This window comes from Ochrobactrum teleogrylli, from assembly GCF_037482325.1.
GTDB classification, from domain to species: domain Bacteria; phylum Pseudomonadota; class Alphaproteobacteria; order Rhizobiales; family Rhizobiaceae; genus Brucella; species Brucella teleogrylli.
The window spans coordinates 3,445,489-3,495,000 of record NZ_JBBHKQ010000001.1; the positions used below are offsets into that span (position 1 = coordinate 3,445,489).

Below are 49,512 nucleotides of genomic sequence, written 5' to 3' on the forward strand. Positions count from 1 at the left end.
CCGCGCGGTCGTGCGCTGGGCATGGTCATGCAGCTTCCGGAAGGCGACCGTTATTCGGCCACCTATACCTGGATGGTGTCGCGTCTTGCCATCATGATGGGCGGTCGCGTGGCAGAAGAGCTGAAATTCGGCAAGGAAAATATCACGTCTGGTGCATCGTCGGACATCCAGCAGGCAACCAAGCTCGCCCGGTCCATGGTCACCCAGTGGGGTTACTCCGACAAGCTCGGTCGTGTGGCTTACGGTGACAATCAGGAAGAAGTCTTCCTCGGTCACTCGGTCTCGCGCACGCAGAATATTTCGGAAGAAACCGCGCAGATCATTGATGCCGAAGTGCGTCGCCTGATCGACGAGGCCTATGCCGAAGCGACCCGCATCCTGACCAAGAAGAAGAAGGACTGGATCGCGCTCGCCGAGGGTCTTCTGGAATATGAAACGCTGTCGGGCGACGAGATCAAGGAACTGATCGCGGGCAACAAGCCGTCGCGCGATCAGGGCAATGATACGCCGTCGCGCGGTTCCGGTGTTCCGAAGGCGGGTAGCCCGCGCAAGCGCAAGAGCAGCGGCGAACCGGGGAATGAACCCGGCATGGAGCCGCAGCCGCAATAAGTTGCTTATGGCAAACAGACGAAGAAAGCCGGGTTTCGCCCGGCTTTCTTTTTGATTATATCTCCAAGACAGCTGCCAAGCCCTGCAAAGGCTCGGTTAACGATTTCGGTGCATCATCTTTTGAGGGATACAACTTTAGCGACCGGCATCGCTTTGGACGCTGCCAAAGACGAAATTGCATAGAACAGGCATTTTAGGATATTAACCCAGAAATTCGCCGTCAGAGTTGCGGGCCTGCGCGACTATTGCGCTCCGGTTGAAAGGAGCGGCATATATCGACGGCGCCGGGATGGCGAAGTGGCTCAACGCAAGGCTAAACATATGACACGGAAATACTTCGGAACTGACGGCATTCGCGGACAGGCGAACAGTTTCCCCATGACGCCTGATGTGGCCATGAAGGTCGGCATGGCGGTGGGCCATATTTTCCGCCGTTCGGGTCAGGTTTCGCGGGTGGTAATTGGCAAGGATACGCGCCGTTCGGGCTATATGCTGGAAAACGCACTGGTTGCCGGTTTCACGGCGGCGGGCATGGATGTGTTCCTGCTGGGGCCGATCCCGACACCGGCTGTCGCCATGCTCTGCCGTTCGCTGCGCGCAGATATCGGCGTGATGATTTCGGCTTCGCACAATCCCTATTACGACAACGGCATCAAGCTGTTCGGTCCCGATGGCTTCAAGCTGTCAGACGAGATCGAGCTTCAGATCGAAACGCTGATCGAGGGCGATCTGTCCTCACTGCTGGCAAGCCATGGGGCCATCGGCAAGGCCAAGCGCGTCGACGGCGACATCTATCGCTATATCGAATTTGCCAAGCGCACCATGCCGCGCAACATCGCGCTCAACGGTCTGCGTGTGGTGATCGATTGCGCCAACGGTGCTGGCTATAAGGTGGCTCCGGCAGCGCTCTGGGAGCTTGGCGCGGAAGTCATCACTATCAATGACGAGCCGAACGGCATCAATATTAACGAGGATTGCGGTTCGACCCATCCGATCGGCCTGATGAAGAAGGTGCAGGAACTGCGCGCCGATGTCGGCATTGCGCTGGATGGCGACGCGGATCGCGTGCTGCTCGTCGATGAAACCGGATCGGTAATCGACGGTGACCAGCTGATGGCGGTGATTGCCGAATCATGGGCCAATAGCGACCGGCTGACCGGCGGCGGCATTGTCGCGACCATCATGTCCAATCTCGGACTGGAGCGTTTCCTGACCGATCACAATCTGACGCTCGCCCGCACCAAGGTGGGCGACCGCTATGTGGTCGAGCATATGCGCGAACATGGCTTCAATGTGGGTGGCGAACAGTCCGGCCACATCGTCCTGTCAGATTTCGCGACGACCGGGGACGGACTGATCTCCGCCTTGCAGATATTGGCTGTCATGCAGGAAGCGGAAAAGCCGCTCAGCGACATCTGCCGCAAGTTTGAACCCGTGCCGCAATTGCTCAAGAATGTGCGCACTGCCGGTGGCAAGCCGCTGGAAAATAAGAATGTAAAACACGCCATCGATGAAGCGCGCGAGCGTCTTGGCGTGCAGGGCCGCCTCGTGATCCGCCCATCGGGGACCGAACCACTGATCCGCGTGATGGCCGAGGGCGATGATCGCGTTCTGGTTGAGAAAGTGGTCAACGATATTGTCGATGTCATCTCGTCGGTGGGCAACGCGGCTTAACTTAATAATAAAAATTCGAATGATTGAAACGGCGCGTCTCTACGCGCCGTTTTTATTTTAGCTACGTCTAAGATTTATTAAAAAGGATCGTTAAAAAACAAGGTTAAGTTGTAATTAACCTTTCAAAATTATGTTCCCTACAGAAAGCGAGGATGACGCTCTGGCGTAATGATATTTCAATGGGGCAGATGATGAACGGTCTTGTGAAAACTCTTTTCGGCGGCTTGGCTGCATCTGTCGCCATGATGGCTACGGGCGCTTTGGCGGCCGATATGATCGAACCGCCGGTGGTTCCGGAAGTTGTTGTAGCGCCGCCTGCTGTCGGCGGCTGGTATCTGCGCGGCGATCTCGGTTATTCCAAGCCGAAATTCAAGGATGCGGATTACTCAACGATCGACAATTGCGCGACATGCGGCGGTAATCGGACATTCGGCAGCAACACACTCTACGGCGACCTGAAAGGTTCGTTCCTGATCGGTGGCGGCGTCGGCTATCAGCTGACGGATTACTTCCGCACCGATCTGACGGTCGATTACATGACCCGTGCTAAGTTCGAGGGCAACACATTTGGTGAAGCCTGCAACGGCGATCTGAATTGCGCTTCCGATGAACGCGCCCATTTCTCGGCGCTGTCGATCCTGGCTAATGCCTATGTCGATCTCGGCAACTTCAGCGGCTTCACGCCTTATGTCGGCGCCGGTATCGGTGGAACGCGCGTCAGATGGAGCGATCTGGACGATGTGCGCTATGGCGGCTCCATGGAAGGCACGGCCAACTGGCGCTTCACCTACGCCCTCATGGCCGGTGCTTCGGTTGATCTGACGCAGAACCTCAAGCTCGATGCCGGTTATCGCTATCGCCATATCAATGGCGGTAAGATGTTTGAAGGCAACCAGTATATTGGCGACGGTTACGACAAGGGCATGGACATTCATGACTTCCGTGTCGGCCTGCGCTACATGTTCGGCGGAACGAATGCGCCTTATGCTCCACAGCAGGTTTCGACCATTGTGGACGGCCCCGTCTACAAGTAAGCGAATACAGAGATATCTGATTGTTGAGGGCCCGGGAAACCGGGCCTTTTTCTTTGCGGCTTCGCTTGAACGATCCCCCAATTTTTATCGGGCGTTAACCATAGGTGTTCATAATTGAGATAATTCTTATGAGCGGGGTTCTCATCATGTTTGCGAAGTGGCGTGCTCTCGATCTGTCGGCCATTGTTCTGGCGGGTTTCAGCGTTGTATCCGTTGCCTCGGCGGCCGATCTCGATGCCGTCGGCTATGAGCCAGTTGTCGAAGCGCAGCCGGTCGAAGTCGGCTCCGGCTGGTATTTGCGCGGCGATCTCGGTTACAATATCTCTTCCAAAACCGGCCTTTCGGCCCGCGATCAGTTCGGGAACAGCATTTCCGAAAGCTTCGATCTGGATAAGAATTTCGTGCCTTCGGTCGGTATCGGTTATCAGTTCACTGATTATCTGCGCGCCGATGTGACGGGCAGCTATTCCAAGCAGGATATGGAAGATTTTCCCGCCGAAGCCCGTATCTGGGACATGATGGCCAACGCCTATGTGGACCTCGGCAATTTCGCAGGCTTCACGCCCTATCTCGGCGGGGGACTTGGCTTCGCCAATGTGCGCTATACATTCGATACCGGTGTTGGCGATCTGAAGTCCGACGATGACTATCGGTTCGCCTGGGCGCTGATGGCTGGTGTCGGCATCGATGTTGCCTCGAACATCAAGCTCGATCTCGGCTATCGTTACGGCGTCATCAGCAGCGGCGATGTCGTCAGTGGCAATGGCATCACAATCAGCGATCAGGATATCAAGTCGCATCAGCTGCGCGCCGGTATCCGTTTCACGACCTGGTAGTCAGTGCGATTGAAAGCAGGCTGGAAACAGGGCCCTTGCGGGCCCTTTTTTGTTGCGACCACACCGTTCTACGAATTTTGATATCGTGCGGCAGTTAAGAGCAAAATATTCCTGAAAAGCCCTGTTGTGGAAAAATGCGCTTTCCGCTATTCCCATCAGTGGGCCACGTCTCCCCACCGAGACGCGTGCTATCTGAGAGGATAGAAACAACATGACGACGATTGCGAAGCCGGTAGTTCGCCCGGCTAACCCTAATTTTTCATCCGGTCCCTGTGCAAAACGTCCCGGCTGGTCGCTTGATGCGCTGGTCGATGCCGCTCTTGGCCGTTCGCATCGCGCGAAAATCGGCAAGACCAAGCTGAAGGACGCCATCGACCTTACCCGCGAAATCCTGCAGGTGCCTGCCGATTACCGCATCGGCATCGTTCCGGCATCCGATACCGGCGCTGTGGAAATGGCGCTGTGGTCCATGCTCGGCGCGCGTGGCGTCGATATGGTCGCGTGGGAAAGCTTCGGCGCGGGCTGGGTTACGGATGTGACCAAGCAGCTCAAGCTCGAAGATGTGCGCACTTTTGTGGCGCCTTACGGCGAGATTGTCGATTTTTCGCAGGTCGATTTCGACCGCGATGTCGTCTTCACCTGGAACGGCACAACGTCGGGCGCGCGCGTACCGAACGCCGATTTCATCCCGGCTGATCGCAAGGGTCTGACCTTCTGTGATGCCACCTCTGCGGCTTTCGCGCAGCGTCTGGATTTCGCGAAGCTCGATGTCGTGACCTTCTCCTGGCAGAAGGTTCTGGGCGGCGAGGGCGCACATGGCATGCTGATCCTCAGCCCCCGCGCCGTGGAACGTCTGGAAAGCTACAAGCCTGCATGGCCGCTGCCCAAGATTTTCCGCATGACTTCCGGCGGCAAGCTGATCGAAGGCATCTTCGTCGGCGAAACCATCAACACGCCGTCCATGCTCTGCGTGGAAGACTATCTCGACGCGCTTAACTGGGCGAAGTCGATTGGCGGCCTTGATGGTCTGGTCGGACGAGCCGACAGCAATTTTGCCGTTCTGGATGCTTTCGTGGCCAAGACGCCATGGATCGCCAATCTGGCCGCGAAGCCGGAAAACCGTTCCAACACCTCCGTTTGCCTGACCATCGTCGATCCGGAAGTGACCGCACTTTCTGCCGAAGCTCAGGCTGCTTTCGCCAAGGGCATGGTTACGGCGCTGGAAAAGGAAGGCGTTGCCTTTGACATCGGCGCTTATCGCGATGCGCCTTCGGGCCTGCGTATCTGGGCCGGTGCGACGGTTGAGACGTCAGATCTGGAAGCGCTGATCCATTGGCTCGACTGGGCTTTTGAAACGCAGAAAGCTGCACTCAAGGCTGCTGCCTGAGGCGCGTTCCTGTTAAGCCGTGGCCAGTCGTTCGGCCACGGCTCGCATTCCCAAAATATTTGCAGCATTTCGCATGAGCCCAATGCGGTGCCTATCTGCAAGCTCACGGTTTGAAATGCTTGGTCAGGAATTGTTTGAAGGAGGCCCCAATGGCACCTCGCGTTCTCGTATCCGATAAGCTTTCGCCCACTGCCGTCCAGATTTTCAAGGATCGCGGTGTTGAAGTCGATTACTTGCCCGATCTCGGCAAGGATAAGGAAAAGCTCCTCGAAGTTATCGGCCAGTATGATGGTCTGGCAATTCGTTCGGCCACTAAGGTCACGGAAAAGCTGATCGCCGCTGCTAAAAATCTCAAGGTTGTCGGTCGCGCCGGTATCGGCGTGGACAATGTTGATATCCCGGCTGCTTCGCGTCGCGGTATCATCGTGATGAATACGCCTTTCGGCAATTCGATCACCACAGCGGAACATGCCATTGCGCTGATGTTCGCCGTGGCGCGTCAGTTGCCGGAAGCCGACACTTCCACCCGCGCCGGCAAGTGGGAAAAGAACCGCTTCATGGGCGTGGAAATCACCGGCAAGACGCTCGGTGTCGTCGGTTGCGGCAATATCGGTTCGATTGTCGCCACGCGCGGCATTGGCCTCAAGATGCATGTGGTGGCTTTCGATCCGTTCCTGTCCGAAGCCCGTGCGCAGGAACTGGGCGTCGAAAAGGTCGAGCTGGACGAATTGCTCGCCCGCGCCGATTTCATCACGCTGCACACGCCACTCACCGACAAGACCCGCAATCTCATCAATGCGGAAAGCCTTGCCAAAACCAAGCCGGGCGTCCGTATCATCAATTGCGCGCGCGGTGGTCTGATCGTTGAAAAGGACCTCATTGCCGCATTGAAGTCCGGTCACGTGGCCGGTGCCGGTATCGATGTTTACGAAACCGAGCCCGCGACGGAGAATGAGCTTTTCACCCTGCCGAATGTGGTCTGCACGCCGCATCTGGGGGCTTCGACCTCGGAAGCGCAGGAAAATGTCGCGCTTCAGGTGGCCGAACAAATGTCGGACTATCTCACCAAGGGTGCGGTTTCCAACGCCATCAACATGCCGTCGATCACGGCGGAAGAAGCGCCGCGCCTACGGCCTTTCGTCAAGCTGGCGGAAGTTCTCGGTGCTTTTGTCGGTCAGGTGACGGATGAACCGATCGAGGAAGTGGAAGTGCTGTTCGACGGTTCCACCTCCGCCATGAACACCCGCGCTTTGCTGAGTGCGGCTCTGGCCGGTCTCATTCGCCCGCAGGTCGCCGATGTCAACATGGTTTCGGCGCCGATCATGGTGAAGGAGCGCGGCATCATCGTTTCGGAAGTGAAGCGCGACAAGTCCGGCATTTTCGACGGCTATATCAAGCTGACCGTCCGCACGACGCTGCGCGAGCGCTCCATCGCCGGAACCTGCTTCTCGGATGGCAAGCCGCGCTTCATCCAGATCAAGGGAATCAACCTCGATGCCGAGGTCGGTCCGCACATGCTCTACGTCACCAACAAGGACGTTCCGGGCATGATCGGCCTGCTCGGCACGATCTGCGGCAAGCACAATATCAATATCGCAAATTTCTCGCTTGGACGCGATCATCCCGGTGGCGACGCCATTGCCATGCTCTATGTGGATGAACAGATTCCGCAGGCAGCACTTGACGAACTGATAGCTCAGGAGGCAATCAGAGCGGCAACACCGCTTGAGTTCAACGTCGGAGAAGTTTGAAAACATGACTGAAGAGATGGCACAGCCGGAATGGCGGCGCATGCACGAGCAGGATATCGAGCGCGTGACTGTGGTAGCCAATGTGGTCCATCTCGACTTTTTCGAGGATGAAGCGGTCTTCCGGGACCGCTTCAAGCTCTACCCGGCGGGTTGTTTCGTCTATGCCCGTGACAATGACATTCTGGGTTATGGCATCAGCCATCCATGGAAACTCGATACGGTGCCCGCGCTGAATTCGGTTCTCGGCGAACTGCCGGAAGACACCAGCACCTACTATATCCACGATATTGCGCTTTTGCCCGCCGCCCGCTCCGCCGGTGCCGCCACGCGCGTGCTGGAACTGATGGCCGCCCAGGCCGAAACAGACGGCTTCTTCACCATGTCATTGGTGGCCGTGAATAACTCCGAAGGTTTCTGGGAAAAGAAGGGCTTCGTCTCCCGCGACCTGCCAGCACTGGAAGAAAAGCTGAAAAGCTACTCTGATGATGCCGTCTATATGGTTCGCGCAGGCTAGCTCGCAGATATTCCGCTTCTGACGGTCTGCAAATGGCGTGATTTTTCGCTTCCGGTGCTCATGTACCCAAAAGTACATTCCGCTCCGGTTCTCCAATCCCACCATTTTCGCCTCGTCATAAACGGAATCTCAAGCGACCTAAGCGCCTCTTCTGTCCACCGTGCTCGCAAAAATCGTGATTTTTTTGCACGAAAGAGTCGCGCAAGCGGGATTCAGTCTGTATAGAGACGAGGGATCAGCACCCCGTGAACCTTTCGGGGAAGCTTGCGATCCTTGGGTTGTTAAAGGCCAATAGTTAGTTTTACGCATTTCCGAACGCAAAACCGCTTCACACTTTTGCTGGAAATGCTTCATGCCGACCGAGGAGTTTTCTTAAATGGCAAATGTGGTTGTCGTCGGGTCGCAATGGGGCGACGAGGGCAAGGGTAAGATCGTGGACTGGCTGTCCGAACGCGCCGATGTCATCGTGCGCTATCAGGGCGGTCACAATGCCGGTCATACGCTTGTTATCGATGGCGTCAGCTACAAGCTTTCGCTGCTGCCATCGGGTCTGGTGCGCGGCAAGCTCAGCGTCATCGGCAACGGCGTCGTCGTCGATCCGCACCATTTCGTCTCTGAAGTCGCGAAGCTGCGCGCACAGGGCATCGAGATTTCTCCCGACGTTCTGCGCATTGCCGAAAACGCGCCGCTCATTCTGTCGATCCACCGCGACCTCGACGCCATGCGCGAAGGCTCCAATTCGGGTCTCAAGATCGGCACCACCAAGCGCGGTATCGGCCCTGCCTACGAAGACAAGGTCGGCCGTCGCGCCATCCGTGTCATCGATCTGGCCGAGCCGGAAACGCTGGAGCCCAAGGTCGAGCGCCTGCTGTCGCACCACAATCTGCTGCGTCGCGGCATGGGCCTTGAGGAAATCGCCGTCGAGACGATCCTCAAGGAACTGACCTCGGTTGCCGATGAAATCCTGCCTTATATCGATCAGGTCTGGCGCGTGCTCGACGAGCGCCGCAAGGCGGGTGACCGTATCCTGTTCGAAGGTGCGCAGGGCGCTCTGCTCGACAACGACCACGGCACCTATCCGTTCGTGACCTCGTCGAACACCGTTGCCGGTCAGGCTGCTGCCGGTTCGGGCCTTGGCCCGACGGCTATCGGCTATGTGCTGGGCATCACCAAGGCTTACACGACCCGCGTTGGCGAAGGTCCGTTCCCGACGGAACTCCACGACGAAATCGGCGAATTCCTTGGCACCAAGGGCCATGAATTCGGCGTGGTGACGGGCCGCAAGCGCCGCTGCGGTTGGTTCGATGCCGTGATCGTGCGTCAGACGGTTCGCACTTCCGGCATTACCGGCATCGCGCTGACCAAGCTCGACGTTCTTGATGGTCTGGACGAAATCAAGATCTGCGTTGCCTACGAACTCGACGGCAAGCGCATCGACTATCTGCCGTCCTCCATGGGCGCGCAGGCTCGCGTCAAGCCGATCTATGAAACGCTGCCGGGCTGGTCGGAAACGACCGCAGGCGCCCGTTCGTGGAACGATCTTCCGGCGCAGGCCGTGAAATATGTTCGCCATATCGAAGAACTGATCGGCGCTCCGGTGGCCATGCTGTCCACCAGCCCGGAACGCGAGGACACCATCCTCGTCACCGATCCTTTCCAGGATTGATCATTTCAAGGTGGCGTATTGATCAACCCGAAGCAGTTTTGCATAAACTGCTTCGGGTTTTCAGTTTTTGAGCATTGCAGTGGTGTCCGGTGGTTCAGATTGGCCAGAAAATGCCCGAAGCTTCGTCAAATCTGCCGCTATTTCGCCTCATCGTTTTGAAAAGCTTCGCTTAATTACTGCCAGACACTTTGCTTTCCCTTGATTATTGTGATTATTGGGACATTTAATTGCATCCAGTGCTTGTGGTATCTGAACGGGCGATAAACCGGGTAAGACGGAATGGCGGATTTTGTAGCTGTACTGAAAAAGACGATCGATGCGCAGGCGGACAAATCGCCTGAATTACGCCAGCGCGTTTACGCGAAGGCGCGCGCGACGATCGAGCAGAAGCTTGTGACGGCAAATGCCTCGCAGGCTGTGGCGGTACGCCAGCGCAATATTCTTGAAGATGCGATTGCCGAAGTCGAAGCCTTTTATGCGCCGCCGGCCGCTGCGGCGGCACCCGACCCGGTCAATGATGCGCTCGAAGATTTTCTGCAGGAAGCGAATCACGGCGTAAGCGCCACACGCGCTCATCATGACGACGATGACGATGCCGCTTTTTCTGCCGCACCGGCTGCGGAGCGTCACGACCATGTGTCGGAACCGGACGAAGATGCGTCGTTCAGCGCGGATCGCAGCGGGGACTGGAAGATCGACCGCGCCAAGGAAAAGGCTCAGGCGCGCCGCAGCGAATATATCGAGCGCAACGCCGTCAAGGAAAAGCGCTCCTATAAGGGGCTGATTGCCGGTCTCGTCGCTCTGCTCGTTCTGGGCGGCGCGGGTTACGGCGTCTGGACCAACAAAGACAAGATTCAGGAACTCGCATCGAGCCTCGGTCGCAACGATGCGCCGTCCACGCTTGCCAGCGGCGACGCGGGCACGACGACGCCGCCTCCCGCCGAGAACCACACGGCAGATCAACAAACCACGCTACCGCCGGAACATCAGGCTCAGCCACCGGCTGGCGAGCAGAAGCTCACCCAGCGTTTGATGCCGGATGGCAGCGAAACCGATGAAGGTCCCGCTGGCGGCGCGCCGGGTCTCGGCGAAGGCAAATCCACGGCAGCATCAACGCCGTCTGGCTCGCAGGCGACACCGGGCGAGCAGCCACCGGCCTCGCAGCAGGCTGTGGCCGTCGGTCAGCAGGCGCTGCTTTATGAAGAGCGTGGCGGCACCGAATCCGGTTCTGTGGAAAAGGGCAATGTCGTCTGGTCGGTCATTCAGGAAAGTCCGGGTGACGGTCAGCCGGAAGAACCGGCGGTCCGTGGCACGGTGACGATGCCGACGAGCAATCTTCAGCTGAAAATGACGATCCGCAAGAATACGGATCAGTCCATCCCCGCCAGCCATTTGATCGAGATGGTGTTCACCGTTCCCGATGGCTTCACCGGCGGCGTGATCGACAATGTTCAGCGCATCACCTTCAAGGATACAGAGCAGGCAGCGGGTAACCCGCTGATCGCGGTTCCGTCCAAGATTGCGGATAATTTCTTTATCATCTGGCTCAATGATGCCCGCACGGCACAGGATACCAACCTGTCGCTGATGCGCCGTCTGCAATGGATCGATATTCCGGTTTCCTATCGCAACGGTCGCCGTGCGCTGATCAGCCTTGAAAAGGGCGTTCCGGGCGAGAAAGCCTTCACCGACGTTCTGGGCGCTAACTAAAGCACCGTTATTGCAATGAAAAAAGGCCGCGCGAGCGGCCTTTTTGTTTGCAGAAATCTCTGCGTTATTTCTTGTTCTTTTCCGTGAAAGCCTTGATGGCTGCGGCAACTTCATTCTGTGCTGTTTCAGCGGTATCAAAGCCACCCAGTTCCACGACCTTGCGGCCTTCTGGCAACTGCTTGTAGACGCGGAAGAAGGCTTCCAGACGCTGCTGCTCAATCTTCGGCAGGTCGGCGACTTCCTTGATGTTGTCGTAGGTCGGATCGATATCGGAAGCCGGAACGGCGACGATCTTGTCGTCCTTTTCGCCGCCATCGATCATCTTCAGGACGCCGATCGGGCGAACCTTGATGATGGCACCTGGGACGATCGGCTCGCGCGTGTAGACCAGCGCATCGAGCGGATCGCCGTCGCCGGCCAGTGTGCTGGTGATCGAGCCATAATTGGCCGGATAGATGACCGGCATCGACTGGTAGCGATCAACAACGATATGACCGGTCTTGTCGTCGATTTCGTATTTGGTGAAGCTGCCCTGCGGAATTTCGATGGCCGTGAAGAATTCCTTCCCATCCTGTTCCTTCTGCGGATAGTCGAGATAGGAAACATAGTCGGAAGCAGATGCGGCAGTGGCAGCGGTCAGCGCAAGAGCTGCGGCGAGCAGGAGCTTTTTCATGGGATGTCCTTTAGGCATCGGTGAAACACACTTTGTGCCTAAAGGCCTACCATTGCAGTTATTTGAAGCTTTTATTGCGGTTGGATGACGGTTCCGCGAGAAAGCGTCTGCGATATTCCGCCGGGCTGATGCCGATCTTCTGTCGGAAATGGTGGCGCAGCGTGTAGGCGCTGCCAAAGCCCACGGAAGCGGCGATATCGTCCACACTGGCCGGGGTCTGGCAGAGCAGTTGCTTGGCGGTCGTCACCCGTTCGGCAACCAGCCATTCGCCGGGCGTGGTCGCGGTCGCTTCCGCAAAACGCCGCAGAAAAGTGCGGGCGCTCATGCGGCTCTCGCTGGCCATTCGTTCGATGGTCCATTCCGAGCCGAGATTGCTTCTGATCCGATCGAGGAGGGGGCTGATTTCGGCGCCTTCGCGTTTGGCGACCGGCCTTTCGAGAAACTGCGCCTGTCCGCCGGTGCGGTGCGCTGGCATGACCAGACGGCGGGCGACGGAATTGGCCGCCACCGGACCAAAGTCCTGCCGCACGATTTCGATCAGCAAGTCCATTCCCGCAGCACTACCCGCAGAGGTCAAAATACGATCATGCTCGCGATAGAGCGATGCGTCATCGACCGCAATGTCAGGGTGTCTGGCGCGCAGGGCCTCCGCATAGCGCCAATGGGTCGTGGCCTCACCTCCATCAAGCAGACCTGTCGCTGCCAGAACAAATGCGCCGGAACAGATCGAAGCCAGCCGTGCGCCGCGCCGGTGCGCGCGCCGCAGTCTTTCGCAGATCGCTTCGGGCACGGGAATATCGGCGCCTTTCCAGCCCGGCACGATGATGATGTCAGCCTCATCGATCAGTTCCGGCCCATGGTCCGGGGTGATGACGAAACCGCCATGCGCGCGCAATGGGCCATCCTCAATCGGGCAGCTGGCAAAGCGATACCAGTCCGGCCCCATTTCCGGGCGGGGCAGACCGAAGATTTCTGCCACGATGCCGAATTCGAACGTGCAGAGTCCATCGTAGAGAAGGGCGACGACCAGCGGGCCGGCGGTTTGTGGCGTCTGTTTTGTCATGATCTTTACGTATATTGTCAATCGCGCCAATTGCAAGCGCGATGATGTTCAGGCGAAAAGAATGGCGAACATTACAACAGGAGATCGCCATGACCATTGCGTTGAAGACCCCGGCCAAATCCGCCGTGACAGCCATTGAAGCCGCGCCAAGCGCTTTGGCGCGCGACCATTTTGCAGCGCAATTCGCTTTCGAGACGGATTGCTGGGATGTGCATGATGCGCTTTCGAAGGGGGCCGATTTTGTGCTTCTCGATGTGCGCAGCCCAAGCCAGTTTGCAAAAGGGCATGTGCCGGGCGCGATCAATCTGCCGCACGGCAAGATCATCGGCTCGAAAATGGCAAAATGGCCGGAAGAGACAGTGTTTGTCACATATTGCGCGGGGCCGCATTGCAATGGTGCGGCGCGTGGCGCCTTGCGGCTCGCCGATCTGGGCAGGCCGGTCAAGCTCATGGCTGGCGGGATAACCGGCTGGATCGATGAGGGTTTTGAGCTGGAAACCGGGGAGGCGGCAGAATAGCCGTGCCCATAAACGAATCTGCCGCAGGGCGCTTCACGCATCCTGCGGCAGAAAAAAGTGCTTAAGGTTTAAGCCTTTATGCGTGCGCTTCCTCGACGTGGTTCAGCGCCTTTTGCTGCTTGAATGCGGCAGCCTTGACGGCAGCCTGCACCTTTTCAAAGGCACGCACTTCGATCTGGCGCACGCGCTCGCGGCTGATACCGAACTCGCTGGACAGGTCTTCCAGCGTCATCGGATCGTCGGAAAGACGGCGGGCTTCGAAGATACGACGCTCGCGATCATTCAGCGTGTCCATGGCCTGTTCAAGCATCGAGCGGCGGTTTTCCAGCTCGTCCTGTTCGATCAGAACCTGTTCCTGGCTGTTGCTGTCATCGACCAGCCAGTCCTGCCATTCGCCGGATTCACCTTCGCTTGCACGGAGCGGCGCATTGAGCGAGGCGTCACCCGACAGACGGCGGTTCATGGAAACCACTTCGTCTTCACTGACATTCAGCTTGGTCGCGATTTGCTTGACCTGATCCGGGCGGAGATCGCCATCGTCGAGCGCCTGAATCTTGCTCTTCATCTTGCGCAGATTGAAGAACAGACGCTTCTGGTTGGCGGTCGTGCCCATCTTCACAAGGCTCCACGAACGCAGGATATATTCCTGGATCGAAGCCTTGATCCACCACATGGCATAGGTGGCAAGACGGAACCCGCGTTCCGGCTCGAAACGCTTGACGGCCTGCATCAGGCCGACATTGCCTTCGGAAATGACTTCGCCGATCGGCAGGCCATAACCGCGATAGCCCATGGCAATCTTCGCCACGAGACGCAGATGGCTCGTCACCAGCTTGTGAGCGGCTTTCGGATCCGTATGTTCATGATAACGCTTGGCCAGCATATATTCTTCCTGCGGCTCAAGCATCGGAAAACGGCGGATTTCTTCCAGATAACGGGTAAGGCCACCGTCACCGGACGTAATGCTCGGAAGATTCATTTGGGCCATAGAGCACCCTCCTTTATAATTTCAGGTTCCCATTTGGCGAACCTGTCGCGGGGGCTGCCTCCTGCACTTCCCTCACGCGAGCCTCCATATATAGGCATGATTTTGGCGAAAACACGATCCTTTAACTCATGAAACAATCTGTCACTGCAATGTGAACGCTGATCTGCGTGAAAAGTTGCAGACAGCGTTTGTAACGCGCAGCGAACCGGACTGTTCCTGATGATCCAGGCGCAGCTTTCCAAGTAACTGCACCCGGAACGACAATGGTTCGGTTCTACCCATGCGCTTCAGAAGCCATGTTTACATGCGACGCGAGGCAAGGGAGAACCGGAAGACCTGACGGTATTATATGGAGTGCGCGCGGAAATTTTCCAGTAGGTGCTCCATATCTTCGGGCACGGGCGCTTCAAAACGCATCAACTCATCGGTTGAGGGATGCGTGAAGGCCAGAAGCCAGGCGTGGAGCGCCTGCCTGTGAAAGCCGTTTACTGCTTCCTTCAGCGGTTCCGGCAGCTTGTTCGCTTTGGTTTTATAGGCGCTGCCATAATCCATGTCGCCGACCAGCGGATGACCGATATGGGCCATATGCACGCGAATCTGGTGTGTGCGACCGGTTTCAAGACGGCATTCCACCAGAGACGCCAAAGCTGTGGCATCCTCGCGGGGGCCGAATTTTTCCACCGTCGCATAATGGGTGACAGCGTGGCGCGCATCTTCGCGCTCCTCGTTCACCACGGCCTGCTTCGTGCGGTCGCGATGCGAGCGCCCGAGATGCGCATCGATGACGCCTTGCGGGCGCTCGGTCATGCCCCAGACGAGGGCGAGATAAGCGCGCTCCAGATCGCCGGTGCGGCCATGGTCGGCAAATTGTTCGCTCAAATGCCGGTGCGAACGGTCGTTCTTGGCCACCACCATGACGCCGCTCGTATCCTTGTCGAGACGATGAACAATGCCCGGACGGCGGATTCCGCCTATGCCGGACAAGCTATCGCCACAATGATATATAAGGGCATTGACAAGCGTTCCCGTCCAGTTGCCGTTGCCAGGGTGAACGACAAGGCCAGCAGGCTTGTTGATCACGATGAGATCATCGTCCTCGTAAAGAATATCGAGGGGAATGTTCTCGCCTTGCGGTTCGGCAGGTTCAGGCTCGGGCAGCACGATGGCAATCTTCATGCCTTCGCGTAGCTTCTGCTTGGTTTCACGAGCAGGTTCGCCGTCGATGGTCACATGACCGTCGGCAATCAGGGACTGAACGCGACTGCGGGAGAGTTCCGGCCCTAATGCTGCGGCCAGCCACTGGTCCAATCTTTTGCCCGCAGCATCAGTGTCGGCAATTAGTTCTTTCAATTGTCTCTTCCCTTCGTTATCACGCGCCACGGGTGCATGAACCGGAGTCATTTAATGCAGGATCCACACTATCCGCGATACCAGAATCAGCAGGATTCAGGATATCAGGACTATCAGCAGGGCTATTATCAGGACGAACAACCGTCCGAGCCTGTGCTTGATCCGGCAATGGAACGTGTGCGCCGCAAGATGATCCGGCTTCTGGCCGTTTCCATCGGCGTTATGCTGATCGGTCTTATGGCCGTGCTCGCCGCTGTTGTCTACAAGATCAATCGCGCGCCCGAAACCCCTGCCACGCAGGAAGCCCGTTCGGATATTCCGGGCCAGACCGCAGCGCAGCCTGTAAAACCGGAACCGCCGAAGCTGATCGAGTCGCAGATCAACCTCGTGCCCGGCACCCGCCTTCTGTCGCAAAGCCTGTCCGGCAATCAGCTTTCGCTGGAAACGCTGCTGCCCGATGGCGGCACAGAACTCATCATCTATGATTATCGCGAATCCCGCGTGGTTGGGCGCATCAAACTCGGCAGCGTCGAGTAAGATCGGGCTGTCTATCAATGCAAAAAGGGCGGCTGGAGCCGCCTTTTTATATTCCCGGATTGCGCTTTTCTGTAAGGGCGATTATATCAGCCAGCAGCAGACCCTATGCGCCCATCGTCTAGCGGTCAGGACGGCGCCCTCTCACGGCGCAAACAGGGGTTCGATTCCCCTTGGGCGTACCATTGGTTTCCAGCATATTATTTCGATGACTCATAAACTCCGGTTATCCCTTTCCGCGCAGAGGGCAGACATTTTCGCTGTTGGTGAAGGGCGTTTTGTCGGCGAAATAAAAACCCCGCCTGAAGCGGGGTAGAGGTCATCATCGATATGATCGCTCGTGATCATTTTGGACATTCATCGCCGTACTGAATGCCCGCATAGTCGTCCACGATCAAACATTTATTGGTACCCTCTATGCAATAACAAGAGCCTCTTTGCTCTGCGGCGGCACCGGACATTGAGGCAGCGACCAGAAATGTTGAATACAATACGAGGCCGACCAAGTTTTTCATGAAAAGACCCTCCAAATAAACTTTCAAATGATTTTGAAGATATTTTCGGCAGGCATTCCTCGCAATCGCAATAGGTTTTCCGCCAAAAACCTTTGGCAATAAATATGGCGCTTGAGAGCCTCATTTAAATCGCTGGGGAGATTGCCTCATTCCAGTTGCGAAAATTTGCAACTGGCGGCGGGAGGGTGCATAATCAGCGCATGAGCGAACGTTACAAAAAGCCCGATTACGAACAGGAATTGCGACAGGCCGGGGTGCGCATCACGCGCCCGCGCCGCATCATCCTGAATATTCTGACTGAAACGGAAGATCATCCGGATGCTTTGGAGATTTTTCGCAGGGCGGTCGAGATCGACAGCAGCATTTCGCTTTCGACCGTTTACCGCACCATGAAGCTTCTGGAAGAGCGCGGTGCCATCCATCGTCATGCCTTTGCCGGCGGTCCGTCGCGGTTCGAACAGGCAAGCGGCGCCCATCACGACCATATCATCGATATGGATTCCGGCGAGGTCGTTGAATTCCGCTCCGACAAGATCGAAAAATTGCAGGAAGAAATCGCCCGCTCGCTCGGCTATGAGATCGTTCATCACCGTCTCGAACTTTATTGCAAAAAAATAAAATCCTGACGGAACCAAATTCCAGGGCCTGCGTTTTTGGTCCATGAAGCCCGTGACCCCGCCCCCCAACACGGTCTTCACAGTTCGCCCCAACTCCCCCAACAAGGGTGGACGGCGTGAACGCCGCGCAGACGGTTAACCGTTGTGCCAGCAGGCGTTTCGCTCTTTTTTAATAAGCCGTCATGGTTCGTCCATGACGGCTTTTATTTGGGCCGGAGTGTTGTCTGGAAATCAGGAATCGAACTGTTCGTCCGGTATGGTCAGCGAATAGACAGCGCCGGTGCCATCGATGCGGTATTGCGCCTGGCCATTGACCGAGGCGGGGACTATGCGCTGAAGCACAGCGCTGCCGAAACGGGGATCGTGCTGATAGACCTCCGGCATGGCCGGATTGGTTTCTTCCCAGCGGAAGACCAGCTTTTCGCCTTCGTTTTCGGTGCGGACGACTTCTGCCGAAATAGCCACACGGCCATAAGGGATCGAAAGGCCACCGAATGAGGTCGCATTGACCACCAGCTCATGCAGCGCCAAACCGACATGCAAGGCGGCGCCCGGGAAAAGATAGGGGTTGTCTCCTTCGAGACTGAGTCGCTCATCGGTGACGTCGATATATTTTTCCACCTGAGAATGGACAAGGTCGCGGAAAAGCGCGCCGCGCCAGTTGGAATCAGTCACCAGATCCTGTGAATAGGACAGCGACTGGATACGCCCGCGGAATTTCAGGAGAAAATCATCGATCGTGTCGGTGAAGCGCGCTGTCTGGCTGGCGATGCTCTGCACGATGGCCAGCATGTTCTTTGACCGGTGACTGACTTCGCGCAAAAGCGTTTTCAATACCTGCTCACGGCGTTTCAGCTCGCTGATTTCCAGTGCTGTCGTCACCAGTCCGAGGAGATTGCCGCTGGTATCGCGGTCGCAATCGATATGCAGTTCGACCCAATGGAGCTTGTTGCCGTCCATGATGGAAAGTTCGACATTCTGCGCCGTCATGGTTTGAAGCGCCGTCTCTTTGGCCGATTTCAGCTTGGCGAGCGATGTGGAAACGATGAAATCCTCGTCGGTGCCGCCGGCTTTCCAGTTATTTTGCCAGTAGACGGGTAGATTTTCCCCCCAGGCATAGGTCAGATCGGGACGCTGATAGAGCACGCAGACATTGCTGTTACGGACTGCCCGAAGGAGCGCGCGCAGACGGGCTGCATCCGGTTCGGCTTCGCGTAATGGCAGGTCTGATGCGCTCATTATAGTCTCGATAACGGTCGATTGGGCCGGATGGCGTGCGCTGACTGAAGGTCGGGACGGTGGACCCTATTTTTCTCCAGAAAGCAAACCGCCGCGCAATCTCGCGCGACGGTATGTTGTTGTTCATATCGGTAGGGCCGGTTTACGGCCAAAAACAGACCAGTTCTGAACTGGGTTTTTCTCCGCTCTATCAGGCCTTGCGGATCGCCGAGGCTATCAGCGAAATGACCAGCAAGGCTAGGAACACGAAGAACAGAATCTGGGCGATACCCGCCGATGCTCCGGCAATGCCGCCAAAGCCCAGCGCACCGGCGACAAGAGCCACGACGAGAAATACGAGCGCGTAGTAAAGCATATCCGATCTCCTCTTTTGTATATGAGGAATAAACTACTTTGCTATGCATTCGGTTCCTGCCAGCGCTTAAAAATGAGTTATTCAGGGTTGAGAGCGGGGCTTTCTCAGGTTGCAAAGCGGGAATGCACGCCGCTCCGGGAAGAGGGTTTCCCTTTCCCGGAGGCGATTACAACCGCCAAACTTGGCTGTAGCGGGCCGAACTCAGGCCGCGACTTGAGAAGCCTCTTCGAAAAACAGCGCCTGACTGATCAGGGCTTTCACCATGTCGGGATTGAACGGCTTGGTCACGAGGAAGGTTGGCTCGGGGCGTTCGCCGGTCAGCAGGCGTTCCGGAAAGGCCGTGATGAAGATGACAGGGATCGTGTCGTCTTTCAGGATTTCATTCACGGCGTCGATGCCCGAGCTGCCATCGGCAAGCTGGATATCAGCCAGAACCATCCGCGGCTTCTCTTTTTCATAAAGTGCGAGCGCCTCATCCTTGGTGCGGGCGATGCCGACGACCTCATGTCCGAGGCTTTCGACCATCTGCTCGATATCCATGGCGATCAGCGGTTCGTCTTCGATGATCATCAGGCGGGTTGCGACCTGACGCGAGATTTCCGTCGATGCGGCGGAAAGGAGACGCCCCAGTTCGCCATCGTCGACATTGAGAACCTCGGCGGCTTCCTTGTCGCTGAAGCCTTCGACGGCCACCAGCAAGAAGGCCTGACGGGGCAGCGGCGCAATATGCGCCAGATTGCGATTTGCCCGCTGTTCCCAGCCGATCTCCGAAGATTGTTCCGGCACCCGGATCGATGCGGTCTTGTAGAGGTCGCAGAACAGGCGATAGACGCCGATGCGGTCCGACGATGTATCCGGGAAAATGCTCAGATCGGCGATCAGAGCTTCTAGCACGGCCGCCACGTAAGCATCGCCGGATGTCTGAGAACCGGTGAGGGCACGCGAAAAACGGCGAAGATAGGGAAGATGCGGCGCGATACGCGTCGATAACGTCATGGTAATGGAACTCCTCATCTGCCGCTTTGTTTTACATTCGCATGAATCCGGTTTGAACAATCGGCTCGAACCAGCTTTTGGCCAAGCGCGATCATCCGCAATCGGGCGCGGCATTACGGATGGAAACGATGCGACTTGAAAAAAGTTCCGAACTGACGGCATAATTTCTGGAACTTTTTTGGGGCTGGTGCATTCCCCGTCCAACAGAAGCTTTGTAACAAACAGGACAGGGCTCATCGCCTAGAACGATACAATATGACAGATAAAGATAACCTTCATACGAATGGCGTCGCGGCGTCGCGGCGCGTCCCGAAGGACATATTAGGACCCAATTGTGAAGTCGGATTGAAACTCAAGGCGTTATACGCCTCGATTCAAGATGAGACGATCCCGGACCGTTTTCTCGATCTTCTCGAAAAACTCGATCAGGCTGAACAGGAGAGTATGCGTGGACAGAGCACCCGTTCCGTCGGTTGATGGAAATGCACCTCAGGAGGGCCCGCAAGGCGCGCAGTTCAAGCGAGAGCTGCTGGCGTCGCTGCCAAGCTTACGCGCATTTGCCGTGTCACTTATCGGCCAGCATGACAAGGCAGACGATTTGGTACAGGACACCATCATGAAGGCCTGGGCCAAGCAGGAAACCTTCGAGATGGGCACCAATATGAAGGCCTGGCTTTTCACCATCCTGCGCAATGAATTCTACACTCAGATGCGCAAGCGTGGGCGTGAGGTGCAGGATACGGATGGCCTGTTCAGCGAACAGCTCGCCGTGCATCCTTCGCAATATGGCATGCTGGATCTGCAGGATTTTCGCTCGGCGCTTGAGCAACTGCCTGACGATCAGCGCGAAGCGATCATTTTGATCGGCGCTTCCGGCTTTGCTTATGAAGAAGCGGCGGAGATTTGCGGCTGTGCGGTCGGCACGATCAAAAGCCGTGTCAGCCGTGCGCGGACCCGGCTTCAGGAAATCCTGAAGATCGAAGGCGAGGGCGATTACGGCCCCGATGCCGATTCGTCCCGCGTCACCTTGAGAAGTTTTGCATGAGGCTTCATGCCGCCGGATTCTTTGATCCGGCGGCATTCACCACAAGCTTAAGCAGTTTGTGTGCCATTTTGGCTTAAATGATCCGGTGCCGTCGCCCGGCGGCATTTATTTTCGCTGGTCATGACAGTTTTTTGCCCCAGACACTTGAAGGTTAGCCGCCACTGATATTTGCTATCTGAAGTGGGTGTTCAATTTGTATTGGGGCGCGTTTTGCCATCAGTCTTGTTGCAGAAACTGCTTCAGTCTTCACCGAAACCGATTGCGGTTATCGTCTCGCTCGGACTTGTGCTTCTTTCTGCCGTGATGACGCTGTTTCTGTCCTCGAGCGTTACGCATCAGATTGTCGATATTTCCCGCAATTATGCCTTGCGCCAGCAGGTGGACAAGGTTGCCCGGCTCGCCAACAATATCGAGATGAGCCGTCGCGGCTATCTTCTGACGCTCGACGAGGCGCATCTCGATCTCTATCGCAATTCGATCCTCTCTGTTGAGCAGACATTGACCGATCTGGAGGCCCTGTCGGTCCCCAATCCGTTGCAGGATACGCGGGTAAAGCAGATTCGCGCTCTGATCGAGCGGGAAGAAGCGGATGTGCGCCAAACGGTGGAGCTTGCATCGTCGGGCAATGTCGCAGCAGCGATGCAGCGGGTGCGCAGCGACGAAGGCAAGGCGTTGATGGACCAGCTGTCCACCACCGTGTCGGACTTCATCGATGTGGAAGAAAAGCAGCTTACCGAACGGAACGAGCGCATCAACCGGATGCGCTACTGGATGACGGCCACCTCCATCGTGGCGCTGGCTTCGGCGGCGATGCTGGGCTTGCTGCTTTTCAGCCGCGTGCAGCGTTATGCGCGCACCATGTTCGAAGGGCAGTCGGCGCTGCGCTCTGAAAACGAGATTCTTGAACAGCGGGTGCGCGAACGCACAGCCGAACTGGAGGAGGAGCGCCGCATTGCGGAGCGTGAGCGTTATCGCGTCGAGCTTCTGCTACAGGACACCAATCACCGTATCGGTAATTCTCTGGCGACCGTCTCCTCCCTGCTGGGTTTGCAGATGCGACAGGCGCGTAGCGAGGATGCACGCGCTGCCCTTTCGGCGGCGCGCGACCGAGTGCAGACGGTTTCGACAGCCCATCGGCGTTTGCGGCTGGGCGAAGACATGGAAACCGCCCGCGTCGACGAGTTTCTGACCACGGTTATCAACGATATCCGCAATGCCATCGGTCAGGACCGCCAGATCGAGATCGTGACGAATTTCGAGCAACTTGACCTGAAAGCCCGGGATGTGACGACCATTGGCATCATCGTCGGCGAACTTGTGACCAACGCCATCAAACATGCTTTCAAGGGGCGACCAGGCGGACAGATTTCTGTCAGTTTTCAGGCGGATGCCGATGGTGTGCCCGTTCTGGCGGTGGAAGATGATGGCGTCGGTTGGGGGACGGAAGGCGCGAAGCCGGGCGACAAGAACGGACTTGGCACGCTGGTAGTAGAACAGCTTTGCATGCAGTTCGGCGAAAAGCCGGTCTATGGTGAAGCCGTGGATCGCGCTGGCACACGCGTTTCTGTGCGCCTTGCATCGCTGGTCGATAGCACCGACGCGGCTGCGCAGTAAAGCGAAGCGCCTCCCGATGACCCATGAAAAAACACCGGAACAGGTTCCGGTGTTTTAATTTTTATAGGGCTTTTGTCAGGCTTTGGGCGGTCGCTTCTTCTTGTCTGAGAGGAGCGAAACCAGAGCGATGCCTGCAAGCGGCAGGGCGGCTGCCAGTATCGGCCGCTTGAGGATCGATGGGATCGTCGCAAGAGCGGCTGTCGCCATCATTGCCGATTTGTCGGCTGCGATCCGCTCTTTGCGCTTTTTCGCCTCTGCTGCGGCCTGTATCTTCAGCACAGCGAGAACGAGCAGCGCAAGTATCAGCGAAATGGCGGCAAGAATCAGTGCTGCAAGCGGACCGCCATAGGTCTGCGCCAAAGCCAGAAAGGCCGCGACACAGAGAAACGTGACCGTGATGATGCCGAAAATGCCAATCGCCACGCCGTAAATCGCTGCGCGTCGCGTTTGGCTGACGGTGAATCTCACTTCTTCGCCAGCCAGAGCGGACAGGATAGGGACCAGAGCTTTAAGCATGGGACGCCTCAGCGGCGGGAAAGAAGGGCGAGCAGATAGCCGATGCCGAGCGCGGTAGCGAGCGATGTAATCGGACGTTCACGAACGGTTGCCGTCAATTGCGCTTCGAGGTCCTGCGCCTTTCCGCACAATTCATCAACAACATCGCCGCCTTGCAGATAGGCGCTCTGATAGGTTTCCTTCGCGGTGCGCTTGGCGTCGCGGACGGTCTGGTTGCCGAGATTGGCGAGCGTCGCGGCGATGGCTGCGATGTCTTCCTTCAACTGCTCGACCTGCGCCTGCAAGTCTTCCGTGGTCGAATCGGTCAACGCTTCCTCGATCTTTTCTTCGATCTTGTTCGTCTTCGCGGATGCACGCGCCATATCTGGCCTCCTGTCATAACGGATTATCGTTGTAACAACGCTTTTCGTCACCAATGGTTGCACGCATTAGCCAATTGCAGCAACGCCGCGCGTCACTTCTCGTGCGTCATGGTAAACGGGCACAGCCGTCGCAGGTGCTCGTCAGAACAAGGCGTGGTCAGACCATGTCAGACGAGGAACAGATAGGCTGCGCCTGCAATCATCAGGAAGGCAAGGCCGACATGGGCCGGTTTCAGCGCGCGCTGCGGAGCTGGCAGCGGATCATCATTGCCCGCCATGGCGGTTCTTGCCGCATGTTCGAGTGCCTGAATGTCTTTGTGCATCATGTGCATGCTCCTCCTGCCGGACCGCACGCCCCAATATTGTTGATCAGGGAGACGAACACATCCGACATGGTTATCAGGTCTGATTTGTCCGCATTATGCAACAGCTATTTATAAGGGGTTTGACAGGCCCCACCTCCCACAAAAGCTGGCAGAAAAGGGCAGTTAAAACAAAACATGACTTGCATCATCATATTATTGGGGGTTAAAAAGGGTTCAACAAGCAGCGCTGCGGCGTGCGTGATGGGTCGTCCTTGGCGCCCGAGTTGAACAATCAAAAGGCGATCAAGATGACTGGTTTCTGTCGGAAAGGCTTCATGGCTGCGGCGATGGGCATTGTCTTGCTGGGCGTTGGTCCGGCATTGGCTCAAGAGGCGACACAGCCCAATCCTTCAACTGCCCCCGCAGCCGCTCAACCAGCCACCCCGCCTGCATCGGCAGCGCCTGCCGCACCCGCGCCGTCGGTCCCAGCAGCACAGCCTGCTCCGGCAGCGCCCGCCGCGACTGCGCCTTCGGCCCCGCAAGCCGAGCCACAGCCCGTAATCGCTGGGCAGCCTGCCGCTGAAGAGCGCGATGCCAGCCTCCCGCATGATCTGTCGCCCTGGGGCATGTTCATGGCTGCCGACTGGATCGTGAAGGCGGTGATGATCGGTCTCGGTCTTGCCTCGCTCGCAACATGGACCATCTGGGTCGCCAAGTCGCTCGAATTGGCTGGCGCTCGCCGCCGGGCTAACAAGGCGCTGAAGACCATCGGTCATTCCGCCACGCTTTCCGAAGCGGTCCGCGCGCTTGACGGCGTCAAGGGTCCGGGCGCCATCATGGTGCGCGCCGCAGAAGACGAGGTTCGTCTCTCCAGCCCCGCACTGGCGCGGGCTGGCGGCGAGGGCCTGAAGGAACGCGTTTCGTCGCGCCTGTCCCGCATTGAAGCCAAGGCTGGCCGTCGTCTGTCCAAGGGCACCGGCATTCTCGCCACCGTCGGCTCGATTGGACCATTTGTCGGTCTGTTCGGCACCGTCTGGGGCATCATGAATTCCTTCATCAACATCAGTGAAGCGCAGACGACCAATCTGGCCGTCGTGGCTCCCGGTATCGCTGAGGCCCTGCTCGCTACCGCCATCGGCCTTGTGGCCGCTATTCCGGCGGTTGTGATCTATAACGTCTTTGCCCGTGCGATCACCGGCTACCGTTCGCTTCTGGCCGATGCATCGGCAGGCGTTGAACGTCTGGTCAGCCGCGATCTGGATTTCAGGGCAGCAGGTGTGCGTGAAGGCACGCTGCACGCAGCGGAGTAGGCATCATGGCGAGTAAAGTCCGCGAAGGCGGTGGTGACGATCTCGAGCTCAATCACGAGATCAACGTAACGCCCTTCATCGACGTGATGCTGGTTCTGCTCATTATCTTCATGGTGGCAGCACCGCTTGCGACCGTGGACGTGAAGGTTGATCTGCCTGCATCGACCGCTGCCGCCGCGCCGCGTCCCGACAAGCCGCTTTATGTGACGCTGAAGGAAGACCTGAGCGTCAGCGTCGGCAATGATGTCGTGGCGCGCGATCGTCTGGGGGCGGCACTGGATGGTCTTTCGGAGAAGAACAAGGAAACGCGCGTTTTCCTGCGCGCCGACAAAACCGTCCCTTATGAAGAGCTGATGCGCATCATGAATTCGCTGCGTGAAGCGGGCTATCTCAAGATCGCACTGGTCGGCCTCGAAACTGTCGGCGCGGCTGCTCCTGCTGCTCCTGCGTCCCCCGCACCGGCGTCTGCTGCGCCCGGAGCGGCACAATGAACGCACTTCCGCCCGATCATCCTCCCGTGAAGGTGGCTTCTGCCGACGCCCATCACCATTCCTTCTGGCATGATGCGGGACGCTGGATCGGCGCGGGAATTCTTGTGCTGACTGTGCATGCGGCTGGTGCTTATGCAATCTACCAGATGCGGGAAGAAGACCAGCCGGATGGCGGACAGGTCGCAGCCATGGTGGTTGAGCTTGCGCCGGAGCCGATGGCTCCGATGGAAGAGCAGGTTGCTGATGAGGCACAGCCGGAAACGGCGGAAGCGCCGCAGGAAGTCGAGCCTGAGCCGGTCGTTCAGCCGGAACCGCAACCTGAAGAGCCAACGCCGCCAGAGCCCGAGCAGGTAACACCACCGGAACCCGAGCCGCAACCTGAGCCGGAAGTTCAGGAGAAGCCGGAAGAGATTATTCCAGATGTGGTCGAGGCTGAAAAGCCGGAACCAAAGCCCGAGCCGAAGCCAGAACCCAAGAAGGTTGAAAAGCCGAAGCCTGAAAAGCCCAAGCCGCAAAAGGTTGAGAAGCCGAAGCCCAAGAAGGCGGAAAAGGCACCTGAGACCCGTCAGGCCAGTGCGCCCCGCATGGACGCTGATAATGGTGAGCGGGCCGCCGCTAACCGTCGCGGCGAAAACTCAGCCTCGGCTGGTGTAAGCTCGGCCAAGTGGACATCGAAACTGCAGGCTCACATGGCCCGCAACGTACGCTTCTTGCAACGCAAGGCGCGCAATGCCAAGGGTCTGGTACAGGTAACATTTGTGATTGATCCATCCGGGAATGTTATCTCGGCGCGTCTGGCCGGTTCGTCCGGCGATCCGGCGGTTGACCAGCTAGCGCTGGAAGCCGCACGTCGCGCCTCTCCTGTGCCGGCACCTCCGGCAGCTATGGCCAGAGCACGGATGCCGATCACGTTGCCTCTGCTGTTCAAGTAAGTTCTCGAGCTTGTAATCGAAAAAAAGCCGGGCGAAATGCCCGGTTTTTTCGTTTGGGCTTTACTGTGTCAGCGCCGCCTGTTGGCAGATCACCCCGGTAACTTGCACATCGGCTTGGCCTAGTTTGACACCGAGCAAATCCAGAAGAGCAAAGAGCAGATTGTCAAGCAGTGCTGAGATAGGCGTGAGAAGAGCACCGAGAAGACTGAAAACGCCGCTTAAATCCAGAGAAATCAAACCCAGATCTACGTTCACTTCCATCTTCGAAAGCAGGGCGGATGTGAGTCCCCCCAGGAGCTTGGTCGACGAGGCAGTTTGGATTTTTTTATTCTGTATGTCGCTATAACTGAAGTTGAGAATTCTTTGGACATCATCTCCCAACGGAATTTCTGCCTTCGCATATACATCGGGTCCAATACCCAAAACCTTTATTTGCGCAATCTTCTTGCTGGTGACCACCGGCTTCTTGTTGAGATTTTTAAAGTCGGGATCGCTTAGATTTCCAAGGTAAACCCCAGCAATTCCGGTCGTCACACCAATGCCGACTTTCGCACTTTGCGGCCCCGCCGGGCAGCTTACGCTTTTCAGTTCCCCTTCCGCCGAAGCAACATCGACATAGATGGGTAATTTCAAATCTCCGAGCGTAATGAGCCCTAGAACCGAGCTGTTTAACAGCCCCACATAGAGCGATATTCTGATTTGAGCGGTGCGAACGAGCGAACCGACAGCGCCAACCCTGAAATATGGAGTCGATTGGGCTGGTTCGCCGATAGCGACACTGACCGTAACGGTTGCAAGCCCGCCAAGGTCGAGCCCTGTTCCAACGTCGATCTGGTGCTTGCCACCCAAGATTGCGGATGCGGTCACAAGCTGCAAGACATTGGCGGTGATGTTGTAATTGCCAGCAGACCCTATACTGGCATTCGCCAGAGAACCAAGCCCAAGCAGTTTTCCGACTGGCAGTTTGGTGGAAAGTGCTGCAGCATTTTTTCCAAGAACATTGAGCGCCGCCTTGGCTGTTGCGTTGTTGGTCACGACATCCGCCATCACCTTTGCCAGAACGCCGACTGACACATCCGTGTTCAACAGCTGGTCGTAAGTCCCGGCGGTCAGCCCAACCTGCGGCGCCAGTTTGTCGAGAAAGCCAAGCAGATTGATATCGGTGGCGGCAAGCGCGTTATAATCCAACAGCTTGAGATTGAGGGTTGTACCCAACAAACCGCCGAGAAGTCCGTTCAACGCGCTTTCATTCGTGTTCAGACTGGCCAATCGGGAGCCGATGGAAAAGGCCGCTTCCGCATGGGAGGCGGCCATGCCGCTCGCGCTGACCGCAGGGCGATCCATCAGCGCCTGACCGAAATAGAGATTGCCAGGTTTTGCGAGCGTCACCCGCACGGCATCGGGACTTGTTCCACCTGCCACGAAGCGTGACCCGACAGCCACCGATTTATCGGCGGTATATTTGCCGGTCTCCACCCAGACACGCGTGAGATTATCCGTCTTGCCTTTCACGATGGACGGATCGTAAGCGCCCGTCATCATGACCGGATCAAGCCCGTTGGCCTGCAATTGCTTTTTCACCGCGTCGCTAGCAGTGCCTATTGCGCTTGCGCCACTGATAGCCGCCAGATCGGCCATGTTCTGCAATTGCCGTCGCTCCAGATAGAGCGAGCTTGAATCGATGGTGAGTGCGGCGATTGCCAGAAAGAGCGGCGCGACAAGGGCCGCCATCGTGGCCAGATTGCCTTCGCGCGCCTTGAGAAACCGTAAGCCCCCCGCCCGCATGTCATGTCCCTCCGAGCCGGATTGTCGAAGCGCGCGTGATCGTCTTGCCCGGCAAAGGCAATCCCGTGAACAGATTCCAGATCGGCAGATTGGCCGCGTTATAGCTGATCGTGACTGTGAACTGGCTTGGATCCGACGCAGCATTGTCGATTGCGGTCTCGATCTGCGCCGGGTTGATCAGCGTGTATTTGGCCGCATTTTTCTGGATATAGGTCGTGGCAAGGGTCTGCCGCTCCGCCGCATCGATGCCCGCAAGCGCCGTGCGCGTCGCATCCGCAGCAAGCTGCTGCACGGCATTGGCCGCCCCAAGATAAATGCCAAAAGCGATCACGCCCATCAGCAGCAGCAGAAAAACCGGCGCCAGTATCGCAAACTCTACTGCCGCAGTTCCCACTTTATTACGTGGAAAAAGAACAGCAGATCTTAAACTCTCCTGAAACCATGCTTTTCTCTTCAACGATGGGGAATTAATCGTTTTAACTGTGTTCCCGCAGTCCATATGCCCTCCCGTCCAAGAGCAGATAAACTTTTATGTATATACATCACGAATGAACATGCTTCATGCACGCGCATTCAACTGTTTGACAGAAGAAATGCGTTCGATTTTTATTTTTATTACTTTTCATATTAACGCCGTCGACGCCATATCAACATAAAATAATTTAATAAAAGCTAAATAGATAGAAACAGCAAAACCTTATTCAACTCGCAGTAAATTATAACTACAAGTTGCACGATATAACGACAGTTAAGCGACTGCCCTTGTTTTCCCACGCTAGTCTACAGCGAAAGCGGCCACCCGCCAGCCAGACCCCGAAGCGTCGACAATGGCTGGTTGCATGACAAATAATTAAGATGAAATCTTGAGTGCGAAAGTTTAGATAACCCGAAGCACCACTTTATTGGGAGAGGTACGGGCACGCTTCGGTTATCGGGCGTGCAGGCTTGCGGCCAGAACGGGTGCTTTTCACGGACAAGGCATGGTTTTCCCGCGAGAGCGGGGATTCAAGAATTCAGGGGATTTAACGTTGGGCACATCTTCCGCTTCATCCGGCTCGGGCCAGAAGGCGACATTGTCGCAAAAGCGCGCCACCGGCAAACGCCGTCGCTGGTGGCTGTGGCTGCCCACTGCGGTCATTGCTGTCTGCGCTGGCTGGTATTTCTTCGATGCGCGCGCAGCCGGAAACGAAAAGAGCAGCTATCTCGCTGAAACGGTTGTGCGTGGCGATATTGAAAACGCGATCACCGCGGTGGGTACACTCAGCGCCCTGCGCAGCATCAATGTGGGTGCGCAGGTCTCGGGACAGCTCAAAAGCGTGCAGGTGGAAGTTGGCGACCAGGTCACGGAAGGCCAGTTTATCGCCGAGATCGATCCCTCTCCCTTCGAGAAGAGGGTTGAGATCGCTAGCGCGCAGCTCGACAATCTGAAAGCCCAGCTTCTCAGCAAGGAAGCGCAACTGACGCTCAAGAAGCTCAACGCAACGCGGCAGAAGTCCCTGCTTGCCACGCGCGGCGTTTCTCAATCGACGGTCGATCAGGCCGAAGCCGATCTCGCCATGGCCGATGCAGATGTGAAGGCGCTTGGCGCGCAAATCCGCCAGCAGCAGTCGCAATTGGCGAGCGACACGGTCGATCTCGGCTATACCAAGATCAACAGCCCCATGGCGGGCACCGTCGTCGATCAATCCGCCAAGGAAGGCGAGACGCTGAACGCATCGCAAACCGCGCCGACCGTCGTGACGGTCGCCGACCTCAAGGTCATGACGGTCGAAGCGCAGGTTTCCGAAGCGGATATCGCCAAACTGAAGCCCGGCATGGAGGTTTATTTCACCCTGCTTGGCCAGCCGGAAAAGCGATTCACGGGCACGCTGCGCCAGATCAAACCGACACCGGCCACTGAAAACAACGTCGTGCTTTATTATGCGCTGTTCGATGTGCCGAACCCGACCGGCGAACTCATGATCAATATGAGCGCGCAGGTCTATTTCGTGATCGATTCGGCCAAGGATGTGCTGCTCGTTCCAACCTCTGCGCTGAGCTTCAAACGCCGCGATCCTTCCGGTGAGGCGGGAGGTCAGCAAGCCGAACGCCCGCAAGGGCAGCGCAACGGCACCCGCAATGGCGGCAGCCCGCGTGAGGGCCAGCATCGCGGAAGACCGCAGATCATCGTCAGGGTCGTTGACGCAAATGGCGCTATCGCCGAGCGCACGGTCGAAGTCGGCGTGCGCAACCGCGTGCAGGCCGAAATCAAAAGCGGACTGGAGGATGGCGACAAGGTCGTCGTCACCAGCGCTTCGGGAACTTCGTCCGCTGGAAATGCCAATGCCCGTGGCGGTCGTCGCCCCGGCGGCATGTCCTTCTTCTGAGGACGGCCCCCATGCAAGACGCGCCCCTCATCCGGCTTGAAGAGATCAGCAAGACCTATCACAATGGCGACCTCGCCGTTGAGGTTCTGCACGGTATCAGCCTCGACATCCATGCGGGTGAGTTCGTCGCCATCATGGGCGCTTCGGGTTCAGGCAAATCCACCCTCATGAATATTCTGGGCTGCCTCGACAGCCCGACCGGCGGGCAATATCGGCTCGACGGCGAAGATGTTTCCACCCTCGATGCCGATGCGCTGGCCGCCCTGCGCCGCCGCACATTCGGCTTCGTCTTTCAGAGCTACAATCTGATCTCGACATCGACCGCGCAGGAAAACGTCGAGGTTCCAGCGATCTATGCAGGCATGCCCGCTGCCGAGCGTCACGAGCGGGCAGCCGAACTGTTGAACTCGCTGAAGCTCGGAGACCGTATCGACCATCGTCCCAACCAGCTGTCGGGCGGTCAGCAGCAGCGCGTTTCCATCGCGCGCGCTTTGATGAATGGCGGGCGCATCATTCTCGCGGACGAGCCAACGGGCGCGCTCGACAGCCAGAGCGGCGAGGATGTGATGGAACTGCTGCGCAACATGCACCAGCAGGGCCACACCATCATCGTCATCACCCACGCCCGCGAAGTGGCGGAGCGCGCGGACCGGCTGATCGAGATCAAGGATGGCGAAATCCTGTCCGATACGACCAAGCGGGGCATTCCAGACCGGCAGGCGCCGCAGCGACTGCAGCAGGCGGGCGACGGGCATGCCGCGCGTATCGCCGATATTTCGGAAGCCGTAAAAATGGCCATGCGCGCCTTGCGGGCCAATATTTTCCGCACGGTACTGACGCTTCTCGGCATCATCATCGGCGTCAGTTCGGTGGTGACGATGCTGGCCATCGGCACCGGCGCGCAAAATTCGATTCTTGACCGTATCAACGCCATGGGCACCGATCTGGTGCTGGTGCGCCCCTCCATGACGGGTTTTCGCGGCTCGGGCAGTATCGCAACGCTTGTGCCAGCCGATGCGGACGCGATCCTCGAACTGCCGAACATCAAATCCGCCGTGCCGGAAGTGACAGGCACAGTCACGCTCAGGCGCGGCAATGTCGATTACCAGTCACAGGCCAACGGCACGGTTCCGGCTTTTTCGGAGGCCAAATCCTGGAAGCTCGCGACAGGCGATTTCATCACCCAGAACGATATAACCTCCTATGCGCCGGTTGCCGTACTCGGAGCCACGGTGGTCAAGACGCTGTTTCCGGATGGCAGCAATCCGATCGGCCAATATATTCTGATCCAGAAAATCCCGTTTCAGGTCATCGGAACGCTTGCGCCGAAAGGGGCTGGCTTCGGCGGTACGGATCAGGATGATGTGGTCATCGTTCCGCTTTCGACCGGCAATCTGCGCCTGTTCGGCCAGAAATATGTGCGCACCATCACCGTGCAGGTGAAGGATGCGGACCTCATCAACACGACGCAGGAACAGATTCAGGACCTGCTCGACGAGCGCCACAAGCAGCGTGACACGATGATCACCAATATGTCGTCGATTCGCGACGATGCGGCGGCCATGGGCAGCACCATGACGCTGTTTCTCGGTTCAGTTGCCGCCATCTCGCTTCTGGTCGGCGGTATCGGAGTCATGAATATCATGCTGGTCAGCGTCACGGAGCGCACACGCGAAATCGGCGTGCGCATGGCCACCGGCGCAAGGCGGCGGGATATCCTCCTGCAATTCATCACGGAAGCGCTCACTGTCTCGGCAATTGGCGGCGCTTTCGGCGTGGTCATTGGCCTTGGGGCTGCCGCCATCGCCGGTTGGGCTGGGCTTTCGGTCGGCTATAGCATCGGTCCGGTTCTGCTGGCTTTCGCCTGCGCCTTCGCAACAGGGCTGGTCTTCGGCTTCCTGCCCGCCCGCAAGGCGTCGCGCCTACTTCCAGCCGTCGCGCTGTCGTCTGAATAGGACCACGCGGGAACTGATGGAAAAAAACGGGCATTTCGCCCGGCTTCTCATTCAATCTATTTCCTTGGTCAGGCCGTGCCGGTCGAGCCGAAGCCGCCCGCGCCGCGCGTGGTTTCGGTCACCTCAGTGCGTTCCTCGATCTTCGGCTGCACCACGGGTGCAAAGACGGCCTGTGCGATGCGCATGCCGCGTTCGATGCGGAAATCGTCGTCACCCAGATTGACCAGCAGCACTTTCACCTCGCCGCGATAATCGGAATCGATGGTTCCCGGTGTGTTGAGGCAGGTAATGCCGTTTTTGAAGGCGAGGCCGGAGCGCGGACGAATCTGCACTTCAAACCCTTCCGGAATTTCGAAGATCAGGCCCGTCGGCACCAGCGTCCGGCGTCCGGGCAACAGCACGATCTGGCGGTCTTCGGCAACGGCTGCGCGCAGGTCCATACCTGCAGAACCGGAGGTCTCATAGGCGGGAAGTTCAAGGCCTTTCGCATGTTCGAGGCGAATGATGCCGAGCGTTGGTGCTTGAGCGGATGCTGCGGTCATGAGGGAGCCTTTCCTGCGGGAATTCAAATTGGCGACGCTCATACGTGAAAACAGATCAAAGGTGTACCGCCTATTTGGCGTTTTGCAATGATAGTACGGCACAGGATCATGCTTTTTTTCGTGTATGGCCGATCTGACGCTGCCGTCAGCGCAGGTCGAGCGGGACGACGGTGGTTTCCTTGATTTCTTCCATCACAAAGGAAGCCGAAACATCCGACAGCGGAACGCTGGCGATCAGTTGCTGATAGAGCCGGTCATACGCCTTCACGTCGGTGACCCGCGCTTTCAGCACGTAATCGAGATCGCCGGTCATGCGGTAGACACCGACGATTTCCGGGAAACGCGCCGTGGCGTTGCGGAATTTGGCCAGCCATTCCGGATCATGGCTGGATGTGCGCACCAGAATGAACACGGACAGGCCGCAACCCGCCAGCTCGGCGTCCACCAGCGCGACGCGCGCCTTGATGATGCCTTCCTCTTCCATGCGCTTGACCCGCCGCCAGCACGCATTGCGCGACAGGTTCACGCGCTCCGACAGAGAATCAACGGACAAAGTGCCGTCAATTTGCAGCTCTCCCAATATTTTTCGGTCTATCTCGTCCATAGATGCTATCATGGTGGGATGATTGTCCCAATTTTTTACAGATTTCAAGGATATTTTGAGATTTCATCTTCCTCTTTCTTGCTAAAATGATTTTCCAGAAAGGCGCTTCAGCGCAGGGCATAAGAGAATGAATTTCTCAATCAAACGGGAGCATTTGCAATGACGACGCGTATTACCCGCATTTTCACCGAGCATCCCGCATCGGTTGATGAGACCTATTTCGAGCATATGGCATTTGCATCGCGGTTTTCATTCAAACTGTTCGGGGCAGCCTTTGCTGCTTTGATCCATGCATTTTTGCCATTTTTGTTCGAAAAGACTGCAAGCACCATCGTCCGTCAGCTTTATGAGCGGACGCATAACAGAGGTCGCTAAGTTACGCGGTTTCCGCTTTCGGGCGACACGTTTATATCGGATCGCACATGTGCCGTTGGGCCGCCTATCTCGGACCTGAGACCTATCTGGAAGACATTATTTCGTCTCCCTGTCATTCGCTCGTGGCGCAAAGCCACGATGCGCATGAAGCCAAAACACGCACCAATGGCGATGGTTTCGGCGTCGCCTGGTATGGGCATCGCACCGAACCGGGCCTTTATCGGGATATTCTGCCCGCCTGGTCCGATCAGAACCTTGGCAGTCTGGCGCGACAAATCCGGTCGCGCCTTTTTCTTGCGCATGTGCGCGCCTCGACGGGCGGGCTGACCAGCCGTTCCAACTGCCACCCCTTTGTTTCCGGGCGCTGGAGCTTCATGCATAACGGGCAGATCGGCAGTTTCGACCGGCTGCGCCGCAGGCTGGAAGCGCATTTGAGCGATCATGTCTATGCGCAGAAGCACGGCGCAACCGATTCCGAACTGATCTTTCTGCTGATGCTGGAATTCGGCCTCGACAGCGATCCGGTTCAGGCCATGAAGCGCATGGTGGCGACGATCGTAGATGAAGCCGGAAAGGCCAATGTGCCTCCGTTTCTGCGGCTGACAGCCGCCTTTTCCGATGGCAACCAGCTTTATGCAATCCGCTATGCCACCGACGCCTTTGCGCCGACGCTTTATACCGCGACGCTTGGCGCATCGTCCGGCATCTGTGTGGTGTCGGAGCCGCTGGATGGCGAAGCCGCCAACTGGATGGCCGTGCCGGCAAACAGCTTTGTCACCGTCTCCCGGCAGGGGCGCATCGCCATCGACGGTTTTGAGGGGACGATGGCGTCTCCTCAGGGTGTGGCAACAGTTTAGGCGTTGCCGATCAGAATACCCGCCGCCAGAACCAATGCGCCGCCCAGCACCACTTGCAGGACCGAGCGGAAGAAAGGCGTTTCCATGAAGCGGTTCTGGATGAAGGCAATCGCCCAGAGTTCAAAGAACACGATGACCACCGCCAGAGACGTAGCCGTCCAGAAATCGGTGATCAGATAGGGCAAAGCGTGGCCGAGGCCGCCCAGCGCCGTCATGATACCGCAGGACAGGCCGCGTTTGATCGGCGAACCACGGCCAGACAGTTTACCGTCATCATGAATGGCTTCCGTGAAACCCATCGAGATACCCGCGCCGACCGAGGCGGACAGGCCAACGAGAAAAGTCTGCCAGGTGTCCTGCGTAGCAAAAGCGGCAGCAAAGATCGGCGCAAGGGTGGAGACCGAGCCGTCCATCAGACCCGCAAGGCCGGGCTGCACATAGGTGAGGATGAACTGCTTGCGCTCCAGCGCACGCTCCTCGTCCTGTACGGTTTTGGGCGTCAGCTCATGTTCCAGCGATTCGGCTTTAACCTCGTGCTGCTTTTCCTGAAGCGCCAGATCGCCCAAAAGCTTGCGCGTGGCCGCATCTGTGACGCGCTTTGCGGCCTCGACATAGAAGCGATAGGCCTGATCTTCCATCTCGGAGGCCGCGTCGCGCACCTTGTCGATGCCCAGCGGACGCACCAGCCAGTCGGGCTTGCGGTCATAATAGCCGCTGACATGTTCGCGACGAATGAGCGGAATATGGTCGCCGAAACGCGCGCGGTGCCGCTCGATCAGCGCATCGCGGTGCCCGTGTTCCTCCGCCGCCATCTGCTCGAAAATCTTCGCCGACTGCGGGAATTCTTCGCGCAAACCATCGGCATAGGCGAGATAGATGCGCGCATCGTCCTCTTCAGACGAGATGGCAAGCGCAAGGATTTCCTGTTCGGAAAGCGAATCGAACGGGCGACGACCGTTGCGGAAAAATCGACTCAGCATAATCAAATCCATCAGTTTAGAATTATTCTAAAGTTATAATGAGTCAGCTGAAAGTCAAGTCTTGCGGTGCGGGCTTGTTTGGCGCATTACATTTCGGCCCCGGTAAAGCGGGGTTTTGCAAAGCAATGACCTGACGAAAAAGCCAGTAAAGAACAGGATCGATGGCATCGATGAACACGCACGCGCAAGGCATTAGCCCCCGTCCGCTGAATGGACAGGATTTCCGCACCCTTGGCCTTTCGGCCCTTGGCGGCGCGCTGGAGTTCTATGATTTCATCATCTTCGTGTTCTTTGCCAGCGTCATCGGGCATCTGTTCTTTCCGCCGGATATGCCGGACTGGCTGGTCATGATCCAGACTTTCGGCATTTTCGCAGCCGGTTATCTGGTGCGCCCGGTCGGCGGCATCGTGCTGGCGCATTTCGGCGACAAGTTTGGGCGCAAGCGGGTTTTCGCTTTCTCGGTGTTCCTGATGTCGATCTCGACATTGGCCATGGCCTGCCTGCCCACTTATGCGACGCTGGGTGTCGGCGCGCCGATCCTGCTCATCGTGTTTCGCATGTTGCAGGGCGCGGCCATTGGCGGCGAGGTTCCCGGCGCGTGGACCTTTGTGGCGGAACATGTGCCTGCCAATCGGGTCGGCATGGCCTGCGGCTTTCTCTGTTCCGGCCTGACGCTCGGCATCATGATTGGTTCGCTGATCGCTACAGCCATCAACTGGATTTTCACCCCGGAAGAACTCTCCGCCTACGCATGGCGCATTCCGTTCTTCATCGGCGGTATTTTTGGTCTGCTTGCGGTTTATCTGCGGCGCTGGCTGGCAGAAACCCCGATCTTCACCGCGATGAAGAACAGCCATTTGCTGAAAGACAAGCTGCCGCTGAAGACCGTTCTGCGCGAGCATAAGCATGGTGTCATCATCTCCGTGCTTCTGACCTGGATCTTGTCAGCCGGTATCGTTGTGACCACGTTGATGACGGCGACTTTCCTGCAAAAGCTCTATGGTTATACGCCTTTGCAGTCGCTTGCCGCGACCAGCTTCGGCACGCTTTTCCTGATGTTCGGAACTGTGACTGCCGGTTCTATCGTTGACGGTATCGGCAGCGGACGTTTCTTCGCGGTGGCCGGTGTTTTCTTCGGCATTGCCACCTTCGTTTTCTACAGCTTTGCCGGTACGTCGCTGCCGGTGCTGTTTGCGCTTTATGCGGTGATGGGACTTTCCGTCGGTATGGTTGGCGCGGTGCCCTATGTCATGGTGCGCGCATTCCCGGCCCCGGTGCGGTTCTCCGGCCTGTCTTTCTCCTATAACATTTCCTATGCGGTGTTCGGTGGCCTGACGCCGGTGATCGTGACGACGATGCTGGCGGTCAACCCGATGGCCCATGCCTGGTATCTGGTGTTTATCGCGGTGCTGACCTCCGGGCTCGGTTTCTACCTCATGGCGCGCAGCGACCGGGTGGAGGGCGCAATCGGCCTTGATGATTTGTCGGTCGTAGACGCTGTTCCACACAGGAGCTAACAAAAAGGGCCGCATCAGCGGCCCTTTTCTTTTCGTGTTTAATGCGCCGCCAGTTGGGCGGTGCTCAAGTCCTTGTCGTGAAGGGCGAAGCGGTCGATCATGTCGGCGCTGGCTTCGTTGAAACCGATCACCGACACCTCGGTGCCGCCGGTACGATATTTCATCACCACCTTGTCGAGTGCGCCGACTGCGGTGATGTCCCACAGATGCGCGTGGCTGACATTGATGGTGATCTTTTTCGCCGGCTTGGCGAAATCAAACGCGGCGATAAAATTCTGCGCCGAAGCGAAGAAAATCTGGCCCTGAGCAGTATAGATGCGTTCGCTACCGTCGCTGTTTTCGGCCTCGGAGACGCGGAACATCTTGGCGACCTTGCCCGCAAAGAACACGCCGGAAAGCAGAACGCCGACCAGAACGCCTTTGGCCAGATCATGCGTTGAGACGACGGTGACCACCGTTGCCAGCATGACGAAGGACGAGGATGGCGGGTTACGACGCAGATCGAGGATAGATCGCCACGAGAATGTGCCGATGGATACCATGATCATCACCGCCACTAGTGCCGCCATCGGAATGATGCGCACAAGATCGTCGAGCACCAGAATCAGGAACAGCAGGAAGGCGCCCGCCACGAAGGTCGAAAGCCTGCCGCGTCCGCCGGACGAAACATTGATCACCGACTGCCCGATCATGGCGCAGCCGCCCATGCCGCCGATCAGCGCCGAGGCGATATTGCTCGTGCCCTGACCGATACATTCCTGGCTTTTGTTGCTGGGCGTGTCGGTCATGTCGTCAACAATCTGGGCGGTCATCAGCGATTCGAGCAGCCCGACCGCCGCGAGCGTGATCGAATAGGGCAGGATGATCTGCAAGGTTTCGAGCGTTACCGGCACTTGCGGCAATGCGAAGACCGGCAATGCGGATGGCAATTCGCCGAGATCGCCCACGGTACGAAGATCCATCCCGCTCCACCAGGCCAGTGCGGTGAGAACCGCGATGGCGACCAGCGGCGAGGGGATCGCCTTGGTCAGTCGCGGGAATAGATAGATGATGGCGAGGCCGCCCGCGATCATCCAATAGGTCTGGACTGGCACATGGATCAGCTCTGGTAGTTGTGCCATGAAAATGAGGATCGCCAGCGCATTGACGAAGCCGGTGATGACCGAGCGCGATACAAAGCGCATCAGGCGTCCGAGCTTCAGGAAACCGGCAAGGATTTGTATTATGCCCATCAGGATTGTGGCGGCAAACAGATATTGCAGCCCGTGTTCCTTGACGAGCGAGACCATCACCACGGCGGTTGCAGCCGTGGCGGCGGAAATCATGCCGGGGCGACCGCCGGTAAAGGCGGAGACGCAGGCAATGGCGAAGGAAGCAAAAAGGCCGACTTTGGGATCGACCCCGGCGATGACCGAAAAGCCGATGGCTTCGGGAATAAGGGCAAGTGCTACGACGATGCCGGAGAGAATATCGCCGCGAATATTGGAGAACCACTCGCGGCGGTAGGCAGCAAGACGTGTCATTGAATTTTCCGCAAATAGAAGACGGGCGTTGAGAGCCGTCCGATTCAACATGGCCGATTGTAAAAATGGGAGATGTTGTTGCGTTGTCTGGCGGATAGGCGGCCAGAAGAGCCACCCGGGCTTTCACCGGGTCCTTGCGAATACACGTGTATAAACAAAAAGAACGCAGCAGGGCAATAACCCGCTGCGTTTTCTATTGAGCACTATTGGATAGATCAGAGAATCTTCTGCATGAACGTCAGATCGAGCCAGCGTCCGAATTTCTGGCCGACTTGTTTCAAGGTGCCACAATCTTCAAAGCCCTGCGATTTATGCAGCGCGATGGACGCGGCATTGCCCGCCTCGATACCAGCCACCAGCACATGCACCTTTCGGCGGCGCGCTTCTTCCACCAGTTCGCCCAGCAAGGCGCGACCGATGCCGCCGCCGCGCGCATTGCTTGCCACATAGACCGACAGTTCGGAGGAATGGCGGAAGCCTTCGAAGGGCCGGAAAGGACCATAGCTCGCATAGCCGACAACCTGGCCTTCGCGCTCGGCTGCCAGCACCGGGAAGCCGTCGCGATTGCGGCCTCCCAGCCATTGACGCCGGTTTTCCAGATCGACGAGCGTTTCGTTCCAGATGGCAAGCGTGTTTTCGACCGCATCATTATAGATGGCGAGCAGCGCGGGGAGATCCGCTTCCGTCGCATGGCGGATGGAGAGGGTCATTTCAGATGCCTTTGTAAAAGAGCGTGGTGGCGCAGGGGCTGCCATCGGGAAAGAGCGCGTAATTCGGGATCACGCCGACAGGCTGCCAGTTCAGATGCGTATAGATCGCTTCGGCGGGGCTACCGGTGGCGGTGTCAAGACAGATCAGCGTTTTGCCATGCATGCGGGCTTGGACTTCCGCCGCGGCCATCAGCTTGCGGGCAAGGCCGAGGCCGCGCGCCTTGCGGTGGATCAGCAGCTTTTTCAGATCGGCGCGATGCGGCTGATTGGGCATTTGGGAGAGACCAAGCTGCACCGTGCCGACGATCGCGCCCTCATGCTCAGCGACGATGAGCAGCGTCTCGCCGTTCTCCGTCTCGCGGGCGATGCGGGTCCAGTAAGGCGTAAAATCCTGCGGCTCACAGGGTGCCATGAACCCGACCGATGCGCCACCCATGACGCAGTCGGCAAGAATTTCGGCGAGCGCCGGAATGGCTCGTTTCGCTTCTTCTGCATTGAGAACGTGGATCATCGGACGGTCTTTCAGAGGTTGCTGCGGCGTTCGAGCACAATGGCATAGCGTGCAGGGGTCGAACCTGGATTGTGAAAAGTGATGCCCGCCATGATCGGCATATAAAGGCAGTCGCCGGGCTTGAGGCTATAATGCGTGTCGCCGACGGTCATTTCCATTGCACCGGCAAAGAGCCACATATGCTGGGTGATACCGGCATTGGCGGTCTGGGGTGCGAAAGTGACCTTGCCGCCCGCCGGAAACTCGACCTCGATCAGATCGACATTCGAACCGGTGCCGGGCGGGGATACGGACCGGCGCACATAGCCGGTGTCGGGATCGCGCCAGACGGGTTGACGATCGTGGGGGAGGTAGGGCGAGGGCGGGGCTTCCGCATCGCCAAAAAATGCTGATAGCGACGTGCCAAGGGCGGCGCAAATGCGCGCCAGCAGTTGTGCGGTGGGGCTTGTCTCGCCGCGCTCGATCCGCGAGATCATGGCGCGGCTGACACCGGAAGCATCGCCCAACGCATCCAGCGTCATGCCTTGCGCCAGACGCAGGCGGCGCAGGTTCTCACCAATGGCGTTGTCGAGTTGTTCGATTGCGTTTTCCATTATGTTAGAAATAATATCTATTATAATGGAGTCAAGCGATTTCGCATATGAAAACGGCGGGATTTCTCCCGCCGCATTCAATCTGTTTCTACGATCAAAGCCCGAGGCTCAGGCAGTGACCTCGCTCCCTCATCCTGAGCCGGTGCGAAGCACCGTGTCGAAGGGCGAGGGCAGGCGCTGGGTTCGCTTTCCCTCGTCCTTCGAGACGCCGTTTTCAACGGCTCCTCAGGATGAGGGAAGGGGACGTCGGTGCATTAAACCGATCAGCCTTGCGCCTTCAGTTCCAAGCGGCGGCGATGCAGGACCGGCTCGGTATAGCCGTTCGGCTGTTCGCGGCCTTTGAAGACGAGATCGCAGGCGGCCTGAAACGCGATGGACTTGTCGAAATTGGCAGCCATCGGGCGATACAGCGCATCGCCTTCATTCTGCTTGTCGACGACAGCGGCCATGCGCTTCATGGTTTCCATGACCTGCGCTTCCGTGACAACGCCATGGTAGAGCCAGTTCGCAATGTGCTGGGCGGAAATGCGCAGTGTCGCACGGTCTTCCATCAGGCCGACATTGTTGATGTCCGGCACCTTCGAGCAGCCGACGCCCTGATCGACCCAGCGCACAACATAGCCGAGAATCCCTTGCGCGTTGTTGTCGATCTCTTTCTGGATGTCTTCCGGCGTCCAGTTTGGACGGCTGGCGACCGGCACCGACAGAATGTCGTCGAGCTTGGCGCGCGGACGGCTCTTGAGCTTTGCCTGAACGGCCGCAACGTCCACTTGGTGATAGTGGGTGGCGTGCAGCGTGGCAGCGGTCGGTGACGGTACCCATGCGGTGTTCGCGCCTGCCTTCGGATGAGCGATCTTCTGCTCCAGCATTGCCGCCATCAGGTCGGGCATGGCCCACATGCCCTTGCCGATCTGCGCGTGGCCGGAAAGGCCGCATTCGAGACCGATATCGACATTCCACTGCTCATAGGCACCGATCCAGGCGGCCTGCTTCATGTCGCCCTTGCGGATCACCGGGCCAGCTTCCATCGAGGTATGAATCTCGTCGCCGGTGCGGTCGAGGAAGCCGGTATTGATGAACACGACGCGATCCTTGGCGGCGCGAATGGCTTCCTTGAGGTTGATCGTCGTGCGGCGTTCCTCGTCCATTACGCCCATTTTGAGCGTGTTGGGCTGCATGCCGAGCAGTTCTTCCGTCCGGGTGAAGATTTCATTGGCGAAAGCCACTTCTTCCGGGCCATGCATCTTCGGCTTGACGATATAGACCGAGCCTTCGCGTGAGTTCATGTGACGGCCATTCGGGCCGATATCGTGCAAGGCGATCAGGCTGGTAAAGGCGGCATCCATGATGCCTTCCGGCACTTCATTGCCGTCAGTGTCGAGAATGGCCGGATTGGTCATCAGGTGCCCGACATTGCGAACCAGCATCAGCGAGCGGCCCTTGAGCGTCAGGTCGGAGCCATCGGCGGCGCGATAGCTGCGGTCGCCATTGAGACGGCGCGTCATCTGCTTGCCGTTCTTTTCGAACGTGTCTTCCAGCTTGCCGTTCATCAGGCCGAGCCAGTTGCGATAGACTGCAACCTTGTCCTCGGCATCGACGGCGGCAATCGAATCCTCGCAATCCTGAATCGTGCTGATGGCCGATTCCAGAACCATGTCTGCAATATGCGCCGGATCGGTCTTGCCGATCGGATGGTCGGCATTGACGACGATATCGACATGCATGTTATTCTTGGCCAGCAGCACATTGGTCGGGTTGGCGGCGTCGCCATTATAGCCCTTGAACTGGCTGGCATCTTTCAGAACCGTTGCGGAACCGTTCGTCAGCTTGATGTCGAGCTTGCCATCCTTGACGGCAAGGCCAGCGACGTCGGCCCATTTGCCGGAGGCGAGCGGCGCGCTTTCATCGAGGAAATTCTTCGCCCAGGCGATGACTTTCTCGCCGCGCTTCGGATTGTAGCCCTTGCCCTTTTCCGCGCCATCGGCATCGGAAATCGCGTCGGTGCCGTAAAGCGCATCATAAAGCGAACCCCAACGCGCATTGGCAGCGTTGAGGGCGTAGCGGGCGTTCATGACCGGGACGACAAGCTGCGGACCGGCAATATGGGTGATTTCCGGATCGACATTGGCGGTCGAAACGGTGAACTCCCCGCCTTCCGGCAGGAGATAGCCGATGTCCTTCAGGAACTGCTGGTATTCCGCCTGGCTATAGCCTTTGTCGCGGTTTTCCTTGTACCAGCTGTCGATCTTCGCCTGCATGTCGTCACGCTTTTTCAAAAGCGCGCGGTTCTTCGGGGCAAGATCGCGAACGATTGCGGCAAAACCTTTCCAGAACTTGTCCGGGTCTACGCCGGTGCTGGGCGCGGCCTCCTTGGCCAGAAACTCCACGAGTTCAGGGGCAACACGCAAACCTTCAATTTCGACGTAATTGCTCATGGCTTGGCCTCCTTCAGAATAAATACAACTACCGCCAGCGCTTTTCAGGCGTCAGCTACCATGCTGCCTTTGAACCGCTTTGGCGCGCTTTCGTCAATCGACGCGGCGGCACATCATCTGTGACGCTGGGGAGAAAATAAATCACAACTTTAAGGTGTGTCTTATTTGGTCCGGCGTCCATCCCTGTTCACGCAGCGATGTAAGAGCGGTATCCTTGCGGCTTTTCGACAGTTTCAGCCCATCGTCGCCCAGCACGAGGTCATGATGGTGATAATGCGGCTCCGGCAGACCGAGAAGCTTTTGCAGGAGGCGATGCACAGCGGTCGCGTGGAAGAGATCGCGGCCACGCACGACATGGGTGACGCCTTGCAGGGCGTCGTCCACCACCACAGAAAGATGATAGCTGGTCGGCGTGTCCTTGCGTGCGATGATCACATCACCCCATCGGGCGGGATCGGCGGCAATGCGCCCGGTCTCGCCATCCGGTCCGGCGCCGTTTTCTTCCCAGAACAACGTTTCACCCACGGTGGCCAGCGCCTTTTCCATGTCGAGACGCCAGGCATAAGGGACGCCGGATACGATCCGTTCCAGCCGGTGCGCTTCATTGAGGTTGCGTTCGCCCTTTGGATAAAGCGGCGTGCCGTCCGGGTCCGACGGCCAGACCTTGCCCCTGGCGTGGGCTTCGCCAATCCGCTCGCGCACTTCGCCACGACTGAGAAAGGCCGGATAGACAAGGCCCTTGTCGGCAAGCTTTGTCAGCGCATTGCGATATTCGCCAAAATGTTCCGACTGGCGGCGTACAGGCCTTTCCCATGACAGGCCGAGCCAGTGCAGGTCGTCGTAAATGCCCTGTTCCAGCGCAGGCGTGCAGCGCGCCGTGTCGATGTCTTCCATGCGTAATAGAAAACGACCGTCGCTTTCGTTCGCCATGCGTGCATTGAGAAGGGCGGAATAGGCATGGCCGAGGTGCAATTGGCCATTGGGGCTGGGGGCAAAGCGAAAGACGGGTCTGGTCATGATCATGTCAGTTGATTGTCATCTGAGCACATTGGTACTTTGTCGGCGATTGAAATGAAAGGCCACAGCATGCAGCGTATCGATACATTGGAGGATATAGAGGCTGGCCTTGAAGCGCTGGTTTTGGCCGATATGCGCCTGGCCGATATTCGCAGCCGCGCCCATGCGGTTCCGCTGCGTCGCTCACCGCCAGGGTTCGAAAGTCTGGCTTCCATCATCGTGGCACAGCAGGTTTCAACTGCAAGCGCTGCGGCCATCTGGGGGCGGTTGAAACAGGTGATCGATCCGCTGACGCCGCAGGCCTATATTGCTGGCGGCGAAGAGGCGTGGCGCTTTGCCGGGCTGTCTCGGCCCAAGCAGAGGACGCTTCTGGCTGTCTCGCAGGCGCTGGTGGATGACGGGATCGATCTGCACGGGCTTTGCGATCTGCCTGCGGAGGAGGCAATAGCTGCGCTCACCGCTATCAAGGGCATCGGGCCGTGGACGGCGGAAGTCTATCTGCTGTTTGCAGCCGGTCACCCGGACGTGTTTCCGGCGGGTGACGTGGCGCTGCAAGCTGCCGTCGGTCATGCCTTTGCCCATGAAACGCGCCCGGATGCTGTGGCGCTGCGCAAGCTTGCGGAAGACTGGGCGCCGTGGCGCGGCGTGGCGGCGCGATTATTCTGGGCCTATTACGCGGCAATCAAGGGGCGCGAGGCGGCCCCACTTTTGTAGATGCATCTGTAAATGTTGCGTGTTTCCGGTGGCACAAATGCGTTTCCGCTTCACAATCCTGTCACGTCGGGCTTACATTATCGCCATCAGCTGATGACGGTATTTCGATTCGCAGAAGCTTGATTTTCTGCTGATTGCAGTCCCGTCCTCGCGAGGTTGGAGCGTCGTTGTTGCGCCCACAATGGACGCGCGGCGCTCCGATGAAGAGCGCAATTCCGCTTGGAAAGTCGTCGTTTCGCCCTTTCTCGGAGTTGCTCTGAAGGAGGTGCGTCCTTGACCATTGCAGTCTCACCCCGGACCGTCTCGACGAGTGGCTTGCCCGCTCTGGTCCTCAACGCGGATTATCGTCCGCTCAGCTATTACCCCTTGTCGCTCTGGTCATGGCAGGATGCGATCAAGGCGGTCTTTCTCGAACGCGTGAATATCGTCGCGGAATACGACCAGATCGTTTCCTCGCCGTCTTTCTCCATGCGTGTTCCGAGCGTGATCTGCCTGAAGGATTATGTGAAGCCGCCGCGCTATCCGGCGTTTACGCGCTTCAATCTTTTCCTGCGTGATCGTTTCGAGTGCCAGTATTGCGGCTCGCCGCATGATCTGACCTTCGATCACGTCACCCCGCGTTGCCATGGCGGCGAGACGACGTGGGAAAATGTGGTCGCCGCCTGTTCACCATGCAATCTGCGCAAGGGCGGTCTCATGCCTGCGGCTGCGCATATGTGGCCGCGCCAGAAGCCGGTCATGCCGACCGTGCAGGATCTGCACAATAATGGTCGTCTTTTCCCGCCCAACCATCTGCATGATAGCTGGCTGGATTTTCTGTATTGGGATGTCGAACTGGAGCCTTGACGCATGTTGCGCAAAACTGCGTAGCAATCCTGCGACAACATCATGCGAAAAAAGAAGACCTAAGCCCCTCAGAATCTTCCCTTACTTGCCACTCTTCGCGAAAGCGCCGTAGTAGCCGATGGCTGCAAAGAACAGGCTTGCGACGATATTCCATCCGGCAAAGGACAGACCAAGGAAAAAGCCGGGTGCGCTGTCGCATGCGGGCGGGCGCGTATTGAGATCGCCCAGAAGGTTGCCCGCGTCCAGCGTGACTTTCATCGTCGCCGCGCTGCAGTCGGCCGGGCCCGGCCAATACTTCAGCTCAACACCCGTATGATAGACCGCCAGCGCCAGACCATAGGTCATCAAAAGCGCGCCGATCAGGATGAGGCCGCGTGTCAGAATCGGCGGCCATTTCAAGCCGTAGGAAAGCCAGGCCGCAGCCAGAACCGGAACGCCGATATAATAAGGCGTGCGCTGTTCAAGGCAGAGTTTGCACGGCATGAAACCGGCAATATGCTCGAAACCGAGCGCGGTGCCGACAGTTGCGGCCAGTCCGAAGGTCATGATGCCTGCGGTCCATGCCTGTGTTTTGCCAACCGGGTTATTGAGTGCAAATGCCATATGAAAATTCCTGACGCGGCTCTTTATATGCAGCTAAACTAAGATAGAGACTTGTTTCCAAGCAATTTATTTTGACCGGCGTGAGGCGGCCGGCTCATGCGTGAAGATATTTCACAGCAAAGAACAGGGCGATCAGCAAGACCGCCACGGCGCTGGCGATCAGGCCAAGGCGCTTTTCGATAAAATGGCGGATCGGCTCGCCATAACGGCGCAGCAGCCAGGCCAGGAAATAGAAGCGCGCGCCGCGCGCAACAATGGCCGATGCGATGAACAGCCAGATATTGACGCCAGCCGCCCCCGACAGGATTGTCACAACCTTGATCGGCGGGAGATGGGCGAGGCCCGATGTGATCAGCATCAGCAAAATGGTGTCGGCGCTGGTCGTGCCGCGCAGTTGCTCGAACGTGTCCAGCTTGCCATACATTTCCAGCACCGGCTTGGCGATCTGTTCATAGGCATGATAGCCGAGATACCAGCCCGCGATGCCGCCCAGCACCGATGCAACGGTTGCGATGAAGGCGTAGCGCCAGGCGCGTTCCGGACGGGCCAGCGCCATCGGCAGAAACAGAACGTCTGCCGGGACAAGGAAAACCGAACTCTCCACGAAAGCAATGATCGCCAGCCACCATTCGGCTGATTTTCTTGCGGCAAGCGAAATAGTCCAGTCGTAAAGGCGGCGCAGCATGGATTGTCCGGATAATGTGCGGCGGATAGCCGTCGTTGCGGTTGCACCGTCTATAAATAAAAAAGACGGCGCGAACAATCCGCACCGTCTCTTCATTCGCTTATATCAATCAGCGCTTATAGGCGCTGCAGATATATTTGGTTTCGAGATATTCCTCGATGCCGTATTTGGAGCCTTCGCGACCGAGGCCGGACTGCTTGACGCCGCCGAACGGCGCGACTTCATTGGAGATCAGACCGGTATTGTGGCCGACCATGCCGTATTCGAGCCCTTCGCTGACGCGGATCGCACGGCTGAAGTTCTCCGTATAGAAGTAAGCGGCGAGACCGAAGATCGTGTCGTTGGCCATGGCCAGCACTTCCTCTTCCGTGTTGAAGGCAAAGAGCGGCGCGAGCGGGCCGAAAGTTTCTTCCTGCGCAACGGCCATGTCCGATGTCACGCCGGTGAGAACAGCCGGTTCGAAGAACAGGCCGCCCAGTTCCTTGCCGCCGGTGATGAGCTTTGCACCCTTCGAAACCGCATCTTCAATATGCGCCTTGACCTTGGTGATCGCCTTTTCCTCGATCATCGGGCCGATGACCACACCCGGTTCGGTGCCGTTGCCGACCTTCAGCGCCTTGACCTTCTCCGCGAGCTTTTCAGCAAATTTGTCGTAAACGCCGCGCTGAACATAAATGCGGTTGGCGCAAACGCAGGTCTGACCGGCATTGCGATATTTGGAAATCATCGCGCCTTCGACAGCGGCGTCGAGATCGGCGTCGTCAAAGACGATGAATGGCGCATTGCCGCCGAGTTCCAGCGACACTCTTTTGATCGTTGGTGCGCACTGGGCCATCAACAGGCGGCCCACTTCCGTGGAGCCGGTGAAGGAGAGCTTGCGCACAGTACCATTGCTGGTGAGTTCAGCGCCGATTTCGCGTGCCTTGCCGGTCACGATCTGCAAGACACCGGCAGGGATGCCAGCCTTTTCAGCCAGTACGCCAAGCGCCAGAGCCGTCAGCGGGGTCAGATCGGCAGGACGCACGATCATCGTGCAGCCAGCCGCGAGTGCCGGTGCAGCCTTGCGGGTGATCATGGCGGCAGGGAAATTCCACGGCGTGATCGCGGCGGTGACGCCAACCGGCTGGCGGATCACCGTCAGGCGCTGACCGGCCTGCGGGGCGGGGATGGTGTCGCCATAAACGCGCTTGGCTTCTTCCGCAAACCATTCAATGAAAGACGCGGCATAAAGCACTTCACCGCGCGCTTCGGCCAAAGGCTTGCCCTGTTCCGATGTCATGATCAGCGCAATGTCATCGGCATTGGCGACAATGAGGTCGAACCACTTGCGCATGATGCCCGCGCGTTCCTTGGCGGTTTTCGCGGCCCAGGCGGGAAGCGCCTTGGCGGAGGCGTCGATGACTTCCTTGATGGTGTCTACCGACAGCGACGGAACCGTGCCGATCACCGAGCCATCAGCCGGGTTGGTGACATTAATGGTCTTGCCATCAGCGGCGTCGATCCAGCGACCGTCGACCAGGCATTTCGATTGAAGCAGCGAAGGGTCTTTCAAGGTGATCATGTCTGATGTTCCGTCCCAGTCTTGCATTTGATTGTTTGTTCAGTATATTGAACACGCTTCGATATATTGAATTAAACAGATCATGGCAGCCAAAGTCAATCGGGAAGCCGATGATCTGTCGGGCAGATGGTATGTCAGCATAGGAATGAAACGATGACCGAAGAGGCAGGTTCCCTCAAACTGGTTCCGGCGGTCATGCGCGCCGCACAGATACTGGATCTTATCGCCAAGGCTGGCGACGGCACGGGCGGAGCGCTGAAACTATCCGATATTGCGCGTCAGGCCGGGCTGCCCAAAAGCAGCGTGCACGGGCTTTGCCAGACGCTGGTTCATCTGAAGCTTCTGAAGTTCAATAGCGACGGCAACTTTTCCATGGGGCCACAATCGGTGCGCTGGGCCAATATCTTTCTGGCGGGCAGCGATATTGTGGAGGTGTTTCATGAGGCTGTGGCGCAGGCAGAGGGGCTTGGCGCCTACACGCTGACGCTTTCCCATCTGGAGGGACCGGATGTCATTTATCTGTCCTGCCGCAATTCGTCCGCGCCGCTTGGGATAACGTTCCGCATCGGCATGCGCGTCCCCGCAGTCTTTACGGCAACGGGCAAGGCCATGCTCGCGGCAATGCCGAATGACGAGCGCGCACGTCATCTTCCCGCACATTGGCCGGAACTCGCTACACCAGCCAGCGTCGCTTCGCTGAAGGCGCTCGAAGGCGAGATGTCCGGCATA

At 57.8% G+C, this 49,512-nt stretch carries 50 protein-coding genes, 1 tRNA gene and 1 other annotated feature (2 of these 52 cut by a window edge); of the genes, 27 read left to right on the forward strand and 24 right to left on the reverse strand.

Translation table 11 applies throughout. The annotated features are described in order from the left end of the window. From ftsH to WIX40_RS16145, 9 genes are all read left to right on the forward strand, one after another. Positions 1-609, forward strand: the end of a protein-coding gene (gene ftsH, locus WIX40_RS16105) for an ATP-dependent zinc metalloprotease FtsH (RefSeq protein WP_109369742.1). It extends 1,323 nt beyond the left edge of the window; 609 of the gene's 1,932 nt are visible here — the last part of the coding sequence; its start codon lies off the left edge, out of view; the stop codon is at positions 607-609. Positions 610-930: 321 nt separating this feature from the next. Then, positions 931-2,283: a phosphoglucosamine mutase gene (gene glmM / locus WIX40_RS16110; protein ID WP_109369741.1), complete on the forward strand. Its 1,353-nt coding sequence runs from the start codon at positions 931-933 to the stop codon at positions 2,281-2,283. 191 nt (positions 2,284-2,474) lie between these two features. Next, the gene (locus tag WIX40_RS16115) at positions 2,475-3,317 is read left to right on the forward strand and encodes an outer membrane protein (protein ID WP_339441068.1); all 843 of its coding nucleotides are present in this window, start codon (positions 2,475-2,477) and stop codon (positions 3,315-3,317) included. 146 nt (positions 3,318-3,463) lie between these two features. Beyond that, positions 3,464-4,153, forward strand: a complete 690-nt coding sequence (locus WIX40_RS16120; RefSeq protein WP_339440640.1) for an outer membrane protein — start codon at positions 3,464-3,466, stop codon at positions 4,151-4,153. A gap of 211 nt (positions 4,154-4,364) precedes the next feature. Next, on the forward strand, positions 4,365-5,540 hold the full coding sequence (locus tag WIX40_RS16125; protein WP_339440641.1) for a phosphoserine transaminase: 1,176 nt from the start codon (positions 4,365-4,367) through the stop codon (positions 5,538-5,540). Between the two features lie 149 nt (positions 5,541-5,689). After that, positions 5,690-7,291, forward strand: a complete 1,602-nt coding sequence (gene serA / locus WIX40_RS16130; protein WP_121538554.1) for a phosphoglycerate dehydrogenase — start codon at positions 5,690-5,692, stop codon at positions 7,289-7,291. 4 nt (positions 7,292-7,295) lie between these two features. After that, positions 7,296-7,805 (forward strand): GNAT family N-acetyltransferase, encoded by a 510-nt coding sequence (locus tag WIX40_RS16135; protein WP_121538552.1) that lies wholly within the window; start codon positions 7,296-7,298, stop codon positions 7,803-7,805. Between the two features lie 376 nt (positions 7,806-8,181). Continuing rightward, positions 8,182-9,471 (forward strand): adenylosuccinate synthase, encoded by a 1,290-nt coding sequence (locus tag WIX40_RS16140; protein WP_109369738.1) that lies wholly within the window; start codon positions 8,182-8,184, stop codon positions 9,469-9,471. Positions 9,472-9,750: 279 nt separating this feature from the next. Beyond that, positions 9,751-11,181 (forward strand): transcriptional regulator, encoded by a 1,431-nt coding sequence (locus WIX40_RS16145; protein ID WP_339440645.1) that lies wholly within the window; start codon positions 9,751-9,753, stop codon positions 11,179-11,181. 64 nt (positions 11,182-11,245) lie between these two features. Here WIX40_RS16145 and WIX40_RS16150 read toward each other — a convergent pair whose 3' ends face one another. Further along, positions 11,246-11,854 carry an inorganic diphosphatase gene (locus WIX40_RS16150; protein WP_140025506.1) on the reverse strand — a complete coding sequence of 203 codons (609 nt, stop codon included), beginning with the start codon at positions 11,852-11,854 and terminating at the stop codon, positions 11,246-11,248. Positions 11,855-11,912: 58 nt separating this feature from the next. After that, positions 11,913-12,917, reverse strand: coding sequence for a transcriptional regulator FtrA (gene ftrA, locus WIX40_RS16155; protein ID WP_124915882.1), 1,005 nt, complete (start codon positions 12,915-12,917; stop codon positions 11,913-11,915). An 89-nt stretch (positions 12,918-13,006) separates the two neighbouring features. Here ftrA and WIX40_RS16160 point away from each other — a divergent pair, with 89 nt between their 5' ends. Beyond that, positions 13,007-13,435 (forward strand): rhodanese-like domain-containing protein, encoded by a 429-nt coding sequence (locus WIX40_RS16160; protein WP_121538544.1) that lies wholly within the window; start codon positions 13,007-13,009, stop codon positions 13,433-13,435. A gap of 76 nt (positions 13,436-13,511) precedes the next feature. Here WIX40_RS16160 and rpoH read toward each other — a convergent pair whose 3' ends face one another. Both rpoH and WIX40_RS16170 read right to left on the reverse strand, forming a co-directional pair. After that, positions 13,512-14,423: an RNA polymerase sigma factor RpoH gene (rpoH, locus tag WIX40_RS16165; RefSeq protein ID WP_109369733.1), complete on the reverse strand. Its 912-nt coding sequence runs from the start codon at positions 14,421-14,423 to the stop codon at positions 13,512-13,514. A gap of 345 nt (positions 14,424-14,768) precedes the next feature. Further along, positions 14,769-15,824, reverse strand: coding sequence for an RluA family pseudouridine synthase (locus tag WIX40_RS16170; RefSeq protein WP_339440649.1), 1,056 nt, complete (start codon positions 15,822-15,824; stop codon positions 14,769-14,771). Between the two features lie 3 nt (positions 15,825-15,827). On the opposite strand from WIX40_RS16170, the gene WIX40_RS16175 reads away from it, so the two are divergent. From WIX40_RS16175 to WIX40_RS16185, 3 genes are all read left to right on the forward strand, one after another. Beyond that, the gene (locus tag WIX40_RS16175) at positions 15,828-16,310 is read left to right on the forward strand and encodes a hypothetical protein (protein WP_109369731.1); all 483 of its coding nucleotides are present in this window, start codon (positions 15,828-15,830) and stop codon (positions 16,308-16,310) included. Between the two features lie 107 nt (positions 16,311-16,417). Beyond that, positions 16,418-16,492: transfer RNA gene (locus WIX40_RS16180), tRNA-Glu, on the forward strand. Positions 16,493-17,022: 530 nt separating this feature from the next. After that, a complete protein-coding gene (locus tag WIX40_RS16185) occupies positions 17,023-17,448 on the forward strand; it encodes a Fur family transcriptional regulator (RefSeq protein WP_109369730.1) in 426 nt (141 codons plus the stop codon). A gap of 222 nt (positions 17,449-17,670) precedes the next feature. Here WIX40_RS16185 and WIX40_RS16190 read toward each other — a convergent pair whose 3' ends face one another. The 3 genes from WIX40_RS16190 to WIX40_RS16200 form a co-directional block, all read right to left on the reverse strand. Then, positions 17,671-18,678: a sensor histidine kinase gene (locus WIX40_RS16190; protein WP_109369729.1), complete on the reverse strand. Its 1,008-nt coding sequence runs from the start codon at positions 18,676-18,678 to the stop codon at positions 17,671-17,673. Between the two features lie 190 nt (positions 18,679-18,868). Continuing rightward, positions 18,869-19,033, reverse strand: coding sequence for a DUF1328 domain-containing protein (locus WIX40_RS16195; RefSeq protein WP_006473348.1), 165 nt, complete (start codon positions 19,031-19,033; stop codon positions 18,869-18,871). Positions 19,034-19,234: 201 nt separating this feature from the next. Continuing rightward, complete coding sequence (locus WIX40_RS16200; RefSeq protein ID WP_109369728.1) at positions 19,235-20,029, reverse strand: response regulator; 795 nt, start codon at positions 20,027-20,029, stop codon at positions 19,235-19,237. A gap of 255 nt (positions 20,030-20,284) precedes the next feature. Between WIX40_RS16200 and WIX40_RS16205 the strand changes: the two genes are divergently transcribed. The 3 genes from WIX40_RS16205 (at position 20,285) to WIX40_RS16215 (ending at position 22,688) form a co-directional block, all read left to right on the forward strand. Further along, on the forward strand, positions 20,285-20,506 hold the full coding sequence (locus WIX40_RS16205; RefSeq protein WP_109369727.1) for a NepR family anti-sigma factor: 222 nt from the start codon (positions 20,285-20,287) through the stop codon (positions 20,504-20,506). Then, positions 20,478-21,074 carry an RNA polymerase sigma factor gene (locus tag WIX40_RS16210; protein ID WP_109369726.1) on the forward strand — a complete coding sequence of 199 codons (597 nt, stop codon included), beginning with the start codon at positions 20,478-20,480 and terminating at the stop codon, positions 21,072-21,074. The genes WIX40_RS16205 and WIX40_RS16210 overlap by 29 nt, the downstream gene beginning before the upstream one ends. Before the next feature lie 210 nt (positions 21,075-21,284). Beyond that, positions 21,285-22,688, forward strand: a complete 1,404-nt coding sequence (locus WIX40_RS16215; RefSeq protein WP_339440654.1) for a sensor histidine kinase — start codon at positions 21,285-21,287, stop codon at positions 22,686-22,688. Positions 22,689-22,763: 75 nt separating this feature from the next. Here WIX40_RS16215 and WIX40_RS16220 read toward each other — a convergent pair whose 3' ends face one another. The 3 genes from WIX40_RS16220 to WIX40_RS16230 form a co-directional block, all read right to left on the reverse strand. After that, entirely contained in the window at positions 22,764-23,204 is a 441-nt protein-coding gene (locus WIX40_RS16220) for a phage holin family protein (RefSeq protein ID WP_121538540.1), read from the reverse strand. 8 nt (positions 23,205-23,212) lie between these two features. Further along, a complete protein-coding gene (locus WIX40_RS16225; RefSeq protein WP_109369724.1) occupies positions 23,213-23,566 on the reverse strand; it encodes an ElaB/YgaM/YqjD family protein in 354 nt (117 codons plus the stop codon). Between the two features lie 167 nt (positions 23,567-23,733). Continuing rightward, complete coding sequence (locus WIX40_RS16230) at positions 23,734-23,892, reverse strand: hypothetical protein (RefSeq protein WP_167836095.1); 159 nt, start codon at positions 23,890-23,892, stop codon at positions 23,734-23,736. 251 nt (positions 23,893-24,143) lie between these two features. Between WIX40_RS16230 and exbB the strand changes: the two genes are divergently transcribed. The 3 genes from exbB to WIX40_RS16245 are packed head-to-tail and all read left to right on the forward strand — an operon-like array spanning position 24,144 to position 26,604. Further along, positions 24,144-25,181: a tonB-system energizer ExbB gene (gene exbB / locus WIX40_RS16235; RefSeq protein WP_339440657.1), complete on the forward strand. Its 1,038-nt coding sequence runs from the start codon at positions 24,144-24,146 to the stop codon at positions 25,179-25,181. 5 nt (positions 25,182-25,186) lie between these two features. Continuing rightward, positions 25,187-25,672, forward strand: coding sequence for a TonB system transport protein ExbD (gene exbD / locus WIX40_RS16240; protein WP_109369722.1), 486 nt, complete (start codon positions 25,187-25,189; stop codon positions 25,670-25,672). Continuing rightward, entirely contained in the window at positions 25,669-26,604 is a 936-nt protein-coding gene (locus WIX40_RS16245) for an energy transducer TonB family protein (RefSeq protein ID WP_339440658.1), read from the forward strand. Before exbD ends, WIX40_RS16245 begins: the two co-directional genes overlap by 4 nt. A 60-nt stretch (positions 26,605-26,664) precedes the next feature. On the opposite strand, the gene WIX40_RS16250 is transcribed toward WIX40_RS16245, so the two are convergent. Beyond that, positions 26,665-28,389, reverse strand: coding sequence for a pilus assembly protein TadG-related protein (locus WIX40_RS16250; RefSeq protein ID WP_339440659.1), 1,725 nt, complete (start codon positions 28,387-28,389; stop codon positions 26,665-26,667). A 1-nt stretch (position 28,390) separates the two neighbouring features. Continuing rightward, positions 28,391-28,783 (reverse strand): TadE family protein, encoded by a 393-nt coding sequence (locus tag WIX40_RS16255; protein WP_235858975.1) that lies wholly within the window; start codon positions 28,781-28,783, stop codon positions 28,391-28,393. Positions 28,784-29,417: 634 nt separating this feature from the next. Here WIX40_RS16255 and WIX40_RS16260 point away from each other — a divergent pair. After that, positions 29,418-30,755, forward strand: coding sequence for an efflux RND transporter periplasmic adaptor subunit (locus WIX40_RS16260; protein WP_339440662.1), 1,338 nt, complete (start codon positions 29,418-29,420; stop codon positions 30,753-30,755). Between the two features lie 11 nt (positions 30,756-30,766). After that, positions 30,767-32,710 (forward strand): MacB family efflux pump subunit, encoded by a 1,944-nt coding sequence (locus WIX40_RS16265; RefSeq protein WP_171318748.1) that lies wholly within the window; start codon positions 30,767-30,769, stop codon positions 32,708-32,710. 68 nt (positions 32,711-32,778) lie between these two features. On the opposite strand, the gene dut is transcribed toward WIX40_RS16265, so the two are convergent. After that, positions 32,779-33,252 carry a dUTP diphosphatase gene (dut, locus tag WIX40_RS16270; protein WP_109369716.1) on the reverse strand — a complete coding sequence of 158 codons (474 nt, stop codon included), beginning with the start codon at positions 33,250-33,252 and terminating at the stop codon, positions 32,779-32,781. Between the two features lie 145 nt (positions 33,253-33,397). Further along, complete coding sequence (locus WIX40_RS16275) at positions 33,398-33,868, reverse strand: Lrp/AsnC family transcriptional regulator (RefSeq protein ID WP_109369715.1); 471 nt, start codon at positions 33,866-33,868, stop codon at positions 33,398-33,400. Between the two features lie 147 nt (positions 33,869-34,015). Here WIX40_RS16275 and WIX40_RS16280 point away from each other — a divergent pair, with 147 nt between their 5' ends. Then, entirely contained in the window at positions 34,016-34,231 is a 216-nt protein-coding gene (locus WIX40_RS16280) for a DUF6356 family protein (protein WP_109369714.1), read from the forward strand. 47 nt (positions 34,232-34,278) lie between these two features. Further along, positions 34,279-35,088 carry a class II glutamine amidotransferase gene (locus tag WIX40_RS16285; RefSeq protein WP_121538524.1) on the forward strand — a complete coding sequence of 270 codons (810 nt, stop codon included), beginning with the start codon at positions 34,279-34,281 and terminating at the stop codon, positions 35,086-35,088. Here WIX40_RS16285 and mbfA read toward each other — a convergent pair. Continuing rightward, positions 35,085-36,068: an iron exporter MbfA gene (gene mbfA / locus WIX40_RS16290; RefSeq protein WP_121538709.1), complete on the reverse strand. Its 984-nt coding sequence runs from the start codon at positions 36,066-36,068 to the stop codon at positions 35,085-35,087. The genes WIX40_RS16285 and mbfA overlap by 4 nt on opposite strands. Positions 36,069-36,229: 161 nt before the next feature. Between mbfA and WIX40_RS16295 the strand changes: the two genes are divergently transcribed. Continuing rightward, on the forward strand, positions 36,230-37,585 hold the full coding sequence (locus WIX40_RS16295; protein WP_339440664.1) for an MFS transporter: 1,356 nt from the start codon (positions 36,230-36,232) through the stop codon (positions 37,583-37,585). 38 nt (positions 37,586-37,623) lie between these two features. Here WIX40_RS16295 and WIX40_RS16300 read toward each other — a convergent pair whose 3' ends face one another. From WIX40_RS16300 to gluQRS, 6 genes are all read right to left on the reverse strand, one after another. Next, on the reverse strand, positions 37,624-39,108 hold the full coding sequence (locus WIX40_RS16300; protein ID WP_339440665.1) for a SulP family inorganic anion transporter: 1,485 nt from the start codon (positions 39,106-39,108) through the stop codon (positions 37,624-37,626). A gap of 81 nt (positions 39,109-39,189) precedes the next feature. After that, positions 39,190-39,245 (reverse strand) — a sequence feature (sul1 is cis-regulatory element that is thought to sense ions involved in sulfur or methionine metabolism; They are found in Alphaproteobacteria). A 78-nt stretch (positions 39,246-39,323) separates the two neighbouring features. Beyond that, on the reverse strand, positions 39,324-39,818 hold the full coding sequence (locus WIX40_RS16305) for a GNAT family N-acetyltransferase (RefSeq protein ID WP_339440666.1): 495 nt from the start codon (positions 39,816-39,818) through the stop codon (positions 39,324-39,326). A 1-nt stretch (position 39,819) separates the two neighbouring features. Beyond that, a complete protein-coding gene (locus WIX40_RS16310; RefSeq protein WP_339440667.1) occupies positions 39,820-40,329 on the reverse strand; it encodes a GNAT family N-acetyltransferase in 510 nt (169 codons plus the stop codon). Between the two features lie 11 nt (positions 40,330-40,340). Further along, on the reverse strand, positions 40,341-40,922 hold the full coding sequence (locus WIX40_RS16315; protein WP_171318755.1) for a type II toxin-antitoxin system RelB family anti-toxin: 582 nt from the start codon (positions 40,920-40,922) through the stop codon (positions 40,341-40,343). Between the two features lie 263 nt (positions 40,923-41,185). After that, entirely contained in the window at positions 41,186-43,357 is a 2,172-nt protein-coding gene (locus tag WIX40_RS16320) for a malate synthase G (RefSeq protein WP_339440670.1), read from the reverse strand. Between the two features lie 141 nt (positions 43,358-43,498). Beyond that, a complete protein-coding gene (gene gluQRS / locus WIX40_RS16325; RefSeq protein WP_339440672.1) occupies positions 43,499-44,374 on the reverse strand; it encodes a tRNA glutamyl-Q(34) synthetase GluQRS in 876 nt (291 codons plus the stop codon). 69 nt (positions 44,375-44,443) lie between these two features. On the opposite strand from gluQRS, the gene WIX40_RS16330 reads away from it, so the two are divergent. Then, entirely contained in the window at positions 44,444-45,088 is a 645-nt protein-coding gene (locus WIX40_RS16330) for a DNA-3-methyladenine glycosylase family protein (RefSeq protein ID WP_109370304.1), read from the forward strand. A gap of 273 nt (positions 45,089-45,361) precedes the next feature. Next, positions 45,362-45,934 carry an HNH endonuclease gene (locus tag WIX40_RS16335; protein WP_078339434.1) on the forward strand — a complete coding sequence of 191 codons (573 nt, stop codon included), beginning with the start codon at positions 45,362-45,364 and terminating at the stop codon, positions 45,932-45,934. 81 nt (positions 45,935-46,015) lie between these two features. Here the strand turns inward: WIX40_RS16335 and WIX40_RS16340 are convergent, their stop codons facing one another. From WIX40_RS16340 to WIX40_RS16350, 3 genes are all read right to left on the reverse strand, one after another. After that, positions 46,016-46,537: a disulfide bond formation protein B gene (locus WIX40_RS16340; RefSeq protein ID WP_109369706.1), complete on the reverse strand. Its 522-nt coding sequence runs from the start codon at positions 46,535-46,537 to the stop codon at positions 46,016-46,018. Positions 46,538-46,631: 94 nt separating this feature from the next. Continuing rightward, positions 46,632-47,222, reverse strand: coding sequence for a YqaA family protein (locus WIX40_RS16345; protein WP_109369705.1), 591 nt, complete (start codon positions 47,220-47,222; stop codon positions 46,632-46,634). 109 nt (positions 47,223-47,331) lie between these two features. After that, positions 47,332-48,783, reverse strand: a complete 1,452-nt coding sequence (locus WIX40_RS16350; protein ID WP_339440675.1) for an NAD-dependent succinate-semialdehyde dehydrogenase — start codon at positions 48,781-48,783, stop codon at positions 47,332-47,334. Positions 48,784-48,936: 153 nt separating this feature from the next. On the opposite strand from WIX40_RS16350, the gene WIX40_RS16355 reads away from it, so the two are divergent. Next, on the forward strand, positions 48,937-49,512 hold the 5' portion of the coding sequence (locus WIX40_RS16355) for an IclR family transcriptional regulator (protein WP_339440677.1). It continues 243 nt past the right edge of the window; 576 of the gene's 819 nt are visible here — the first part of the coding sequence; the start codon lies at positions 48,937-48,939; its stop codon lies off the right edge, out of view.

What these genes read in the sequence shown, in the direction of transcription:
- glmM (WP_109369741.1), top strand. Translation starts at nt 931, where the DNA reads ATGACACGGAAATACTTCGGAACTGACGGCATTCGCGGACAGGCGAAC.
- WIX40_RS16115 (WP_339441068.1), top strand. Translation starts at nt 2,475, where the DNA reads ATGAACGGTCTTGTGAAAACTCTTTTCGGCGGCTTGGCTGCATCTGTC.
- WIX40_RS16120 (WP_339440640.1), top strand. Translation starts at nt 3,464, where the DNA reads ATGTTTGCGAAGTGGCGTGCTCTCGATCTGTCGGCCATTGTTCTGGCG.
- WIX40_RS16125 (WP_339440641.1), top strand. Translation starts at nt 4,365, where the DNA reads ATGACGACGATTGCGAAGCCGGTAGTTCGCCCGGCTAACCCTAATTTT.
- serA (WP_121538554.1), top strand. Translation starts at nt 5,690, where the DNA reads ATGGCACCTCGCGTTCTCGTATCCGATAAGCTTTCGCCCACTGCCGTC.
- WIX40_RS16135 (WP_121538552.1), top strand. Translation starts at nt 7,296, where the DNA reads ATGACTGAAGAGATGGCACAGCCGGAATGGCGGCGCATGCACGAGCAG.
- WIX40_RS16140 (WP_109369738.1), top strand. Translation starts at nt 8,182, where the DNA reads ATGGCAAATGTGGTTGTCGTCGGGTCGCAATGGGGCGACGAGGGCAAG.
- WIX40_RS16145 (WP_339440645.1), top strand. Translation starts at nt 9,751, where the DNA reads ATGGCGGATTTTGTAGCTGTACTGAAAAAGACGATCGATGCGCAGGCG.
- WIX40_RS16150 (WP_140025506.1), bottom strand. Translation starts at nt 11,854, where the DNA reads ATGAAAAAGCTCCTGCTCGCCGCAGCTCTTGCGCTGACCGCTGCCACT.
- ftrA (WP_124915882.1), bottom strand. Translation starts at nt 12,917, where the DNA reads ATGACAAAACAGACGCCACAAACCGCCGGCCCGCTGGTCGTCGCCCTT.
- WIX40_RS16160 (WP_121538544.1), top strand. Translation starts at nt 13,007, where the DNA reads ATGACCATTGCGTTGAAGACCCCGGCCAAATCCGCCGTGACAGCCATT.
- rpoH (WP_109369733.1), bottom strand. Translation starts at nt 14,423, where the DNA reads ATGGCCCAAATGAATCTTCCGAGCATTACGTCCGGTGACGGTGGCCTT.
- WIX40_RS16170 (WP_339440649.1), bottom strand. Translation starts at nt 15,824, where the DNA reads ATGACTCCGGTTCATGCACCCGTGGCGCGTGATAACGAAGGGAAGAGA.
- WIX40_RS16175 (WP_109369731.1), top strand. Translation starts at nt 15,828, where the DNA reads ATGCAGGATCCACACTATCCGCGATACCAGAATCAGCAGGATTCAGGA.
- WIX40_RS16185 (WP_109369730.1), top strand. Translation starts at nt 17,023, where the DNA reads ATGAGCGAACGTTACAAAAAGCCCGATTACGAACAGGAATTGCGACAG.
- WIX40_RS16190 (WP_109369729.1), bottom strand. Translation starts at nt 18,678, where the DNA reads ATGAGCGCATCAGACCTGCCATTACGCGAAGCCGAACCGGATGCAGCC.
- WIX40_RS16195 (WP_006473348.1), bottom strand. Translation starts at nt 19,033, where the DNA reads ATGCTTTACTACGCGCTCGTATTTCTCGTCGTGGCTCTTGTCGCCGGT.
- WIX40_RS16200 (WP_109369728.1), bottom strand. Translation starts at nt 20,029, where the DNA reads ATGACGTTATCGACGCGTATCGCGCCGCATCTTCCCTATCTTCGCCGT.
- WIX40_RS16205 (WP_109369727.1), top strand. Translation starts at nt 20,285, where the DNA reads ATGACAGATAAAGATAACCTTCATACGAATGGCGTCGCGGCGTCGCGG.
- WIX40_RS16220 (WP_121538540.1), bottom strand. Translation starts at nt 23,204, where the DNA reads ATGCTTAAAGCTCTGGTCCCTATCCTGTCCGCTCTGGCTGGCGAAGAA.
- WIX40_RS16225 (WP_109369724.1), bottom strand. Translation starts at nt 23,566, where the DNA reads ATGGCGCGTGCATCCGCGAAGACGAACAAGATCGAAGAAAAGATCGAG.
- WIX40_RS16230 (WP_167836095.1), bottom strand. Translation starts at nt 23,892, where the DNA reads ATGATGCACAAAGACATTCAGGCACTCGAACATGCGGCAAGAACCGCC.
- exbD (WP_109369722.1), top strand. Translation starts at nt 25,187, where the DNA reads ATGGCGAGTAAAGTCCGCGAAGGCGGTGGTGACGATCTCGAGCTCAAT.
- WIX40_RS16245 (WP_339440658.1), top strand. Translation starts at nt 25,669, where the DNA reads ATGAACGCACTTCCGCCCGATCATCCTCCCGTGAAGGTGGCTTCTGCC.
- WIX40_RS16250 (WP_339440659.1), bottom strand. Translation starts at nt 28,389, where the DNA reads ATGCGGGCGGGGGGCTTACGGTTTCTCAAGGCGCGCGAAGGCAATCTG.
- WIX40_RS16265 (WP_171318748.1), top strand. Translation starts at nt 30,767, where the DNA reads ATGCAAGACGCGCCCCTCATCCGGCTTGAAGAGATCAGCAAGACCTAT.
- dut (WP_109369716.1), bottom strand. Translation starts at nt 33,252, where the DNA reads ATGACCGCAGCATCCGCTCAAGCACCAACGCTCGGCATCATTCGCCTC.
- WIX40_RS16275 (WP_109369715.1), bottom strand. Translation starts at nt 33,868, where the DNA reads ATGATAGCATCTATGGACGAGATAGACCGAAAAATATTGGGAGAGCTG.
- WIX40_RS16280 (WP_109369714.1), top strand. Translation starts at nt 34,016, where the DNA reads ATGACGACGCGTATTACCCGCATTTTCACCGAGCATCCCGCATCGGTT.
- WIX40_RS16285 (WP_121538524.1), top strand. Translation starts at nt 34,279, where the DNA reads ATGTGCCGTTGGGCCGCCTATCTCGGACCTGAGACCTATCTGGAAGAC.
- mbfA (WP_121538709.1), bottom strand. Translation starts at nt 36,068, where the DNA reads ATGCTGAGTCGATTTTTCCGCAACGGTCGTCGCCCGTTCGATTCGCTT.
- WIX40_RS16295 (WP_339440664.1), top strand. Translation starts at nt 36,230, where the DNA reads ATGGCATCGATGAACACGCACGCGCAAGGCATTAGCCCCCGTCCGCTG.
- WIX40_RS16300 (WP_339440665.1), bottom strand. Translation starts at nt 39,108, where the DNA reads ATGACACGTCTTGCTGCCTACCGCCGCGAGTGGTTCTCCAATATTCGC.
- WIX40_RS16305 (WP_339440666.1), bottom strand. Translation starts at nt 39,818, where the DNA reads ATGACCCTCTCCATCCGCCATGCGACGGAAGCGGATCTCCCCGCGCTG.
- WIX40_RS16310 (WP_339440667.1), bottom strand. Translation starts at nt 40,329, where the DNA reads ATGATCCACGTTCTCAATGCAGAAGAAGCGAAACGAGCCATTCCGGCG.
- WIX40_RS16315 (WP_171318755.1), bottom strand. Translation starts at nt 40,922, where the DNA reads ATGGAAAACGCAATCGAACAACTCGACAACGCCATTGGTGAGAACCTG.
- WIX40_RS16320 (WP_339440670.1), bottom strand. Translation starts at nt 43,357, where the DNA reads ATGAGCAATTACGTCGAAATTGAAGGTTTGCGTGTTGCCCCTGAACTC.
- gluQRS (WP_339440672.1), bottom strand. Translation starts at nt 44,374, where the DNA reads ATGACCAGACCCGTCTTTCGCTTTGCCCCCAGCCCCAATGGCCAATTG.
- WIX40_RS16330 (WP_109370304.1), top strand. Translation starts at nt 44,444, where the DNA reads ATGCAGCGTATCGATACATTGGAGGATATAGAGGCTGGCCTTGAAGCG.
- WIX40_RS16340 (WP_109369706.1), bottom strand. Translation starts at nt 46,537, where the DNA reads ATGGCATTTGCACTCAATAACCCGGTTGGCAAAACACAGGCATGGACC.
- WIX40_RS16345 (WP_109369705.1), bottom strand. Translation starts at nt 47,222, where the DNA reads ATGCTGCGCCGCCTTTACGACTGGACTATTTCGCTTGCCGCAAGAAAA.
- WIX40_RS16350 (WP_339440675.1), bottom strand. Translation starts at nt 48,783, where the DNA reads ATGATCACCTTGAAAGACCCTTCGCTGCTTCAATCGAAATGCCTGGTC.